Origin of the sequence: Halomonas sp. YLGW01 (assembly GCF_014840935.1) — a bacterium.
GTDB lineage: Bacteria > Pseudomonadota > Gammaproteobacteria > Pseudomonadales > Halomonadaceae > Onishia.
On sequence record NZ_CP062005.1, the window covers coordinates 1,071,971 to 1,127,382 of the forward strand.

At 66.9% G+C, this 55,412-nt stretch carries 53 protein-coding genes, 1 other RNA gene and 1 pseudogene (2 of these 55 running past the window's edge); 44 read left to right on the plus strand and 11 right to left on the minus strand.

What is annotated here, in order from left to right:
* The 3 genes from murA to hisD form a co-directional block, all read left to right on the plus strand.
* Positions 1-444, plus strand: partial view of a UDP-N-acetylglucosamine 1-carboxyvinyltransferase gene (murA, locus tag IEJ03_RS05000; RefSeq protein ID WP_192036583.1) — the end only. The gene continues 822 nt to the left of window position 1, outside the view; the window shows 444 of its 1,266 coding nt (coding positions 823-1,266); its start codon lies beyond the left edge, outside the window; the stop codon is at positions 442-444.
* A 26-nt stretch (positions 445-470) separates the two neighbouring features.
* The gene (gene hisG / locus IEJ03_RS05005) at positions 471-1,112 is read left to right on the plus strand and encodes an ATP phosphoribosyltransferase (RefSeq protein ID WP_192036584.1); all 642 of its coding nucleotides are present in this window, start codon (positions 471-473) and stop codon (positions 1,110-1,112) included.
* Between the two features lie 127 nt (positions 1,113-1,239).
* Positions 1,240-2,562 carry a histidinol dehydrogenase gene (gene hisD / locus IEJ03_RS05010; RefSeq protein WP_192036585.1) on the plus strand — a complete coding sequence of 441 codons (1,323 nt, stop codon included), beginning with the start codon at positions 1,240-1,242 and terminating at the stop codon, positions 2,560-2,562.
* A gap of 141 nt (positions 2,563-2,703) precedes the next feature.
* Here the strand turns inward: hisD and IEJ03_RS05015 are convergent, their stop codons facing one another.
* A complete protein-coding gene (locus IEJ03_RS05015; protein ID WP_192036586.1) occupies positions 2,704-3,930 on the minus strand; it encodes a Do family serine endopeptidase in 1,227 nt (408 codons plus the stop codon).
* Positions 3,931-4,029: 99 nt separating this feature from the next.
* Here IEJ03_RS05015 and IEJ03_RS05020 point away from each other — a divergent pair, with 99 nt between their 5' ends.
* Positions 4,030-4,812, plus strand: coding sequence for a Nif3-like dinuclear metal center hexameric protein (locus IEJ03_RS05020; RefSeq protein WP_192036587.1), 783 nt, complete (start codon positions 4,030-4,032; stop codon positions 4,810-4,812).
* Between the two features lie 74 nt (positions 4,813-4,886).
* Here IEJ03_RS05020 and IEJ03_RS05025 read toward each other — a convergent pair whose 3' ends face one another.
* On the minus strand, positions 4,887-5,327 hold the full coding sequence (locus tag IEJ03_RS05025) for a DUF1043 family protein (protein WP_192036588.1): 441 nt from the start codon (positions 5,325-5,327) through the stop codon (positions 4,887-4,889).
* A 225-nt stretch (positions 5,328-5,552) separates the two neighbouring features.
* Between IEJ03_RS05025 and zapE the strand changes: the two genes are divergently transcribed.
* From zapE to IEJ03_RS05065, 8 genes are all read left to right on the plus strand, one after another.
* Positions 5,553-6,743 carry a cell division protein ZapE gene (zapE, locus tag IEJ03_RS05030; protein WP_192036589.1) on the plus strand — a complete coding sequence of 397 codons (1,191 nt, stop codon included), beginning with the start codon at positions 5,553-5,555 and terminating at the stop codon, positions 6,741-6,743.
* Positions 6,744-6,918: 175 nt separating this feature from the next.
* The gene (gene rplM / locus IEJ03_RS05035; protein ID WP_192036590.1) at positions 6,919-7,347 is read left to right on the plus strand and encodes a 50S ribosomal protein L13; all 429 of its coding nucleotides are present in this window, start codon (positions 6,919-6,921) and stop codon (positions 7,345-7,347) included.
* 13 nt (positions 7,348-7,360) lie between these two features.
* Positions 7,361-7,750, plus strand: a complete 390-nt coding sequence (gene rpsI, locus IEJ03_RS05040) for a 30S ribosomal protein S9 (RefSeq protein WP_092524657.1) — start codon at positions 7,361-7,363, stop codon at positions 7,748-7,750.
* A gap of 217 nt (positions 7,751-7,967) precedes the next feature.
* On the plus strand, positions 7,968-8,564 hold the full coding sequence (petA, locus tag IEJ03_RS05045; RefSeq protein ID WP_192036591.1) for a ubiquinol-cytochrome c reductase iron-sulfur subunit: 597 nt from the start codon (positions 7,968-7,970) through the stop codon (positions 8,562-8,564).
* Positions 8,564-9,823: a cytochrome bc complex cytochrome b subunit gene (locus IEJ03_RS05050; RefSeq protein WP_192036592.1), complete on the plus strand. Its 1,260-nt coding sequence runs from the start codon at positions 8,564-8,566 to the stop codon at positions 9,821-9,823. Before petA ends, IEJ03_RS05050 begins: the two co-directional genes overlap by 1 nt.
* On the plus strand, positions 9,823-10,593 hold the full coding sequence (locus IEJ03_RS05055; RefSeq protein WP_192036593.1) for a cytochrome c1: 771 nt from the start codon (positions 9,823-9,825) through the stop codon (positions 10,591-10,593). Before IEJ03_RS05050 ends, IEJ03_RS05055 begins: the two co-directional genes overlap by 1 nt.
* 145 nt (positions 10,594-10,738) lie before the next feature.
* Entirely contained in the window at positions 10,739-11,365 is a 627-nt protein-coding gene (gene sspA, locus IEJ03_RS05060) for a stringent starvation protein SspA (protein WP_192036594.1), read from the plus strand.
* A gap of 51 nt (positions 11,366-11,416) precedes the next feature.
* Positions 11,417-11,920, plus strand: a complete 504-nt coding sequence (locus IEJ03_RS05065; protein ID WP_192036595.1) for a ClpXP protease specificity-enhancing factor — start codon at positions 11,417-11,419, stop codon at positions 11,918-11,920.
* Positions 11,921-12,052: 132 nt separating this feature from the next.
* Here the strand turns inward: IEJ03_RS05065 and IEJ03_RS05070 are convergent, their stop codons facing one another.
* Genes IEJ03_RS05070 through IEJ03_RS05085 form a run of 4 tightly spaced genes read right to left on the minus strand, consistent with a single transcriptional unit; the run spans position 12,053 to position 15,419 of the window.
* Entirely contained in the window at positions 12,053-12,628 is a 576-nt protein-coding gene (locus IEJ03_RS05070; RefSeq protein ID WP_192036596.1) for a BON domain-containing protein, read from the minus strand.
* Between the two features lie 5 nt (positions 12,629-12,633).
* Entirely contained in the window at positions 12,634-13,227 is a 594-nt protein-coding gene (locus IEJ03_RS05075; protein WP_092524643.1) for a phosphoheptose isomerase, read from the minus strand.
* A gap of 24 nt (positions 13,228-13,251) precedes the next feature.
* Positions 13,252-13,620 (minus strand): YraN family protein, encoded by a 369-nt coding sequence (locus tag IEJ03_RS05080; protein WP_192036597.1) that lies wholly within the window; start codon positions 13,618-13,620, stop codon positions 13,252-13,254.
* Complete coding sequence (locus IEJ03_RS05085; RefSeq protein WP_192036598.1) at positions 13,617-15,419, minus strand: penicillin-binding protein activator; 1,803 nt, start codon at positions 15,417-15,419, stop codon at positions 13,617-13,619. Before IEJ03_RS05085 ends, IEJ03_RS05080 begins: the two co-directional genes overlap by 4 nt.
* A gap of 36 nt (positions 15,420-15,455) precedes the next feature.
* On the opposite strand from IEJ03_RS05085, the gene rsmI reads away from it, so the two are divergent.
* The 17 genes and pseudogenes from rsmI to lpxC all read left to right on the plus strand — a co-directional run bounded on the left by rsmI (position 15,456) and on the right by lpxC (position 34,430).
* On the plus strand, positions 15,456-16,313 hold the full coding sequence (gene rsmI / locus IEJ03_RS05090) for a 16S rRNA (cytidine(1402)-2'-O)-methyltransferase (RefSeq protein WP_192036599.1): 858 nt from the start codon (positions 15,456-15,458) through the stop codon (positions 16,311-16,313).
* A 67-nt stretch (positions 16,314-16,380) separates the two neighbouring features.
* An RNA gene (gene rnpB, locus IEJ03_RS05095) (RNase P RNA component class A) lies at positions 16,381-16,743 on the plus strand.
* A 63-nt stretch (positions 16,744-16,806) separates the two neighbouring features.
* Complete coding sequence (rsmH, locus tag IEJ03_RS05100) at positions 16,807-17,763, plus strand: 16S rRNA (cytosine(1402)-N(4))-methyltransferase RsmH (RefSeq protein ID WP_192036600.1); 957 nt, start codon at positions 16,807-16,809, stop codon at positions 17,761-17,763.
* 79 nt (positions 17,764-17,842) lie between these two features.
* Positions 17,843-18,160, plus strand: coding sequence for a cell division protein FtsL (ftsL, locus tag IEJ03_RS05105; RefSeq protein ID WP_192036601.1), 318 nt, complete (start codon positions 17,843-17,845; stop codon positions 18,158-18,160).
* A gap of 215 nt (positions 18,161-18,375) precedes the next feature.
* A pseudogene (locus IEJ03_RS05110) lies at positions 18,376-19,886 on the plus strand (penicillin-binding transpeptidase domain-containing protein).
* Positions 19,887-19,901: 15 nt separating this feature from the next.
* Positions 19,902-21,431: a UDP-N-acetylmuramoyl-L-alanyl-D-glutamate--2,6-diaminopimelate ligase gene (locus tag IEJ03_RS05115; protein WP_192036602.1), complete on the plus strand. Its 1,530-nt coding sequence runs from the start codon at positions 19,902-19,904 to the stop codon at positions 21,429-21,431.
* Entirely contained in the window at positions 21,428-22,798 is a 1,371-nt protein-coding gene (gene murF / locus IEJ03_RS05120; RefSeq protein ID WP_192036603.1) for a UDP-N-acetylmuramoyl-tripeptide--D-alanyl-D-alanine ligase, read from the plus strand. The genes IEJ03_RS05115 and murF overlap by 4 nt, the downstream gene beginning before the upstream one ends.
* A gap of 9 nt (positions 22,799-22,807) precedes the next feature.
* A complete protein-coding gene (gene mraY, locus IEJ03_RS05125) occupies positions 22,808-23,890 on the plus strand; it encodes a phospho-N-acetylmuramoyl-pentapeptide-transferase (RefSeq protein WP_192036604.1) in 1,083 nt (360 codons plus the stop codon).
* Complete coding sequence (murD, locus tag IEJ03_RS05130) at positions 23,890-25,272, plus strand: UDP-N-acetylmuramoyl-L-alanine--D-glutamate ligase (RefSeq protein WP_192036605.1); 1,383 nt, start codon at positions 23,890-23,892, stop codon at positions 25,270-25,272. Before mraY ends, murD begins: the two co-directional genes overlap by 1 nt.
* Positions 25,269-26,492: a putative lipid II flippase FtsW gene (ftsW, locus tag IEJ03_RS05135; RefSeq protein WP_192036606.1), complete on the plus strand. Its 1,224-nt coding sequence runs from the start codon at positions 25,269-25,271 to the stop codon at positions 26,490-26,492. The genes murD and ftsW overlap by 4 nt, the downstream gene beginning before the upstream one ends.
* A 29-nt stretch (positions 26,493-26,521) precedes the next feature.
* Complete coding sequence (gene murG, locus IEJ03_RS05140; protein ID WP_192037191.1) at positions 26,522-27,577, plus strand: undecaprenyldiphospho-muramoylpentapeptide beta-N-acetylglucosaminyltransferase; 1,056 nt, start codon at positions 26,522-26,524, stop codon at positions 27,575-27,577.
* 43 nt (positions 27,578-27,620) lie between these two features.
* Positions 27,621-29,033, plus strand: coding sequence for a UDP-N-acetylmuramate--L-alanine ligase (murC, locus tag IEJ03_RS05145; protein ID WP_192037190.1), 1,413 nt, complete (start codon positions 27,621-27,623; stop codon positions 29,031-29,033).
* A gap of 26 nt (positions 29,034-29,059) precedes the next feature.
* Positions 29,060-29,992: a D-alanine--D-alanine ligase gene (locus tag IEJ03_RS05150; protein WP_192036607.1), complete on the plus strand. Its 933-nt coding sequence runs from the start codon at positions 29,060-29,062 to the stop codon at positions 29,990-29,992.
* Positions 29,993-29,998: 6 nt separating this feature from the next.
* Positions 29,999-30,709, plus strand: a complete 711-nt coding sequence (locus IEJ03_RS05155) for a cell division protein FtsQ/DivIB (protein WP_192036608.1) — start codon at positions 29,999-30,001, stop codon at positions 30,707-30,709.
* Between the two features lie 214 nt (positions 30,710-30,923).
* The gene (gene ftsA, locus IEJ03_RS05160; RefSeq protein WP_192036609.1) at positions 30,924-32,195 is read left to right on the plus strand and encodes a cell division protein FtsA; all 1,272 of its coding nucleotides are present in this window, start codon (positions 30,924-30,926) and stop codon (positions 32,193-32,195) included.
* Between the two features lie 32 nt (positions 32,196-32,227).
* Positions 32,228-33,403 carry a cell division protein FtsZ gene (gene ftsZ, locus IEJ03_RS05165; protein WP_192036610.1) on the plus strand — a complete coding sequence of 392 codons (1,176 nt, stop codon included), beginning with the start codon at positions 32,228-32,230 and terminating at the stop codon, positions 33,401-33,403.
* A 115-nt stretch (positions 33,404-33,518) separates the two neighbouring features.
* Complete coding sequence (gene lpxC / locus IEJ03_RS05170) at positions 33,519-34,430, plus strand: UDP-3-O-acyl-N-acetylglucosamine deacetylase (protein WP_192036611.1); 912 nt, start codon at positions 33,519-33,521, stop codon at positions 34,428-34,430.
* 148 nt (positions 34,431-34,578) lie between these two features.
* Here lpxC and IEJ03_RS05175 read toward each other — a convergent pair whose 3' ends face one another.
* Complete coding sequence (locus IEJ03_RS05175) at positions 34,579-35,040, minus strand: DciA family protein (protein ID WP_192036612.1); 462 nt, start codon at positions 35,038-35,040, stop codon at positions 34,579-34,581.
* Between the two features lie 64 nt (positions 35,041-35,104).
* On the opposite strand from IEJ03_RS05175, the gene IEJ03_RS05180 reads away from it, so the two are divergent.
* The 4 genes from IEJ03_RS05180 (at position 35,105) to IEJ03_RS05195 (ending at position 40,589) form a co-directional block, all read left to right on the plus strand.
* Positions 35,105-35,449 carry a hypothetical protein gene (locus IEJ03_RS05180; RefSeq protein ID WP_192036613.1) on the plus strand — a complete coding sequence of 115 codons (345 nt, stop codon included), beginning with the start codon at positions 35,105-35,107 and terminating at the stop codon, positions 35,447-35,449.
* Positions 35,450-35,540: 91 nt separating this feature from the next.
* Positions 35,541-38,282 (plus strand): preprotein translocase subunit SecA, encoded by a 2,742-nt coding sequence (gene secA / locus IEJ03_RS05185; RefSeq protein WP_192036614.1) that lies wholly within the window; start codon positions 35,541-35,543, stop codon positions 38,280-38,282.
* Between the two features lie 55 nt (positions 38,283-38,337).
* Positions 38,338-39,561 carry a bifunctional glutamate N-acetyltransferase/amino-acid acetyltransferase ArgJ gene (gene argJ / locus IEJ03_RS05190; protein WP_192036615.1) on the plus strand — a complete coding sequence of 408 codons (1,224 nt, stop codon included), beginning with the start codon at positions 38,338-38,340 and terminating at the stop codon, positions 39,559-39,561.
* 80 nt (positions 39,562-39,641) lie between these two features.
* Positions 39,642-40,589, plus strand: coding sequence for a Nudix family hydrolase (locus tag IEJ03_RS05195; protein WP_192036616.1), 948 nt, complete (start codon positions 39,642-39,644; stop codon positions 40,587-40,589).
* 91 nt (positions 40,590-40,680) lie between these two features.
* On the opposite strand, the gene IEJ03_RS05200 is transcribed toward IEJ03_RS05195, so the two are convergent.
* Together IEJ03_RS05200 and IEJ03_RS05205 are read right to left on the minus strand one after the other, a co-directional pair.
* The gene (locus tag IEJ03_RS05200) at positions 40,681-41,595 is read right to left on the minus strand and encodes a carbon-nitrogen hydrolase (RefSeq protein ID WP_192036617.1); all 915 of its coding nucleotides are present in this window, start codon (positions 41,593-41,595) and stop codon (positions 40,681-40,683) included.
* Positions 41,596-41,624: 29 nt separating this feature from the next.
* Positions 41,625-42,677, minus strand: a complete 1,053-nt coding sequence (locus IEJ03_RS05205) for an agmatine deiminase family protein (protein WP_192036618.1) — start codon at positions 42,675-42,677, stop codon at positions 41,625-41,627.
* 188 nt (positions 42,678-42,865) lie between these two features.
* Between IEJ03_RS05205 and IEJ03_RS05210 the strand changes: the two genes are divergently transcribed.
* Together IEJ03_RS05210 and IEJ03_RS05215 are read left to right on the plus strand one after the other, a co-directional pair.
* Positions 42,866-44,107, plus strand: coding sequence for a lipoprotein-releasing ABC transporter permease subunit (locus IEJ03_RS05210; RefSeq protein WP_192036619.1), 1,242 nt, complete (start codon positions 42,866-42,868; stop codon positions 44,105-44,107).
* Positions 44,108-44,133: 26 nt separating this feature from the next.
* Positions 44,134-44,841: an ATP-binding cassette domain-containing protein gene (locus IEJ03_RS05215; protein WP_192036620.1), complete on the plus strand. Its 708-nt coding sequence runs from the start codon at positions 44,134-44,136 to the stop codon at positions 44,839-44,841.
* A gap of 36 nt (positions 44,842-44,877) precedes the next feature.
* On the opposite strand, the gene IEJ03_RS05220 is transcribed toward IEJ03_RS05215, so the two are convergent.
* Positions 44,878-45,441 (minus strand): DUF2062 domain-containing protein, encoded by a 564-nt coding sequence (locus IEJ03_RS05220; protein ID WP_192037192.1) that lies wholly within the window; start codon positions 45,439-45,441, stop codon positions 44,878-44,880.
* 129 nt (positions 45,442-45,570) lie between these two features.
* Between IEJ03_RS05220 and IEJ03_RS05225 the strand changes: the two genes are divergently transcribed.
* Genes IEJ03_RS05225 through murB form a run of 9 tightly spaced genes read left to right on the plus strand, consistent with a single transcriptional unit; the run spans position 45,571 to position 54,368 of the window.
* Positions 45,571-47,901 (plus strand): DNA internalization-related competence protein ComEC/Rec2, encoded by a 2,331-nt coding sequence (locus tag IEJ03_RS05225; RefSeq protein WP_242458052.1) that lies wholly within the window; start codon positions 45,571-45,573, stop codon positions 47,899-47,901.
* Positions 47,902-47,951: 50 nt separating this feature from the next.
* Positions 47,952-48,614 (plus strand): MotA/TolQ/ExbB proton channel family protein, encoded by a 663-nt coding sequence (locus IEJ03_RS05230; RefSeq protein WP_192036621.1) that lies wholly within the window; start codon positions 47,952-47,954, stop codon positions 48,612-48,614.
* Complete coding sequence (locus IEJ03_RS05235; protein WP_192036622.1) at positions 48,611-49,039, plus strand: biopolymer transporter ExbD; 429 nt, start codon at positions 48,611-48,613, stop codon at positions 49,037-49,039. The genes IEJ03_RS05230 and IEJ03_RS05235 overlap by 4 nt, the downstream gene beginning before the upstream one ends.
* Positions 49,036-50,775, plus strand: a complete 1,740-nt coding sequence (gene msbA, locus IEJ03_RS05240) for a lipid A export permease/ATP-binding protein MsbA (RefSeq protein ID WP_192036623.1) — start codon at positions 49,036-49,038, stop codon at positions 50,773-50,775. Before IEJ03_RS05235 ends, msbA begins: the two co-directional genes overlap by 4 nt.
* Complete coding sequence (gene lpxK / locus IEJ03_RS05245) at positions 50,772-51,836, plus strand: tetraacyldisaccharide 4'-kinase (protein ID WP_347400996.1); 1,065 nt, start codon at positions 50,772-50,774, stop codon at positions 51,834-51,836. The genes msbA and lpxK overlap by 4 nt, the downstream gene beginning before the upstream one ends.
* On the plus strand, positions 51,829-52,053 hold the full coding sequence (locus IEJ03_RS05250) for a Trm112 family protein (RefSeq protein WP_192037195.1): 225 nt from the start codon (positions 51,829-51,831) through the stop codon (positions 52,051-52,053). The genes lpxK and IEJ03_RS05250 overlap by 8 nt, the downstream gene beginning before the upstream one ends.
* Positions 52,050-52,871, plus strand: coding sequence for a 3-deoxy-manno-octulosonate cytidylyltransferase (gene kdsB, locus IEJ03_RS05255; protein WP_192036624.1), 822 nt, complete (start codon positions 52,050-52,052; stop codon positions 52,869-52,871). The genes IEJ03_RS05250 and kdsB overlap by 4 nt, the downstream gene beginning before the upstream one ends.
* A gap of 1 nt (position 52,872) precedes the next feature.
* The gene (locus tag IEJ03_RS05260) at positions 52,873-53,349 is read left to right on the plus strand and encodes a low molecular weight protein-tyrosine-phosphatase (protein ID WP_192036625.1); all 477 of its coding nucleotides are present in this window, start codon (positions 52,873-52,875) and stop codon (positions 53,347-53,349) included.
* The gene (murB, locus tag IEJ03_RS05265) at positions 53,346-54,368 is read left to right on the plus strand and encodes a UDP-N-acetylmuramate dehydrogenase (RefSeq protein WP_192036626.1); all 1,023 of its coding nucleotides are present in this window, start codon (positions 53,346-53,348) and stop codon (positions 54,366-54,368) included. The genes IEJ03_RS05260 and murB overlap by 4 nt, the downstream gene beginning before the upstream one ends.
* Positions 54,369-54,498: 130 nt before the next feature.
* Here murB and rne read toward each other — a convergent pair whose 3' ends face one another.
* Positions 54,499-55,412: the 3' portion of a ribonuclease E gene (rne, locus tag IEJ03_RS05270; protein ID WP_192036627.1), read on the minus strand. The gene runs 2,407 nt beyond the window's last position; the window shows 914 of its 3,321 coding nt (coding positions 2,408-3,321); its start codon lies beyond the right edge, outside the window; it ends in the stop codon at positions 54,499-54,501.

Genomic DNA, 55,412 nt, shown 5'->3' on the forward strand with positions numbered 1-55,412 from the left:
GAGGTCACGACCGGCGAGGACTGGATCGAGCTCGACATGAAGGGGCGGCGTCCGAAAGCGGTCAATGTGCGCACCGCGCCATACCCGGCCTTTCCTACCGACATGCAGGCCCAGTTCGTGGCCATGAATGCGGTGGCCGAGGGCACCGGGCGCGTGGTCGAGACGATCTTCGAGAACCGCTTCATGCACGTGCAGGAGCTCAACCGCATGGGTGCCGATATCGCCCTCGAAGGCAATACGGCGGTGGTGACCGGCGTCGAGCAGTTGTCCGGTGCGCCGGTGATGGCCACCGACCTGCGGGCCTCGGCCTCGCTGGTGGTGGCGGCGATGGTCGCCAAGGGCGAGACCCTGGTCGATCGCATCTATCACATCGATCGCGGCTATGAGTGCATCGAAGAAAAGCTGCAGCTGCTGGGCGGCAAGATCCGTCGCGTGCCCGGCTAGTCATCCACGGAATTGCGAATCCCATCATGTCCAAGCAACTGATCCTGGCCCTCTCGAAGGGCCGCATTCTCGACGAGACCCTGCCGCTGCTGGCGGATGCCGGCATCCGGCCCGCCGAAGACCTGGGCAAGAGTCGCAAGCTGCTGTTCGATACCAACCTGCCGGACGTCAAGCTGGTGGTGATTCGCGCCACCGACGTGCCGACCTATGTGCAGCTGGGAGCCGCCGATCTGGGGGTGGCCGGCAAGGACGTGCTGCTCGAGCATGGCGCCGAGGGGCTCTATGAGCCGCTGGATCTCGAGATCGCGCGTTGCAAGCTGATGACCGCCGGCATCACCGGCGCCGAGCCGGCCAAGGCGCGCCGTCGCGTGGCGACCAAGTTCGTTTCGGTGGCGCGTCGTTACTATGCCGAGCAGGGCATTCAGGCCGAGGTCATCAAGCTCTACGGCGCCATGGAGCTGGCGCCGCTGATGAATCTGGCTGATGAAATCGTCGATATCGTCGATACCGGCAACACCCTGCGTGCTAACGGCATGGAGCCCCGGGAGAAGATCGCCGACATCAGCACGCGCCTGGTGGTCAACCAGGCCGCCATGACCATGAAGCATGATCGTCTCAAGCCGCTGCTCAACCGGCTGCGCGAGGCCGTGGCCAGTCGGCGTGGCTAGTGAGGCAGGGGGGCGGTGCGATAGGTTGAGTGTCTTGCCCCCATAGCGTTGCCTCGCTTGTCAGCCGTCCCCCGGCAACACAAGCTTATCACCAGACTCTTCCTTCAATGTCCATGTAGAGAGCACCATGACCGATTCCGTTGCCGCTTCCCTCGACATCTCGCGGTTGTCCACGCAGGACGCTGATTTCGATGCGCGCCTCGAGGCGCTGCTGGCTTGGGAAGGTGTGTCCGACGCCGAGGTGCAGTCGCGGGTCGACGAGATCCTTGGCGGTGTGCGCGAGCGTGGCGACGCCGCCCTCGTCGAGTACACCAATCGCTTCGATCGACTGTCGGCCCACAGCATGGCGGAGCTGACCATCGGCGCCGACCGGCTGCGTCAGGCCTTCGATGGGCTGCCGGCCGAGCAGCGCGAGGCGCTGGCGGCAGCCGCCGAGCGGGTGCGGAACTATCATGAGCATCAGAAGCCCGGCTCCTGGCAATATACCGAGGCGGACGGCACCGTGCTCGGCCAGCAGGTCATGCCGCTGGATCGCGCCGGCATCTACGTGCCCGGTGGCAAGGCGGCCTACCCCTCGTCGGTACTGATGAATGCCATTCCGGCCCATGTCGCGGGGGTGCGCGAGATCGTCATGGTGGTGCCGACCCCGGATGGCATCCTCAACGAGCTGGTGCTGGCGGCGGCTCACCTGGCGGGGGTCGATTGGGTCTTCACCCTGGGTGGTGCCCAGGCCGTGGCGGCGCTGGCCTATGGCACCGAGACGGTGCCTCGGGTCGACAAGATCGTAGGGCCCGGCAACATCTACGTGGCGACTGCCAAGCGGGCAGTCTTCGGCCAGGTGGGTATCGACATGATCGCCGGCCCCTCGGAGATCCTGGTGATCTCCGACGGCGGTACCGACCCGGACTGGTTGGCCATGGATCTGTTTTCCCAGGCCGAACACGATGAGGACGCTCAGGCGATCTTCGTCAGCTGGGATGCCGCGCATGTAGAAGCGGTGGAAGAGGCCATGGCGCGCCTGCTGCCGACCATGGAGCGCGCGCCGATCATCCGCGACTCCCTGGCGGGTCGCGGTGCCCTGATCACCTGTCGCGATCGCGACGAAGCCGTGGCGCTGATCAATCGCATCGCGCCCGAGCATCTCGAGCTGTCACTCGAGGACCCCGAGGCGTTGCTGCCCGAGATTCGTCATGCGGGAGCGATCTTCATGGGGCGCTACACCGCCGAGGCGCTGGGTGACTACTGCGCCGGTCCCAACCATGTGCTGCCGACCTCCGGCACCGCGCGCTTCTCCTCGCCACTGGGGGTCTATGACTTCCAGAAGCGCTCTTCGATCATCCACTGCTCGGCGCAGGGGGCTTCGGCGCTGGGGCGCACCGCCTCGGTACTGGCGCGGGGCGAATCGCTGACCGCTCATGCGCGCTCAGCCGAATATCGCATCAAGGACTGAGGCGCGCGGCTCTCGATCGAGCCTGCTTCCGACTCGGTGAGGCCCCGCCCCTGGCGGGGCCTTCGCGTTTCCGGGGGCTCGCTTTCCAGGCAACGAGCCCACGCCTTGCAAGTCGCTAAGGGGAGGGAGGGTTGGTCCAGTCTAGGGCTGGGGCGCGGACGTTTCGGCACTGGGGCGCTCGCCGACCTCGAGGGTCACGTCCAGCGGCTTGCCATTGCGCACCAGGCGCAGCGGCAGTTGGGTGCCCGGGGAGATGGCGGCGACATCGGTCATCACCGCTCGGGCATCACGAATGGTGCGGCCGTCGACCTCCAGCAGCACATCGCCGGGCTCGAGGCCGGCGGCAGCGGCCGGCCCGTCGGGCACGACGCCCGAGATCACCACCCCGACGATGGCGTCGAGGCCGAAGGAGGCGGCCAGCTCGCGGGTCATCTCCTGGGCCTCGATGCCCAGCCAGCCGCGGATCACCCGGCCCTGGGTGACCAGCTCGTCGAGGATCTCCCGCGCCAGGTTGGCGGGGATGGCGAAGCCGATGCCCTGGGAGCCGCCGGAACGGGAGAAGATGGCGGTGTTGATGCCGACCAGGGCGCCATCGGGGTTGATCAAGGCACCACCGGAGTTGCCGGGATTGATGGCCGCATCGGTCTGGATGAAGTCCTCGTAGGCATTCAGCCCCAGGTGGCTGCGGCCGGTGGCGCTGACGATCCCCATGGTCACCGTCTGGCCGACCCCGAAGGGGTTGCCGATGGCCAGCGCTACATCGCCCACCGCCGCCTGGTTCGAGTCGGAGAGGGCGATCACCGGCAGGTCGTCGAGATCGATGCGCAAGACGGCCAGGTCGCTCTCCGGGTCGGTGCCGATCACCTCGGCGAGGGTCTCGCGACCGTCCCGCAGGGCGACCTGAATCTGGTCGGCGCCGCTGATCACGTGATGGTTGGTGAGCACATAGCCCTCGTCGCTGACGATGACGCCCGAGCCGAGGCTCGAGAGCATGCGCTGGCGCCTGGGCATGTCATCACCGAAGAACTGGCTGAAGAAGGGGTCCGACATCAGCGGATGCTGTTCACGCTCGACCACCCGCGAGGAATAGATGTTCACCACCGCGGGCGCCGCCTGCTCCACCGCCTCCGAGTAGCTGACCGGGCCTGAGTTCCGTGACAGGGCCGGGGCATCGCGAACCTCGGGGGCGGGGCGGTTCACTTCTGGCGTCGTCGGTGTCTGGCGGGTGGGCTCTAGGCTTGCGGCTGGCGGCGAGACCGATACGGCCGGGTTCTGGCCGCCGAGTTCGGGGAAGGCGATCAGCAGCACGATGGCCAGCAGGACGCCGGCCAGGGTCGGCCAGACGAGGGGCAGGAGAAAACGACGCATGAGGAATCCTTGTCATCCGTGGCGGTCGCTGGGGGCCGCCGCAGCCGGTACAATCGAGGAATTGTATCATTGCTCATGTAACGATGCCCGGAGGCAAGAATGATCTCTCGCCAAGCCCTGGTCGCCGCCTGCGACGAGCGCCTGCAGGCGGCGCGCTTCAAGGACTACACCGTCAACGGCTTGCAGGTGGAGGGTCGCGAGCGCGTGGCTCGCGTGATGACCGGCGTGACCGCCTGTCAGGCGTTGGTCGACGAGGCGGTCGCCTGGGAGGCCGACCTGCTGCTGGTGCATCATGGCTACTTCTGGAAGAACGAGCCGGTGGAGGTGACCGGAATGAAGCGGCGCCGGTTGGCGGCGCTGTTGGCCAACGACATCAGTCTGCTGGCCTATCACCTGCCGCTGGATGTCCATCCGGAGCTTGGCAATAACGCCCGACTGGCCGAGCGGCTGGGCTTCGAGGTCGACGGCTGCGCCGACGGCGAGCTGGGCGAGGGGCTCTTGTGGCTGGGGCGTCCAGGTGAGGCACTGACGAGTGCCGGGGGCGAGGGGCTCGACGAGCAGGCGCTGGCGGCGCACGTCGCTAGGCAGCTGGGTCGTGAACCGTTGTTGATCGAGGGATGCCGGGGACCCGTCGAGCGCATCGCCTGGTGCACCGGCGGGGCGCAGGACATGATCACGGCGGCCCATGAAGCGGGCGCCGATGTCTTCATCTCGGGCGAGATCTCCGAGCGCACCACTCATCTGGCGCGCGAGCTGGGGATCGGCTACCTGGCGGCGGGGCATCATGCCACCGAGCGCTATGGCGTGCAGGCCATGGGCGCCTGGCTGGCCGCCGAGTATGGCATCACCCATCGCTTCGTGGAGATCGACAACCCGGCCTGATCGCGCCCCTTGCTCATGAAGACGCCGGCCATCATGGCCGGCGTCTTCGTGTCAGCGGCGGCGGGCGCCCCTGCTCAGTAGCGGGGCGGTTGGGTCTCGCTCTGTTCCTCGCCGCGCTTGAGGCCGAAGTCCTCGGACAGGGTGCCATGGCCGCCATCGGCGTAGTCGCGGGGCATGTCGGGCGTCTCGCCGGGCTCGGCGGTGTCGGTCTCCGGCTGGAGGCGGCGCTTGACCTGCGGATCCGCGCAGAGCTGGTCGGCCCCCTGGGACAGCTGCTGTTCCAGTTCGCGGCTCTGGCGCTGAATGCTGGCGGCCAGGTCGGCGGCGCGCACGAAATGGTCGTTCAGCGAGTCCTTGACCTGGTGAAGTTCGAGCTCGGTCTCGGCCAGGCGCTGGCGGACCTTCTGGTTGCGCGCCACGTTGGCGTTGAGCAGGTGGTAGCCCAGTGCGCCGATGCCGATGCCGGCAAGCCCGCTGGCCAGTGCCAGGATCCAGTCGATGTTGCTCTCGTACACGTCGTCCCCCTTCGATTCTGTCGCCCCGGCACCGGTGCTCCACTGGCCGGGGGTGGCGCGTTGTCGAGGTCGCGACCTGCGCCTCCCCTGACACCATTATATGAGGGAGAGCGAGACTCAGGTCAATGCGCGAGCGCCGCCACGCTGGGTGACCTGTGCGCTCGGCCTCCCGATACGTATAATGTTCGCTTTCGATCACCACCGTCCGAGGTAGCCAAGACGCTGATGTGTGCGACAACGACTTCCGCCGGCTCGCCGGCCTCCGCTCAGGCGGGGACGCCCCTGGCGCGTTACCAGACCGATCTCGAGCGCGAGGGTTTCGCGCATGATCCGGCTCAGGAGCAGGCGGTGCGCCACCTGCAGCGGCTCTACGATGATCTGCTGGCCACGCCGCAGCGCTCACCACGCCCGCCCGCCAAGGAGCGTAAGGGGCTCAAGTCCCGGGTGGCCGGCTTCTTCGGCGCCAGGCAGGCGGCCTCACCCTTCGAGGCGCCGCCGGCGGTGACGGGGCTCTACTTCTGGGGCGGCGTCGGGCGCGGCAAGACCTATCTGGTCGATACCTTCTACGAGGCGCTGCCCTTCTCCGAGAAGATGCGTACCCATTTCCACCGCTTCATGCAGCGGGTCCATAACGAGCTCGAACACTACAAGGGCGAGAAGGACCCGCTGAAGCTGATCGCCGCCAAGTTCGCCCGCGAGGCGAGGGTGATCTGCTTCGACGAGTTCTTCGTCAAGGACATCACCGATGCGATGATTCTCGCGACCCTGCTCGAATCGCTGTTCGAGCATGGGGTCGTGCTGGTGGCCACCTCCAACATCGTACCCTCGGAGCTCTACAAGGATGGCCTGCAGCGAGCACGCTTCTTGCCGGCCATCGACCTGCTGGAGCGTCATTGCGAGGTGGTCAATGTCGACTCGGGCATCGACTATCGGCTGCGTGCCCTGGAGCGCGCCGAGATCTTCCACGCGCCGCTCGACGAGGCCGCCGAGACAGAGCTTTCGCGCAGCTTTCGCGAGCTCGCCGGCCACGACGGCGAGCAGGATGAGCGCATCGAGATCAATCATCGGGTGCTGCGTGCGCGCCGCCTGCATGAGGACGTGGCCTGGTTCGACTTCACCGAGCTCTGTGACGGTCCGCGCAGCCAGAACGATTACATCGAGCTGGCGCGCGAGTTTCATACCGTGCTGGTCTCTGGCGTGCCGCGCATGGGGCGGGGCAGCGACGATCAGGCGCGGCGCTTCATCAATATGGTCGACGAGTTCTACGACCGGGCGGTGAAGCTTCTGATGTCCGCCGAGGTGCCGGCCGAGTCGCTGTACAGCGAGGGCAGCCTGAGCTTCGAGTTCGAGCGCACCCTGTCGCGGCTGCAGGAGATGCAGTCCCACGAGTACCTGGCGCTGCCGCACAAGCCCTGAAATTCTCCCGCGAGGCCTTAACCCGAACGAGCGAGTCGTGTACACTGCGCGCTCGCTCGAACGTTGGCGGTTGATTTGCCCTGCGGCAAGCGGCCGACAACCAAGAAAAATAGGGATGGTAGGCGGCGTCGTCCGACGTTATGGCCTGCCCCATGCGACAATTGGTGATTCACCCATGAAGACGTTTACTGCTAAGCCGCAGTCCGTCGAGCGCGACTGGTTCGTCGTCGACGCTACGGACAAGACCCTCGGTCGCCTGGCCACCGAGATCGCTCGCCGCCTGCGTGGCAAGCACAAGCCGGAATATACCCCGCACGTCGACACCGGCGATTACATCGTCGTGGTCAACGCCGAGAAGGTGACGGTGACCGGCAACAAGGCACAGGCCAAGAACTACTACCGTCACACCGGTTACCCGGGTGGCCTGCGCTCCATGAACTTCGAGAAGATGATCGGTCACGCCCCCGAGCGCGTCATCGAGTCTGCCGTCAAGGGCATGCTGCCGAAGGGCCCGCTGGGTCGCGCCATGTACTCGAAACTCAAGGTCTATGCCGGTACCGAGCATCCGCATGCCGCCCAGCAGCCGCAAGAACTGAACATCTAAGGGGTAGATTGCCATGACTCAACAGTATTACGGTACCGGTCGCCGCAAGACTTCCACCGCGCGCGTCTTCCTCAAGCCGGGCACCGGCAAGATCACCGTCAACAGCCGTGAGCTCAACGAGTTCTTCGGTCGTGTCACCGGTCGCATGGTCGTCCGTCAGCCGCTCGAGCTGACCGAGACTCTGGACCAGTTCGACGTCTACGTGACCGTCAAGGGCGGTGGTGGTTCCGCTCAGGCCGGCGCCATCCGCCACGGCATCACCCGTGCGCTGATGCAGTACAACGAAGACTTCCGCAAGCCGCTGCGTGAAGCCGGCTACGTCACTCGTGACGCCCGCGAAGTCGAGCGTAAGAAAGTCGGCCTGCGCAAAGCACGCCGTAGCCCGCAGTTCTCCAAGCGTTAAGCGCTTCGAGGGTGCGACAAAACGCCCGGTCCCCATTGGGGGCCGGGCGTTTTTTATGCTCGCTCAATGATTTGAGTCAGGTATGCTGCAGCATAGGGATAGGGCAGCGCTTGTCTTCATGCAGACCTTTTCCTAACATGGAATTCATTTATCCGTGACGTCGCGGCAGCGGCCGGTGCGGATGCGCAGCGGGTGACTGGATGGGGAGCAGAACAAGATGGCAGACAATGGCGTGAACAAGGGGCGACGCCGCTTCCTCGTGGCTGCCACCAGCGTCGTCGGGGCCGCGGGCGCCGTCGGAGTCGCGGTGCCTTTCGTTGCCTCCTGGCAGCCCAGCGCCAAGGCGCGTGCCGCGGGGGCTCCGGTCGAGGCGGATATCTCCAAGCTTGAGCCCGGCCAGCAGATGACCGTCGAGTGGCGAGGCAAGCCCGTCTGGTTGGTGCGTCGCGACGAGGCCATGATCGAGAAGCTCAAGAATCTGGATCCTTCTCGCCTAAGAGACCCCGAGTCCGAAGCGCCGCAGCAGCCTGGTTATGTGGACCCCGTGCTGCGCTCCATCAAGCCGGAGGTGCTGGTGCTGGTCGGCATCTGTACCCACCTCGGTTGCTCCCCCTCCTTTCGGCCCGAACCTGGCGCCGCCGATCTCGGCGGAGACTGGCCGGGTGGCTATTTCTGCCCCTGTCATGGCTCGCGCTTCGACATGGCCGGGCGGGTTTTCACCGGCGTGCCGGCACCCCTGAACTTGGAAGTGCCACCGCATCGCTATGACAACGACAACATCATCGTTGTCGGCGAAGACGAGGAGGCAGCCTGATGGGTAATCCGAATCGCGCCAAGGCCGAAAGTGGCATCATGCGCTGGATCGATGATCGCTTTCCGGCCACCCAGATGTGGGAAGAGCATCTGGCCAAGTATTACGCACCCAAGAACTTCAACTTCTGGTACTTCTTCGGGTCACTGGCCTTGCTGGTGCTGGTCAACCAGATCCTGACCGGTGTGTGGCTGACCATGAGCTATAACCCTTCGGCAGAAGGCGCCTTCGCATCGGTCGAGTACATCATGCGGGACGTCGAGTACGGCTGGCTGATCCGCTACATGCACTCCACCGGGGCCACGGCCTTCTTCGTTGTGGTTTACCTGCATATGTTCCGCGCCCTGCTCTATGGTTCCTACAAGGCGCCTCGGGAGCTGGTGTGGGTCTTCGGCATGACCATCTACCTGGCGCTGATGGCCGAGGCCTTCATGGGCTACCTGCTGCCCTGGGGTCAGATGTCCTACTGGGGCGCCCAGGTGATCATCTCTCTTTTCTCGGCCATTCCGGTAATCGGAGCCGATCTGACCCAGTGGATTCGGGGCGACTTCCTGATCTCCGGCATCACCCTGAACCGCTTCTTCGCGCTGCACGTGGTGGCCCTGCCGATCGTGATCCTGGGCTTGGTGGTGCTGCATATCCTGGCGCTGCACGAGGTGGGGTCCAACAACCCGGATGGCATCGACATCAAGGCCAAGAAGGACGAGACCGGCAAGCCGCTGGACGGCATCCCGTTCCACCCCTACTACACCGTCAAGGATCTGGTAGGGGTGGCGGTGTTCCTGTTCGTGTTCTGCGTGGTGATCTTCTATTTCCCGGAAGGTGGCGGCTACTTCCTCGAGAAGCCCAACTTCGAGCCTTCCGATCCGTTGAAGACGCCCGATCACATCGCGCCGGTGTGGTATTTCACGCCGTTCTACGCGATGCTGCGGGCCATTACCTTCTCGCTGTTCGGCCTGGACTCCAAGTTCCTGGGGGTACTGGTGATGGGCGGGGCGATCGCCATCCTCTTCGTGCTGCCCTGGCTGGACAAGAGTCCGGTGCGCTCCATGCGCTACAAGGGCTGGCTGTCGAAGATCATGCTCACGCTGTTCGCGATCAGTTTCGTGGTGCTCGGGGTACTCGGCGTGCTGCCGTCGACGCCGGGCCGCACCGTGGTGGCTCAGATCTGCACGGCGGTCTATTTCTCCTTCTTCGTGCTGATGCCGATCTACACGCGGCTGGAGAGCACCAAACCCGTTCCGGAGAGGGTGACTGGCTAATGAAAAAGCAACTGTTCGCACTGCTCGTTGCCTTGATGCCGGTAACCGGGTTCGCCGCGGGCGGAGCGGCCGTGCATCTCGACGAGATGACGCCCGACCTGCACGACAAGGCGTCCCTGCAGAATGGCATGAAGTTGTTCACCAACTATTGCATGGGCTGTCACTCTCTGGAGTATCAGCGCTATGCTCGGGCCGCCGAGGACCTGGGCATTCCCCAGGAGCTGGTCGAGGAGAATCTGATCTTCTCCGAGGATCTGGCCTTCAATGATCAGATGCGCAACGCCATGTCGGAGGGGGATGCCGCTTCCTGGTTCGGCGCCGCGCCGCCGGACCTGACCCTGGAGGCGCGCCTGAGGGGCACGGACTGGATCTACACCTATCTGCGCAGCTTCTACAAGGACGGCGAGCGCCCGCTGGGCGTCAATAACACGGTGTTCCCGCTGGTGGGGATGCCTAACGTGCTGGAGCCGCTGCAGGGCGTGCAGGAGATGGTCTGTGCCGAGACCGACCGGCCGGTGCCGGGCCACGAGCCCGACCCGCTGACCGGCAAGTACCAGTCCTGTGATGTGTTGCAGGTGACTCAGCCGGGCGAGCTGGAGCCTGCGGAGTTCGATCAGGCGATCTACGACCTGACCAACTTCCTGGCCTACGTCGGCGAGCCGTCCAAGCTTCAGGCGCAGGCGCTGGGCCCGAAGGTCTTGCTCTTCATCTTCATCTTCGGCGTCATTGCCTACCTGCTCAAGCGTGAGTACTGGCGCGATATCCACTGATTTCACTCAGTGGTGGCATTGGGGGCGCATGGCCGACGGACATGCGCCCCTGTCTATTTTCCATGACCCGAGACGCGGGTCCCGGCGCCTGGAGACACGGTCAACGTGTTATCATCCAGGCTCGAACTGTTGCGAGGAATGATACATGGGTGTTGTGGCCAAGCGGTCGTCGATGACCTTCTACTCCGGTAGCGATGATCACTTCAGTCATCGCGTGCGGATCGTGCTGGCAGAGAAAGGGGTTGCCGTCGACATCCTGGACGTCAAGGAAGGCAGTCATCCCGAGGAGCTGGCGGACCTGAATCCGTACAACAGCGTGCCGACGCTGCTGGACCGCGATCTGGTGCTCTACGAGTCCAAGGTGATGATGGAGTACCTGGATGAGCGCTTCCCGCATCCGCCGCTGTTGCCGGTCTATCCGGTGGCGCGAGCGCAGAGCCGTCTGTGGATGCATCGCATCGAGCGGGAATGGTGCCCGCTGATCGACCAGATCCAGCAGGGCAGCAAGAAGGAGGCCGAGAAGGCGCGCAAGGAGTTACGCGAGAGCCTGATCGGCATTTCACCGATCTTCGAGGACATGCCGTTCTTCATGAGCGAGGAGTTCTCGCTGGTGGATTGCTGTCTGGCGCCCTTGCTGTGGCGCCTGCCGGCGCTGGGGATCGAGCTGCCGGAGAAGCAGGTCAAGCCGCTGATCAATTACATGGAGCGGACCTTCGAGCGGGAGTCTTTCAAGGCCTCGCTGTCGGAAGCCGAGCGCGAGATGCGCACCTGATACCCCGGTCGGGCCGCAAGGCCCGACCCTTAGCGACAATGGAGACCCGAGATGCTGTCGAGTCGCCCCTATCTGGCCAGGGCCCTGTATCAGTGGCTCCTGGACAATGACCAGACGCCTCACATCGTGGTGGATGCCAAGCAACCCGGCGTCGAGGTGCCCGAGCAGTTCGTGCAGAACGGCCAGATCGTGCTGAACATCGCGCCCCAGGCCGTCGAAGAGCTGTTCATCGAGAACGACGCCATCAGCTTTAGCGCCCGTTTCGGTGGCAAGCCGATGCGGGTGATGGTGCCGACGGAGGCCCTGATTGCCCTCTATGCCCGCGAGAATGGTGTGGGCATGGTCTTCGGGCATGAGCCGGTGATGCCGGATCATGGTGCCGAAGCGGCAGGCCTGGGCGAGGAAGAGTCGGGCGAGGAAGAGTCGTCCGACGAGCGGCCGTCGCTTGCAAGCGTCGAGGATGCCGGGGAAGAGGTCGGCAAGGACGACGGCGGGGGGGAGGGTGCCCCCAAGGCACCGCCCAAGGGGCGGCCCTCGCTACGCGTCATTAAGTAGCTGCGCGTCATCAAGTAGGTTCAGACGACGGGTCCCTCCTCGAGGGTGCCAGTGATGAAACGCAAGACGGCAGGCCAATCGGCCTGCCGTCTTGCGTTGTCGGCAGGATAAGGCTCAGCCGGCGGGCGCGGGTCAGTCCAGGTACTCGAAGGCCTTGACGATGCGCTGCACGCCGCCGGCGCTGGAAACGGCCGCGACCACGCGGTCGCTCTCGGCGCGGGTGACCAGGCCCATCAGGTAGACGCTTCCATTCTCCACCACGATCTTGAGACGGCTGGCGTCGATATTCTCGTTGGCGGTGAGTCCAGTCTTGATGCGAGTGGCCAGCCAGCCATCGGACAGGCGTTGAGCGATCGGCAGGTTGGCGGCGACGCTCAGCTGGTTATGCACCTGGCGGACGTTGCGCACCTGCTCGGCGATACTGCTGGCCTTGTCCTTGAGTTCCTGGCTCGGCACCTGGCCGGTCAGCAGCACCATCCCGTTATAACTATCGATATTTACGCGAGCGTCGGCCAGACGGGCATCCATCTTGCCCAGGTTGACGCTGACCTTGGTCTCGATGCTCTCGTCCTCGATCTGAGTGCCGAGGGTGCGTTGGCCATAGTTTTCCCCGATCGGCCCGTCGCTGGTCACGTTGGCGATGGTGGTGCAGCCGCTCAGGGTCAGCGACACGACGAGAAGTAGGGTGGGGACGATACCGTTTCGCATGGGAATCACTCGCTTGGACCGAAGAGTTGTTCATCGATCAAATCACACAGACAGTGGATGACCAAGAGGTGCACTTCCTGGATGCGGGCCGTGGATGTGGCGGGCACGCGAATTTCGCAGTCCTCCTGGCCGAGCAGGGAGGCCATGTCGCCGCCGTCACGGCCGGTCAGGGCGACCACCGTCATGTCCCGGTCATGGGCGGCCTGGATGGCCTGGACCACGTTGGCCGAGTTGCCGCTGGTGGAAATCGCCAATAGTACGTCGCCTGGCTGGCCGAGAGCGCGAATCTGCTTCGAATAGACCTCGTTGTAACTGTAGTCGTTGGCGATGGAGGTCAGGGTCGAGGTGTCGGTGGTCAGGGCCAGCGCCGGCAGGCTCGGGCGTTCACGCTCGAAGCGGTTGAGCAGTTCTGAGGAGAAGTGCTGGCTGTCTCCCGCGCTGCCGCCGTTGCCGCAGGCCAGGATCTTGCCCTCGCTCACCAGGCACTGGACCATCATCTGGCTGGCGACTTCGATGAAGGGGGGAAGCACTTCGCTGGCATAGGTCTTGGTGTCGATGCTTGCGTTGAAGTGTCCGAGAATTCGTGATTGGAAATCCATCTTGGCTTCCTGGTCCTGTGGCGATCAGAACGCTTCGAAGGCGCTCTTGACCCAGAGGAACTCCAGGTCTGGCGCGGTGCCGGTGACGGCCATCACATCGAAGCGGCAGGGGCATGATAGCCCGTTGCGGGCGAGATAAAAACGCGCCGCCTTGATTAGACGGCGCTGCTTGCTGGCCGTCACTGTCTCCAGCGGATGACCGTGACGGCTGTCGCGACGATGACGGACCTCGACGAACACCAGGATTTCGCCATCGCGCATGACGAGGTCCAGTTCGCCGCCCTTGGCGTGCTGGTTGCGCGCCACCGGCGTGAGGCCGCGAGCAACCAGCCAGTCATTGGCCAGGGCCTCGATGGCGGCGCCTCGGGCGCGGGCATCGGCAGAGGACGTCACGGCTGGTCATCGCCCTGGCGCTCCCGGCTGGCAGCCGTCGAGCCGAGGACGCGCTCGCCTTCGGCCCGCAGCGGCGGCTGAGGGCGGCCGTCGATGAACTCCGCCCAGGGGAGCTGCCGCTGGATGCGCCCATCGCTGGCCGCGCGCAGGGTACCCGTGGCGCCGAACAGTTCGCTGCCGTGAATGGCCTGGAACTGGGGCAGGCGCAGGCCGAGCTCGTATGCGTCGACACCCATCGCCGAGAGCTTGAGCAGCGCCGGGTCGTCGATCTCCGCGCTCAGGCGGCGGTAGCTCTCATAGTAGGGCAAGGCCTCGGCGCCACCCACGGCCGCGTCCGGAATCAGCCAGGGAATCTCGACGAAGCGCACGCCGTTGAGATCGTGGTCGACGCGAGGCTGGGGGCGGCCCTCGTAGGCCTGTGATGTGGTGTAGACCGGCAGGTCCGGCACTTTCTGGTAGTCCAGAGTGGGCGGCACCTGGCGGGCGTAGCTGGGCAGGCCGAGCAGGAACAGCATGTCCACTTGGCCGCTGAGATCGAGCAAGCGCTTGACGCTGTCGTTAACCAGCGCCTTCGGGTCGTAATGCATCAGGTGGCCGATGTCCCCGCCCTGATCCTCGAAGGTCTCTCGGTAGGCCGTGCCGACCCGGCGGCCCCAGGCATTGTTGGGGACCATGGCCGCGGCGCGACGATGTCCGTCACGGGCAGCGCGGCTAGCCACCTGGCGAGCCTCGTCCTCGGCCGAGAGGCCGTACTGGAAGAGGTTCTCGGCGTTGTTGCGCGTGGCGGTGCCGTAGTTCAAGGCCAGCGTCGGCAGGGGCAGGCGCTGGCGTTGTTCCAGTTCGCTCACCTTGCGCTTGGAGAGGGGGCCGATCACGACCTGGGCGCCGCGCATGGTGGCCTCGGCGTAGAGGGTGTTCAGGTCGCGCTGGCTTGAATCGATGAAGTCCAGCGCCGGCGCGGCGCTGCCCTGGCGTCTGGCCTGGGCATGACGCGTCTCGATGCCCTGGCGGATGCGTCCGGCCACGGACGCCAGCGGGCCCGATTCGGGGAGCAGGATGGCGATGCGATCGATGCGGGTGCCGCGCAGCTCGCGCAGGGCCAACAGCTCGGCGGGGGGCTGGCGTGCCGCTGGATGGTCGTGGTGTTCGGCGCGCCAGTTCGAGATCTGATCGAGCAGCCGGTCGACGTCGCCGCCGCTTTGGCGCTGCAGCTCGAGCAGTGACAGCCAGCCGCGAGTCAGTGCATCGGCCTCGTCACGCAGGGCGATTCGCTCCTGTGCCGTGAGTCGCGTGAGTTGCTGCCAGATGGCGTCGTTGGGCACCTCGCTGCCGGAGGCGGCCTGCGCCGCCAGCATGGCCTTGGCGGCATCCAGTGGTTCCCCGAGCATGCCCAGTGCCAGGCCGCGCCGGTAGCGCAGGTTGTTGGCGGCGTCGGGCTCCAGCGTCATGTCCACGTCCAGCAGCGCGGTGGCCTTGAGCACGCTATCGGGATCTTCGGCCTCGAGGCCCAGGCGGGACAGCAGCAGGGCCCAGGCCTGGCGGCGCTCGGCACCCAAGGCGGTGTCATCGAGCCCGGCGGCAATCTCCTTTGCCTTAGCGGCCTCGCCACGGCGTGCTAGGATAAGGGCCGCCTCGAGACGGCTGTCGGCCGCTGGTTCCGCTGCCTGTTGTTCGGCCTGGGCGAGCAGGGCCTCGGGCGAGCGCTCGGTGGGCTGCATCATGCCGGTCGGGGCGGCACAGCCGCCGACCAGCAGTGCCAGCAACGCCGCGGCCACCAGGCCGCGTGACGATGTGTTCATGAATCCCTTCCTTTGATAACCCGCTTCGGAATCGTAATGACAGTATCAGCCATTGGGGCATTGTACGTGGTCGCCACGCCGATTGGGAATCTCGACGACCTGTCCCCGAGAGCCCGTCGGGTGCTGGCCGATGTCGCGGTGATCGCGGCCGAGGATACCCGCCACAGCGCGCGCCTGCTGCGCCATCTGGGGCTCGATAGGCCCATGCTCTCCCTGCACGAGCATAACGAGAGCGGACGCGTCGCCCAGCTCAAGTCGCGACTGAGTGCCGGGGAGGATGTGGCCCTGATCAGCGATGCGGGGACGCCGCTGATCTGCGATCCCGGCTTCGTGCTGGTACGTGAACTGCGAGCCGACGGTTTCAGGGTGGTGCCGATTCCCGGTGCCTGCGCCTTCGTTGCGGCGCTGTCGGCGGCGGGACTGCCCACCGACCGCTTCCTCTTCCAGGGCTTCCTGCCGGCCAAGGGCAGTGGTCGCCGAGGGCGCCTGGCGGCGCTTACGGAGCGCGAGGAGACTCTGATCTTCTACGAGTCGCCTCACCGCATTCGCGACACCCTTGAGGATATCGTCGCCACCTTCGGCGAGCGGCGGGTGGTGCTGGCTCGGGAGCTGACCAAGACCTTCGAGACCTTCCTCGATGGCGATGCCACTTCGCTGCTGACCCGCATGGACGACGACCCGGATCAGGCGCGGGGCGAGTTCGTGGTGATGGTGGCGGGCGCCTCGCCAAAGTCGGATGACGATGAGGCACTGGTCGAGGCCGAGACGCTGCTCAAGGCGCTACTGGCCGAAGGCGTGGGCGTCAAGCAGGCGGCGGCGATCGCCACGCGCTTGCTCGGGGGCGCCAAGAAGGCCTGGTATGCCCGGGCCCAGGCGCTGAAGGATGAGGCGTAACTGACTTAGCGCGGCCATGCAGTCATCGCTTGAGGGGGGCTGGCTGCGCTGGTATTCTTCGCCGCTGGGAGTCAGCCAGACAGTCGCCGCCGAGGGCCGTTCGCGGTCATCGGGGGAGGAAAGTCCGGGCTCCATAGGGCAGAGTGCCAGGTAACGCCTGGGCGGCGTGAGCCGACGGCCAGTGCAGCAGAGAGTAGACCGCCTACGTCTCCCTCGGGAGGCCGGTAAGGGTGAAAGGGTGCGGTAAGAGCGCACCGCGCGCCTGGCAACAGTGCGTGGCACGGTAAACCCCACTCGGAGCAAGACCAAATAGGAACCCATTGGCGTGGCCCGCGTTGGGTTCGGGTAGGTTGCTTGAGGAAGGCGGCGACGCCTTCCCTAGAGGAATGACTGTCCACGACAGAACCCGGCTTATCGGCCGACTCCCTCCCATTCCCCATCACCGGCGGCCATGCCATGGCCGCTGGTGTCTCCTGTTCGTATCGAGACCTGCATGACCTCACCTGAGAACGCCGCGGCCCCGTCTACCTTCCGTCACGAAAGCGTACTGCTCGACGGGGCGGTCGATGCCCTGGTCGTCGACCCCGCGGGGGCCTATCTCGACGGCACCTTCGGGCGCGGTGGCCACTCGCGCCTGATCCTGTCGCGCCTGGCGCCGGAAGGGCACCTGCTGGCCATCGATCGGGATCCCGAGGCGCTGGCAGAGGCGGCGACCATCGAGGATGCACGGTTCGCCATCGAGCGGGGCGAGTTTGCAAGGCTCGGCGAGATTGCTAGCGCGCACGACCTGCACGGTCGGCTGTCCGGTATCCTGCTCGACGTGGGCGTGTCCTCGCCCCAGCTCGACGATCCCGAGCGTGGCTTCAGCTTCCTGCGCGATGGCCCGTTGGACATGCGCATGGACCCCGAGCACGGCGAGAGTGCCGCCGACTGGCTGGCGAGGGCCCGTGTCGAGGACATCGCTTGGGTCTTCAAGACCTACGGCGAAGAACGCTTCGCCAAGCGCCTGGCGCGAGCCATCGTCGAGCGGCGCCAGGAACGGCCCTTTACCCGGACCGGAGATCTCGCCGAGGTAATCAAGACAGCGCACCCCGCCTGGGAGAAGGGCAAGCATCCGGCCACCCGCGCCTTTCAGGCCCTGCGCATTCATGTCAACGGCGAACTCGACCAGCTCGATGCGGCTCTCGAGGCCGCGCTCGAGGCCCTGGCGCCGGGTGGGCATCTGGTGGTCATCAGCTTCCACTCCCTCGAGGATCGGCGCGTCAAGCGCTTCATTCGCGAGCATGTGCGGGGCGACACTCACTTGCCCCGCGGCATGCCGATCCGCGATGATCAGCTCAATCGCCGCCTGGAGGCCGTCGGCAAGGCACGGCGGGCCAGTGACGCCGAGGTCGAGGCGAATCCTCGTGCTCGCAGTGCCGTGATGCGGGTGGCGCGCAAGTTGAAATAGCGCTGGCTGAAACGTGCAGGCCGAGAATCCCCTATTCTCGATGCTTTAGCCGCCAAGTCGTAGCCGCTTAAGGAGCCACATGAGCCAGGGACGAGTCTGGATGCCAGGCCTGGAGGCGAGCCCACGCCCGGGGTTGCGTCTGCTGTTGGTGGTGGTACTGGTGATGGCGGCGCTGGCCAGTGCCGTTGCGGTCACCACCACCAGCCATCTGACCCGGGTGCAGTACGCTCGCCTGCAACAGCTCGAGCGCGAGCAGAGCCAGCTGCAGACCGAGTGGGGGCAGCTGCTGCTAGAGGAGAGCGCCTGGTCGAGCCCGGCGCGCATCGAGCGGCTGGCCAGCGATCGCCTGGACATGCGCCTGCCCGATATCGAGCACCTGGAGGTGATCGGACCATGAATGCCTCCCCGCGTCGTGCGGCCACCCCCCGTCGCCCGCCGCCCAGTGCCCCCCTCGGGGCCTGGCGGTATCGGCTGATGCTCGGGCTGATCCTGCTGGCGCTTTGCCTGCTCGGGGCGCGCATCGTCTACCTGCATGTCATCGATCGTTCCTTCCTGCAGGGGCAGGGCGATGCCCGTACCCTGCGGGTGGAGTCGATCAGTGCCCACCGGGGCATGATCACCGACCGCCACGGCGAGCCCCTGGCGATCTCCACCCCGGTGGTGAGCCTGTGGGCCAATCCCCAGGAACTGCCGCCGGACGATATTCAGCGGCTGGTGCTGGCCAAGGCGCTGGGGATCGAGCTCGACGACCTCAATGAGCGCATCGCCCGCTATGCCAAGCGGGAGTTCATGTACCTGCGCCGCCAGATGACCCCGGATGCGGCGCAGGAGATCCTTGACCTCAGCCTGCCGGGCATCTATCGCCAGCTCGAATACCGCCGCTACTATCCCTCGGGCGAGGCCGCGGCCCAGCTGCTGGGCGTGACCAACGTCGACGACCGGGGCCAGGAAGGCCTGGAGCTCGCCTACAATGGCTATCTGTCTGGCACCCCGGGCAAGCGCCGGGTGCTCAAGGACCGTCGAGGACGCCTGGTGCGTGACCTGCACCTGCTCAAGGAGGCGGATCCCGGTGGCGACCTGGTGCTGGCAGTGGATCAACGCCTGCAGTACATGGCCTACCGGGAGCTCAAGGTGGCCGTTCAGGAGCGTGACGCCGACGGCGGCACCCTGGTGATGATGGATGCCCGCACCGGCGAGGTGCTGGCGATGGCCAATCAGCCGTCCTACAACCCCAACAATCGCGCTGGCCTCGACCCCCGCAGTCTGCGCAATCAGGCGATCGTCGATGTCTTCGAGCCGGGCTCAGTGATGAAGCCCCTGGCCATGTCGGCGGCCCTCACGACCGACCGCTATGCTCCCGACACGGTCATCGACACCTCGCCGGGCTGGATGCGGCTGGACAACCGTTTTACCATCCGCGATTTTCGCAACTACGGCGAGCTGACGCTGGGGGGTATTCTTCAGAAGTCCTCGAACATCGGCATGAGCCGCCTGGCCCTTGACCTGCCCGAGACCGCGGTGGTCGACACCTATCAGCGCCTGGGGCTCGGTCAGGGGCCGGGCACCGGCTTCCCGGGGAGGCGGCGGGTAGCCTGCCCGCACCGGCCCACTGGGCCGACAGCCAGCGGGCCAGCCTGGCCTACGGCTATGGCCTGTCGGTCTCGGCCCTGCAGTTGGCCAGCGCTTACACCGCCATCGCCAACCATGGCCGCCGCCTGCCCCCCTCGCTGCTCAAGCGCGATGCGCCGCCCGAGGGCATCCAGGCCATCGAGCCTCGGGTGGCCGATGAGCTGCTGGGGATGATGGAGCAGGTGGTACAGCCCCATACCGGCGCTCGCCGGGCGGGCGTGCCCGGCTACCGGGTGGCCGGCAAGACCGGTACCGTGCGCAAGGCCTCCGGCGGTGGCTACCAGGAAGACGCCTATCGGGGGCTCTTCGTCGGCATCGCTCCGGTCTCCGATCCGCGCATCGTCACGGTAGTGATGATCGACCACCCCCGTGGGGAAGACTACTATGGCGGCCTGGTGGCGGCGCCGGTGTTTTCCTCGGTCGTCGGCAACGCCCTGCGCCTGCTCGACGTGCCGCCCGATCAGGCGAATCTCTCGAACGCCGCCTCCCCTTGATTCCAGGAGAAACGCATGCAGGTCGACAATTCGCGACTCCTCGCCAGCCTCGAGGCGCTATGGCCCGGCGCCACCGATGCGCTGCCCGCTCAGCCCGAGGGCGCTCGGCGGCTGGTCCTCGACAGTCGCCGGGTGCAGCCGGGGGATGTCTTCATCGCCCTGCCCGGCGTCCGCGTCGATGGGCGCGCCTATATCGCCCAGGCGCTGGACGCCGGTGCCGCCCTGGTGCTCAGCCACCGCGATGCCGAGACGCCTGCCCTTGATGAAGCCGATGACCCGCGGGTGCTGATGCTGAATGGCCTGCGCCACTGCGTGGGTGAGCTGGGGAGTGCACTGTACCAGGTGCCGGAGGATCAAGAGCTGATCGGCGTCACCGGCACCAACGGCAAGAGTTCGGTGACGCACTACCTCGCCGCCCTGAGCGAGGCCATCGGCCGCCCCTGCGGGCTGATCGGCACCCTGGGTAGCGGTCGCCCGGGAGCGCTCACGGATAGCGGCTTGACCACCCCGGGGGCGCTTGCGCTTCAGGCGAGGCTCGGGGAGATGGCCGCCCAGGGGCTCGATCGGGTGGCCATGGAGGTCTCATCCCATGCCCTCGATCAGCAGCGACTCGAGGGGTGCCGGGTGCGGGCGGCGGTGTTCACCAACCTGACCCGCGATCACCTGGACTACCACGGCGGCATGGCGGGCTATGCCGCCGCCAAGGCGAAGCTCTTCCAGCGTCCCGAGCTCGGGCTCGCCGTGGTCAACGGTGACGATCCGCTGGCGCGGCTGATGCTGGCTGGTCTGCCCAAGGGCGTGCGGGTGCTGGCCACCGGCGAGGGCGAGGCCACCACCTTCCGGGTGCTCGATTGGGAGCCACGTCCCGATGGCCAGCGCGCCCTCATCGCGAGTCCCGACGGCGAGTTTGCCCTGGCGCTGACGCTGATGGGGCGCTTCAACCTCGATAACGTGCTACTGGCCATGGCGACGCTCTATGGTCTCGGTGAATCCCTCGAGGATCTCAGCGTGGCGGCGGGGCAGCTGGCGCCGGTGCCGGGGCGCATGCAGCCACTCTCCCAGCCCGGCCGGCCGGCGGTGGTGGTCGATTACGCCCACACCCCGGATGCCCTGGACAATGCCCTGGAGGCGCTGCGTGCGCACCTGGGGAAATCGGGCCAGCTGTGGTGCCTGTTCGGCTGTGGCGGTGAGCGGGATCGCGGCAAGCGGCCGCTGATGGCGCAGGCGGCCGCTGCCCGTGCCGACCATCTGGTGATCACCGACGACAATCCCCGCGGCGAGAATGCGGCGGCGATTCGCGAGGAGATACTTGCAGGACTCGAGCCGGGCGAACGAGAGCTCGCCTGGTGCATCGAGGGCCGCCGCGAAGCGATTCGCGCCTGCCTCGCGGCCGCCGGCCCGGATGACGTGGTGTTGATCGCCGGCAAGGGCCACGAGACCTATCAGGAGATCGATGGCGTGCGGCACGCCTTCTCCGATGTCGAGGAGGTCGAGCGAGCCCTCGAGGCGGGGTCTCTCGAGGTGGACAAGGAGTCGCGATCATGAGCGGCGTGGGCCTTGATACCCTCGGCGAGCTGGCCGAGTTGTTGGGTGCGCCCTGTCCGCTCGAGGCGTCTTCACCGGTCACGGGCATCACCACCGATACCCGCGCCCTGGTGCCTGGCCAGGTGCTGGTGGCGCTGGTCGGCGAGCGCTTCGACGCCCATGACTACCTGGCGAAGGCTCGGGAGGCCGGGGCGCTGGCCGCGGTGGTCTCGCGGCCGGTCGAGGACCCGCTGCCCCAGCTCGTGGTGTCCGATACTCGCCTGGCACTGGGCGTGCTGGCGAAGGCCCGACGCCAGGCCTGGGGCGGGCCGCTGGTGGCCGTCACCGGAAACAGCGGCAAGACCACGGTCAAGGAACTGCTCGCCGGCCTGCTGGCGACGGGCGGCGAGGGGCTCGCGACCCGCGGCAACCTCAACAACGACATCGGCGCCCCTCTGACCCTGCTGGGCCTCGCCCCCGAGCACCGCCACGCGGTGCTCGAGCTCGGCGCCAATCATCTCGGGGAGATCGCCTGGACGACGTTGCTGGCGGCGCCGCAGGTGGCGGTGATCACCAATGTCACGGGGGCCCATGTCGGCGAGTTCGGCGGCATGGGCCGCATCGCCCAGGCCAAGGCCGAGATCCTCTCGGGACTCGGTCCCGGCGGGGTGGCGGTGCTCAATCGCGACGACACCTTCTTTGCGCTGTGGCGCCGCCTCGCCGCGCCCCGCGAGGTGCTGGACTTCGGTATCGAGACGGCAGCCCGGGTGCGGGCGGTCGACCTGGCCTGCGATGCCCTGGGCCGCTATGCCTTCACGCTGCATGTCGATGGCCGTGCGCTTGGCCGCGTGCAGCTTGGTCTGCTGGGCCGTCACAACGTGGCCAACGCCCTGGCCGCTGCGGCGGCGGCGCTGGCCATGAGGCTCGACGAGGCCGCGCTGATGGCGGGGCTGGCCTCCGCGGTGCCGATGGCCGGGCGCCTGACGGTGGTGCCGGGAATCCGCGATTCACGTTTGCTCGACGATACGTATAATGCCAACCCCGGTGCGGTGAAGGCGGCGATAGATCTGCTGGCCGAGCTACCGGGCCCCCGCTGGTGTCTGCTGGGGGCCATGGGTGAACTGGGAGCGGCGTCCGAGCGGCTGCATGCCGAGATCGGGCGCCATGCGCGGGAAAGGGGGATCGATGTCCTCGGCACCCTGGGTGCGCCGGCAGCAGCGGCGAGCCAGGCCTTCGGTGAAGGCGGGTGTCATTTCAATGACTGGCAGGCGCTGGCGCGCCATGCCCACAACCATCTTCCGCCCGAGGCCAGCGTGCTGGTCAAGGGCTCGCGCAGCGCCGGCATGGAACGCCTGATCGCCGAGCTGCGCCTGGATGCATCAAGGTGAACGCGACCCATGCTGCTTTTTCTCGCTGAGCTACTGGCGCAGTACAACAACGCCTTCAACGTCTTCGGCTACCTGACCCTGCGCATGATCCTGGGGACCCTGACCGCCCTGCTACTGTGCCTGTGGTTGGGGCCGATGATGATTCGCCGCCTGGTCGAACGTCAGATCGGCCAGGCGGTGCGCGACGACGGTCCCCAGTCGCATCTCTCCAAGGCCGGTACGCCCACCATGGGCGGGGCGATGATCCTGATGGCGATGGCCGTCAGCACCCTGCTGTGGGGGGACCTGACCAACCACTATGTCTGGATCGTGCTCGGCGTCACCCTGGGCTTTGGCGCCATCGGCTGGGTCGATGACTTCCGCAAGGTGGTCGAGAAGAATCCCCGTGGCCTGCCGGCGCGCTGGAAGTACTTCTGGCAGTCGGTGATCGGCCTGGCCGCCGCCATTCTGCTCTACCTGACCGCGGCGAGTCCGGTCGAGACCAGCCTGATCGTGCCGCTGTTCAAGGACGTGGTGGTGCCGCTGGGGCTCTTCTTCGTGGTGCTGACCTATCTGGTGATCGTCGGCAGCTCCAATGCCGTCAATCTCACCGATGGTCTGGACGGCCTGGCGATCATGCCCACCGTGCTGGTGGCCATGGGCCTGTCCGTGTTCGCCTACGCCAGCGGCAACAGCGTCTTCGCCAATTACCTGCATATCCCGCTGATTCCCGGCGCCGGTGAGCTCGCGGTGTTCTGCGGCACCATTGCCGGGGCGGGCCTCGGCTTCCTGTGGTTCAACACCTACCCGGCCCAGGTCTTCATGGGTGATGTGGGTGCCCTGGCGCTGGGCGCCGCCCTCGGCGTGGTGGCGGTGATCGTGCGCCAGGAGATCGTGCTGTTCATCATGGGCGGGGTCTTCGTCATGGAGACCGTGTCGGTGATCCTGCAGGTCGGGTCCTACAAGCTGACCGGGCGGCGCATCTTCCGCATGGCCCCGCTGCACCACCACTTCGAGCTCAAGGGCTGGCCCGAGCCGCGAGTGATCGTGCGTTTCTGGATCATCACCGTGGTGCTGGTGCTGCTCGGCCTCGCGACCCTGAAGGTGCGCTGATGGTGGCCGTCCCGACAGGGGTGACCCTGGTAGTGGGGCTCGGCGTCTCCGGTTGCGCCATCGCCCGACATCTGGCGCGACAGGGTACGCCCTTCATGCTCGCCGATACCCGTGAGGCGCCGCCTGGGCTCGAGGCTGTTCGCGCCTCGCACCCGGGCGTGACCGTTCACTGTGGGCCATTGAGCGGACTCGACATGTCGGCGGCCAGGGAAGTGGTGCTGAGCCCGGGCGTCGATCCGAAGACGCCCGGGCTGCCGTCGCTAGACGCTGTCGACGAGGCGGGCCGGCCGAGGCTGGTCGGCGAGATCGCGCTCTTCAAACGTGCGGCCCGCGCCCCGATCGCCGCCATCACCGGCGCCAATGCCAAGTCCACCGTGACCACCCTGCTCGGCGAGATGGCCCGCGAGGCCGGCGTGCGTGTCGCCGTGGGCGGCAACCTGGGCACGCCGGCGCTGGACCTGCTGGCCGAGGTTCCCGATGCCGAGCTCTATGTGCTGGAGCTATCCAGTTTCCAGCTCGAGACCACGCCCTGGCTCGGCGCCGAGACGGCGGCCTTTCTCAACCTCTGCGAGGATCACCTGGATCGCCACGGCGACCTGGCGGGCTATCGCGCGGCCAAGCTGGCCATCTTCCGTGGCGCGGCTCATGGGGTCGTCAACGCCGAGGATCCCATGACCTGGCCCGAGACGTCGCTGCCGGCGATGGATCGCTTCACCACGGGGGGGCCGGCCGCCGGCGACTGGGGCATCGCCCTGCACGACGCTGGGCAGGGCGAGGTGCCCTGGTTGATGCACGGTGATATGCCGCTGATGCCCGCCGCTGCGGTGCGTCTGCCCGGTCGCCACAATCAGGCCAATGCCCTGGCGGCGCTGGCCATGGGCCAGCGCCTCAAGTTGCCACTTGCCGCCATGCGGGCGGTCCTCGAACGCTTCCCGGGGCTTCCCCACCGGGGCGAACTGGTGGCGCGGGTCAACGACATCGCCTGGATCAACGATTCCAAGGGCACCAATGTCGGGGCCACCCTGGCCGCCGTCGAGGGCCTGGGCCCGACCCTGGACGGCCGCTTGGTGCTGCTGGCCGGCGGGGTGGGCAAGGGCGCCGATTTTTCGCCCCTGGCGGCGCCGCTTGAGCGGTATGCCCGGGAGGTGGTGGTGTTCGGCGCCGATGCCGACCGGCTGGCCGCGACCCTGGAGCGGCAGGTGACGGTGACCCGCGTCGCCGACCTGACATCGGCCCTTGCGCGGGCACATGACATCGCCCGGCCCGGGGATGCGGTGCTGCTGTCGCCGGCCTGCGCGAGCCTCGATCAGTTCCCCCATTACATGGCCCGTGGCGACGCCTTTCGCGACTGGGTCCAGCGCACCCTGGGGGAGGGCGCATGAAGCGACTGCGCCAGCGCTTCTCCACCGAGCACCAGCCCTTCGATGGCTGGCTGCTGCTGTCGGCCCTGACCCTGATGCTGGTGGGCTGGGTGATGGTTACCTCGGCTTCTACCGAGGTCGCGTCGGGCCTCACCGGCAACCCCTTCTATTTCAGTATTCGCCATGGGATCTTCGTGATCGTGGCGATCGTGATCGGCTATGCGGTGCTGTGGGTGCCGATGGGCTGGTGGCGCGTCAACGGCCTGCTGCTGCTGGGAATCGCCATCGGCCTGCTGGGGCTGGTGCTGGTGGCGGGGCGCGAGGTCAACGGCAGCACCCGCTGGCTGGCGATCCCCGGTGTGCCCATCAACCTCCAGCCCTCCGAGATCGCCAAGCTGTTTCTGATCGCCTACATGGCGAGCTACCTCGAACGCTACCTGCCGGCGGTGCGCAGGACCTGGGGCGCCTTCCTGCGGCCGCTGCTGGTCACCGGCGTACTCGCCGTGCTGCTGATCCTCGAGCCCGACTACGGCTCGGTGGTGGTGATGACCGGTTGCGTGATGGGGATGCTGCTGATGGCCGGGGCGCCGATCTGGCGCTTCCTGCTGCTGTTGGCGCTGCTGGTCGCGCTCGGCGCCCTGCTGGCGATCGCCGAGCCCTATCGCATGGCGCGCTTGACCAGCTTCTCCGACCCCTGGGCGGATCAGTTCGCCAGCGGCTACCAGCTGACCCAGGCCTTGATCGCCTATGGTCGCGGCCACTGGTTCGGGCTGGGGCTCGGCAACAGTGTGCAGAAGCTCTTCTACCTACCCGAGGCCCATACCGATTTCGTGTTTGCGGTGATCGCCGAGGAACTTGGGTTGGTGGGAGCCATGGCGGTGATCGGGCTCTTTGCCTTGCTGGTAACCCGGGCGCTGGCCGTGGGACGGCGCGCGGAGCTGGCTAAATTGCCGTTCTCCGCCTATTTCAGCTACGGTATCGCCCTGATCATCGGGGCCCAGGCCTTCATCAACGTGGCGGTGAGCACCGGCATGCTGCCGACCAAGGGGCTGACCCTGCCGCTGTTGAGCTACGGCGGCTCCAGCCTGGTGGTCAGTGCGGTGATGGTGGCACTGCTGCTGCGGGTCGATATCGAGACTCGCGAGGTCCTGCGCCGGTCGCGCCCGACGGCACCCAGGGCGTCTTCTATCAAGGCCACGCGCAGCAAGACACCGACCCGATCGCAAGGAGAGCGAGCGTGAACGAGACAAGACTGGAGCGGGTGCTGATCATGGCCGGCGGCACCGGGGGGCACGTGATCCCGGCGCTGTCGCTGGCTCGTGGCCTCCAGGCCCGTGGCGTGCACGTCGAGTGGCTCGGCAGTCCGCGGGGCATCGAGAATCGCCTGGTGCCCGAGGCCGGCATCCCGCTGCATCGCATCGACGTGGCCGGCCTGCGCGGCAATGGCCCGGCCGGCTGGCTGTCGGCGCCCTGGCGGTTGAGTCGGGCCATCTGGCAGGCCCGCGGCGTGATCGCCCGCTTCAAGCCCGACCTGGTGGTGGGCATGGGCGGCTTCGCCAGTGGCCCCGGGGGGCTGGCCGCCTGGCTGACCCGTTGCCCGCTGCTGATCCACGAACAGAACGCCGTGGCCGGCATGACCAATAGGGCACTGTCCTACCTCGCGCGGCGGGTCTATGCCGCCTTCCCCGGGGCCTTCCCGGGTCGCGGTGAGGTGATCGGTAACCCGGTGCGCGCCGATATTGCCGCTTTGGGAGAGACGCCTCGTGACGAAGCCACGCTGCGCAGCCGGCCGCTGCGCCTGCTGGTGGTGGGAGGGTCGCTCGGCGCCAAGGCCCTCAACGAGCAGTTGCCCGCGGCGTTGGCCCGGCTCGCGCCGGAGCGCCGGCCCGAGGTGCGCCATCAGGCCGGGCGCGACAAGGACGCGGTGACCCGCGAGGACTATGCGGCGCAGGCGGTGACCGCCGAGGTCAGCGCCTTCATCGATGACATGGCCGCGGCCTACGACTGGGCCGACCTGGTGGTCTGCCGCGCCGGTGCCCTGACCGTGGCCGAGCTGGCGGCGGCGGCCAAGCCCGCGCTGCTGGTGCCCTTCCCGCATGCGGTGGACGATCACCAGACCGCCAACGCGTGCGTGCTGCTGGACGCGGGAGCCGGCGAACTGATGCCTCAGGCCGAGATCACGCCGGCCGCGCTTGCCGCGCGGCTCGAGACGCTCTTGGTCCCCGATACCCTGGCCACCATGGCGAGCCGCGCCCGGGCGAATGCCCGGCTGGACGCCGTCGATCGCCTGGTGGCCGGCTGCATGGAGATAGACAGTGAACGATAGCAAGCAACTGCCGCCGGGTGGCAGCGATGTCCGCGGGCCCGGCATGCGGCGTATTCGCCGCATCCATTTCGTCGGCATTGGCGGCGCCGGCATGTGCGGCATCGCCGAGGTGCTGGCCAATCAGGGCTATCGGGTCAGCGGCAGCGACCTGAAGGAATCCTCGGTGGTGGCTCATCTGCGCCAGTGCGGGATTCGCGTGATGCTGGGGCACGCCGCCGAGCATGTGGAGAAGGCCGATGTGGTGGTGGTCTCCACCGCCATCGATCCCGCCAACCCCGAGATCCGCTGGGCCCAGGAACATCGCGTGCCGGTGGTGCGCCGCGCCGAGATGCTCGCCGAGCTGATGCGCTTTCGCCACGGCATCGCCGTGGCCGGCACCCACGGCAAGACGACCACCACCAGCATCACCTCGACTCTGCTGGCCGAGGGCGGACTGGACCCGACCTTCGTGATCGGCGGCAAGCTGACCAGCGCAGGCACCAATGCGCGGCTCGGCGAGGGCGACTACCTGGTGGCCGAGGCCGACGAGTCGGACGCCTCCTTCCTGCACCTGCAGCCCATGGTATCCATCGTCACCAACATCGACGCCGATCACATGAGCACCTACGGGGGCGATTTCGAGCGGCTCAAGGACACCTTCGTCGAGTTCCTGCACAACCTGCCGTTCTACGGCCTCGCCGTGCTGTGCGTCGACGACGATCACGTGCGCGGTCTGCTGGATCGCGTGCACCGCCAGTTCGTCACCTACGGTTTCAGCGAAGACGCCGACTATCGCCTCATCGACTTCGTCCAAGACGCTGGCGAGGTGCGCTTCACCGTGCGGCGTCCCGATGGTCAGTCGCCACTGGCGGTGCGCCTGGCCATGCCGGGTGAGCACAATGCCCTGAATGCCCTGGCGGCGATCGCGGTGGCCTGCGATGCCGGGGTCTCGGATGCCGCCATTCTCAGCGGCCTGGCCAGCTTCGAAGGCGTCGGGCGCCGCTTCCAGGTGCACGGCGAGTATCCGGCCCCTGAGGGCGGAGGTGAGGTCATGCTGATCGATGACTATGGCCACCATCCGCGCGAGGTGGAGATGGTGATCCGGGCGATCCGTGCCGGCTGGCCCGAGCGGCGCCTGGTGATGGTCTATCAGCCTCACCGCTATTCGCGGACCCGGGATCTTTACGAGGACTTCGTGCGGGTGCTCTCCGAGGTGGACACCCTGGTGCTGCTGGACGTCTATTCCGCCGGTGAGACCCCGATTCCGGGCGCCGAGGGCAAGACCCTGGCCGGCTCGATTCGCCAGCGTGGGCGGATCGATCCGCTGTTCGTCGAGCACAAGGCGGAGCTGCCCGATCTGTTGAAGCGGGTGCTGCGTCCCGACGATATCCTGATCACCCAGGGCGCCGGGGATGTCGGTGGTATCGCCCTAGGGCTCGCCGACCAGAGCCTCGAGCTCGATAAGGTAGTGCTATGACGGATGATGCGATGATGAAAGGCGCGATGAGGCGTCCCGAGTGCTATGGCCGGGTGGTGGTGGTCTATGGAGGGGCCTCCGCCGAGCGTGAGGTGTCGCTGATCAGCGGCAGTGCGATCCTCGCCTCGCTCGAGCGCAGTGGCGTCGAGGCCATCGGCTATGACCTGGCCAAGGATGGCCTCGCGGGCCTGCAGGCGCTGGCCCCGGATCGTGTCTTCATTGCCCTGCACGGCGGAGTGGGCGAGGACGGTACCCTGCAAGGGGCGCTGTCCCTGCTCGGGATTCCCTTCACCGGCAGCGGTGTACTGGCCTCGGCACTCGGCATGGACAAGCAGCGCACCAAGGCGGTCTGGCAGGATGCCGGGTTGCCCACGCCGCAGAGCCTGACCCTTGACGCTGCATCCGACTGGCCGAGTGTCTGCGAGACCCTGGGGCTGCCGCTGATCGTCAAGCCGGTGCATGAGGGGTCGACCCTAGGTATCACCGTGGTCGAGAGTCCCGAGGCGCTGGAGGCGGCCTACCGCGGCGCCTCGCGTTTCGATGCGGCCGTGATGGCGGAGCGTTTCGTGCGGGGGCCCGAGTATACGGTGTCCCTGCTCGGTGACAGCGTGCTGCCGGCGATTCGGGTCGAGGTGCCCAGCGGTTTCTATGACTACGAGGCCAAGTACCTGTCCAACGAGACGCTCTACCATCTGCCCTGCGGGCTCGCCGCCGAGGAGGAGAAGGCCCTGGGAAACTTGAGCCGGCGTGCCTTCGAGGCCATCGGTGCCCAGGGCTGGGGGCGGGTCGACGTGATGCGCGACGGCGAAGGACGCTTCTGGCTGCTCGAGGTCAACACCGTGCCGGGCATGACCGATCACAGCCTGGTGCCCCAGGCCGCGGCTCATGCGGGGATCGACTTCGATTCGCTGGTACTGCGTATCCTCGATTCCAGCCTCGACGCCTTGCGGGCGTCCTGAGCGGTCATGCAGCGCACCAAAGGCCCCTGGCTTGGTCTGATCCTGTTCATCGTGCTGCTGGTCGCCGGCGGTCGGGTGCTGTGGCTGTGGCTGGACCGTCCCATCGATCGGGTCTCGATCCGCGGCGAGTTCGAGCATGTCAGCGCCGACTATCTGCGCGAGCAGCTGGCTCCGCTGATCGAAGGTCAGTCCTGGTTGTCACTGGATCTCGGTGAGCTTCGCCAGCGGGTGCGCGACATCGGCTGGCTCGCCGAGGTTCGAGTGTCGCGGCAGTGGCCGGATGCCTTGACGCTTGAGCTCTTCGAGCAGGAGCCGGTGGCGCGCTGGCGTGATGACGCCCTGCTCAACCCCCGTGGTGAGCCCTTCGCCTATGGATCCGTCTCTCCTCCCGAGGGGCTCGCCGATCTGGCCGGGCCCCTCGGAAGCGGGGCCGAAGTGCTGACCTATTATGATCGCCTGCAGCGTCGTTTCGCCGCCTTGGGGATCGAGATTCGACAGCTGCGCCTCGAGCCCAGGGGGGCCTGGCGGCTGCAGCTCGACGGCGGCGTGTGGGTCATGCTGGGGCGCAGCGTTCATGATGCCCGGTTGGCGCGACTCGAGGCCGCCTGGCGGCGGCAATTGGGTGGCGAGGCGTCGCAAATCCGCTACATCGACCTGCGATACCCCAATGGCGTGGCCGTGGCCTGGCATGGCGAGACGGTGCCGGTCGAACCATGAGCCGGGAATAGGGGGCAGTACCTTTTTTCGGTACAGCGCCCGCCAGCTGGGGGTTTCGGGTGTTTCTTTCCGTGATAAAAGCGCTTATCGTGTGACGGGTATTTATGCTGGGGTGGTGAAACTAGGGCAGTTGTTCCTATAATTGCTACCTATGCGACTTTATTGCGGACTCACGGATGATCATCCGAACAGTTTCTAGGAGTATTCCCGACCCATGGCAGGACATTCCAACGCTTCTAATATGGTAGTCGGGCTGGATATCGGAACATCCAAGGTGGTGGCGATCGTCGGGCAGCCCAGCGACGATGGAGGCATCGAGATTGCCGGCATCGGTTCGCACCCCTCTCGGGGCATGAAGAAGGGCGTCGTGATCAATATCGAATCGACCGTCCAGTCGATTCAGCGTGCCGTCGAGGAAGCCGAGTTGATGGCCGGCTGCGATATACATTCGGTCTATGTCGGCATCGCCGGTAGCCATATCAGTTCGATGAATTCTGATGGGGTGGTCGCCATCAAGGACCGTGAGGTGTCCTCGTCGGACATCGAGCGGGTGATCGACTCGGCCCGGGCGCGGGCCATCTCCGAGGGCCAGCGGGTGCTGCACGTATTGCCCCAGGAGTTTGCCATCGATACACAGGAGGGCATCCGTGAGCCTCTAGGCATGTCAGGGGTGCGTCTCGAGGCCCGCGTTCATCTGGTCACGGCGGCCCTCAATGCCGTGCAGAACATCGAGAAATGCGTGCGCCGCTGTGGCCTCGAGGTCGATGCGATCATCCTCGAGCAGCTGGCGTCCAGCCATGCCGTGCTCACCGAGGACGAGCGTGAACTCGGTGTCTGCATGGTGGATATCGGTGGCGGGACCACCGATATCGCGGTCTTCACCGAGGGGGCGATTCGCCACACGGCGGTCATTCCCATCGCCGGCGATCAGGTCACCAATGATATCGCCATGGCCCTGCGTACGCCGACTCAGTATGCCGAGAACATCAAGGTCAAGTATGCCTGTGCCTTGACCCAGCTCGCGGCCAGCGACGAGATGATCAAGGTGCCGAGCGTGGGCGACCGGCCGGCGCGGGACTTGTCCCGACAGGCGCTGGCCGAAGTGGTCGAACCGCGCTACGAGGAGCTGTTCACTCTGGTCCGCGAGGAGTTGCGTCGCAGCGGCTTCGAGGATCTGGTGGCTGCGGGCGTGGTGCTGACCGGCGGGACCTCGCGTATGGAAGGGGTCGTCGAACTGGCCGAAGAGATCTTCCATATGCCCGTGCGCATCGCCTGTCCGCAAAATGTTCGCGGGCTGGCCGATGTGGTGCGAAACCCGATTTATTCGACAGGAGTCGGTTTGCTACATTACGGCATGCGTGAGGCTGGTCAAGGACAGGGCCGAGTCGTTCCGGTACAGCCGAAGAGGGAGGGCGTCTCCCGGGGATTCAAGGAAACGATGCCGGCGCTCGATAGGATCAAGGGCTGGTTCAAAGGAAATTTCTGACACGGGCCGCAGGCGGTCCAGGAGACGGACACATGTTCGAACTGGTTGATAACGCACCCTCAAGCAGCGCGGTCATCAAGGTGGTCGGCGTCGGCGGCGGTGGTGGCAATGCCGTCAATCACATGGTCGAGAGCAGCATCGAAGGGGTGGAGTTCATCTGTGCCAATACCGATGCTCAGGCCCTGAAGCGGGTCGCTGCCAAGACCGTTCTCCAGCTGGGAAGCGAGATTACCAAGGGGCTTGGCGCCGGCGCCAACCCTGAAGTCGGGCGTCAGGCGGCCATGGAGGATCGCGAGCGCATCGCCGAGCTGCTGGAAGGCGCCGATATGGTGTTCATTACCGCGGGCATGGGCGGTGGCACCGGTACCGGCGGTGCGCCGGTGGTAGCGCAGGTGGCCAAGGAACTCGGCATCCTGACCGTGGCCGTGGTGACGCGCCCCTTCCCCTTCGAGGGACCCAAGCGCATGCGCGCGGCCGAGGAAGGCATGAAGGAGCTCTCCGAGCATGTCGACTCGCTGATCACCATCCCCAACGAGAAGCTATTGTCGGTGCTTGGCAAGAGCGCCAGCCTGCTGACGGCCTTCAGCGCCGCGAATGACGTGCTGCTTGGCGCCGTGCAGGGCATCGCCGAGCTGATCACCAGCCCGGGCATCATCAACGTCGACTTCGCCGACGTGCGTACCGTGATGTCCGAGATGGGCATGGCGATGATGGGCACCGGCGGGGCGACCGGCGAGAACCGGGCGCGGGAAGCCGCCGAGAAGGCGATTCGCAGCCCGCTGCTCGAGGACATCGATCTGCACGGCGCCCGCGGCATTCTGGTTAACATCACGGCGGGGCCGGACCTGTCGATCGGCGAGTTCAACGATGTGGGTGCCACCGTCCAGGAATTCGCGTCCCAGGATGCCACCATCGTGGTTGGTACCTCCATCGACATGGAAATGTCCGATGAACTGCGTGTCACGGTGGTGGCGGCCGGCCTCGACGGTCGTGCCCCCAAGGTGGCGAGCGCCCCGCGTGAATCAGCGGCGTCTCGCCCCGAGACCACCGACTACCGCACCCTGCAGCAGCAGCCGGCGGTGACCCGCCAGCAGGCGGCCAAGGCAGCCGATCAGGAGGCCGCCAAGTCCCGTGCCGATCAGCGCAGGGCCAAGGACATGGACGACTATCTCGATATCCCGGCGTTCCTGCGGCGCCAAGCCGATTGAGCCAATCTATTGTTGACATAGAGATCGCCGGGGTGAGTTTTCTTTGTTGAAACGGCCGTTCGCTGGTATAGTGAACACCGTTTGATAACTACATATCACGGCTCGGCGATTGCCCATGATTAAACAGCGCACGTTAAAGAACACCATCCGCGCCACCGGCGTGGGTCTCCATTCGGGCGAGAAGGTCTGTCTGACCCTGCGCCCGGCACCGGTCAATACCGGTGTTATCTTCGTTCGTACCGATCTCACTCCCGAGGTGCAGATTCCGGCGAACGCCAACTTGGTCACCGATACCTCCCTGTGCACCGCCCTGTCTCAGGGTGACGTCAAGGTGGCGACGGTCGAACACCTGATGTCGGCCTTCGCGGGGCTCGGCATCGACAACGTCTTCGTCGAGCTGAGTGCCGGCGAGGTGCCGATCATGGACGGCAGTGCCGGCCCCTTCGTGTTCCTGATCCAGTCGGCGGGCATCGAGGAGCAGGCCGCGGCCAAGAAGTTCATTCGCATCAAGCGCGAGATCGTCGTGCGTGATGGGGACAAGGAAGCCATCTTCCTGCCGCACCACGGTTTCAAGGTCTCCTTCGCCATCGACTTCGATCATCCGGTGTCGGAGCTGCGCGATCAGACGGCGGTCGTTGATTTCTCGACCACCTCCTTCGTCAAGGAGGTCTCCCGGGCCCGCACCTTCGGCTTCATGCGCGACCTGGAATTTCTGCGCTCGCAGAATCTTGCCCTGGGCGGCAGCCTGGACAACGCGGTGGTGGTCGATGATTATCGCATCGTCAACGAGGGCGGACTGCGCTACGACGACGAGTTCGTCAAGCACAAGGTGCTGGATGCCATCGGCGACCTCTATCAGCTGGGGCATAGCCTGATCGGCGAATTCCGCGGCGTGAAATCCGGTCACGCGCTAAACAATCAGCTGTGCCGAGCCATGCTGGCCCAGCCGGATGCCTGGGAAGTGGTGACCTTCGAAGACGCCCATCAGGCCGCCCCGATCTCCTACGCAGCGCCGGCCATGGCGTGATGCCCGGGGAGTAACCCCTTCGCCGAGTCGTCGTCACGCGATCAGCTGATGACAACCTTGCTTGACGCCGCTTTCCTTCGGGAGGCGGCGTTTTTTGTGATCGCGTAGAACAGGGCGGCAGGATGTTGTGTCAGGGTGAGATGAGGGGCTAAGACGGGTCGTCGGCGTGGGCGGCCAGCCGCTCGAGGGCGCGCTTGAGTCGCGGGTCCTCGGTGTCCTCGGCGCAGCTGGCGATCTCTCCGGCGGCGCTGGAGGAGAGTCGTCGGCAATGGCGCGGCGGGGCCTTGGGGGGGCGTACCGGACGGACCTTGAGGTGAAACCCCAGTACCGCCTCGAACTCCGCGCGCCGTCTCAGCAGGTCCAGCAGGCGCGGCTGCTCATAGCGTAGCCAGGTGAGCCACACGGCGCGATCGGTGATCAGGGTCAACTTGCCGTCTCGATAGCCGCCGACGAAGACATGCTCGCGCACCTCCTCGGGGAGGTGCGCGCGAAGTTCCTGCTGTGCCCGGTCGATCAGGCTGGCCATGCGCATCAGGCCGCCGAGCTCGCCGCGGCCGCCCAGCAGCGACGTGGCGGGCTGGGCGCGGAAACGCTTAACCTTTATACTCATGGGCTGCACTTTTGACGCCAATCGATGACCGGCAATCTACCATGCCCGCGAGTACTCCAACAGCATGAACGGCTCCTCTCACCCAAGCTCGGCTCGGTCCGCCGACACGACCTCGCGTCGGCGCACGCGCTGGTGGCTGGCGGGCTTGTTGGTGGGTTGTCTGCTGCCGGCGGGCCTGGCGCAGGCCGATGGGGTGCGCCTGGTGGAGCGGGTGGTACAGATCTGCTGGCTGGCGCCGGCGGTCATCCGGGCCGAGAGCCGCCGCCAGGCGAGCCGTCGTCGCTGGCGGCCGCTGCGCCGCTGGCGCCTTCGGTTGTCGACTCGCCCCCTGCCGCGCAGAGTGTCGCTGGCTCCTTCTGCCGCGCATGATGTCCTGACCCGTCGCGGTCCGCCGTGCCAAGCCGCCTGATATGCCCGCCCTCCGGGCGGATAGCGGACGCCAGCGCCTGCTCGAGGCGCTGCGGTCTGGATTCGGACACTTGGTAGATAACGGACTTTTCATGATCAATAATTTGTTGCGCAAGGTGGTCGGCTCGAAAAACGACCGCGAGGTCAAACGCTTTGGCAAGATCGTCTCCAAGATCAGTGCCATGGAGCCAGATTTCGAGGCACTCGACGACGCCAGCCTTCGTGCCAAGACCGCCGAGTTTCGCGAGCGTCTGGCGGCGGGCGAGACCCTGGATGCACTGCTGCCCGAGGCCTTCGCGGTGGTCCGCGAGGCCAGCAAGCGGGTCATGGGCATGCGCCATTTCGACGTCCAGATGGTCGGTGGCCTGGCCCTGAACACCGGCCGGATCGCCGAGATGAAGACCGGCGAGGGCAAGACCCTGGTGGCCACCCTGGCCGTCTACCTGAACGCGCTGCCCGCCAAGGGCGTGCATGTGGTGACCGTCAACGACTACCTGGCCCGTCGCGACGCCGAATGGATGCGTCCCCTCTATGAGAGCCTGGACCTGTCGGTGGGGTCGATCTACTCGGGGCAGGCGCCGGAAGAGAAGCGTCAGGCCTACGCCTGCGACATCACCTACGGCACCAACAACGAGTACGGTTTCGACTACCTGCGCGATAACATGGCCTTCTCCCTGGACGACAAGGTCCAGCGGGGGCTGCACTACGCGATCATCGACGAAGTCGACTCCATCCTGATAGATGAGGCGCGCACCCCACTGATCATCTCCGGCCCGGTGGATGAGAACACCGAGCTCTACAAGGTGATCAATCGTTTGGCCACCGACCTGGTGCCCGGCGAGCAGAGCGAAGACGATGACGTGCCACCCGACGGTGACTTCATCCTCGACGAGAAACAGAAGCAGGTCGAGATCACCGAAGAGGGGCACCACAAGGTCGAGGCCCTGCTGCGCGGCGAGGGGCTGCTCGGCGAGCACGATTCCCTGTATGCCGCCCAGAACCTCAACCTGCTGCAGCACATGCATTCGGCGCTGCGGGCCCGGCATCTCTATCAGCGCGATGTGGACTACATCATCGACGATGGCCAGGTGGTGATCGTCGACGAGCATACCGGCCGCAGTATGCCGGGCCGCCGCTGGTCGGAAGGCCTGCACCAGGCGGTCGAGGCCAAGGAGGGGGTGACCGTTCAGCGCGAGAGCCAGACCCTGGCCTCGACCACCTTCCAGAACTACTTCCGCCTCTACGAGAAGCTCTCCGGCATGACCGGCACCGCCGATACCGAGGCCTTCGAGTTCCGCCAGATCTACGGCCTGGACGTGATGGTGATTCCCACCAACCGGCCGCTGGTGCGCCGCGACCTCAATGACCTGGTCTATCTCACGGCGGAGGAGAAGTTCGAGGCGATCATCAAGGATGTCCAGGCCGAGACCGAGGCCGGCCGTCCGGTGCTGGTGGGCACCGCCTCCATCGAGACCTCCGAATACCTGGCCGGGCTGATGCGAAAGGCCGGCATGGACTTCAATGTACTGAACGCCAAGCAGCACCAGAGCGAGGCGCAGATCATCGCCCAGGCGGGCCGTCCCGGGGCGGTGACCATCGCCACCAACATGGCCGGTCGCGGTACCGACATCATGCTCGGCGGCAGCTGGGAGGCCGAGGTCGCCGAACTCGATAGCCCGGATGAGGCCCGTGTCGAGGCCATCAAGGCCGCTTGGCAGGAACGGCACGACGCCGTGCTGGCGGCGGGTGGCCTGCACGTGATCGGTTCCGAGCGTCACGAATCGCGGCGGATCGACAACCAGCTGCGCGGTCGCTCGGGCCGTCAGGGGGATCCGGGCTCGACGCGCTTCTTCCTGTCGCTGGAAGACAGCCTGATGCGCTTGTTCGGTTCCGACCGGGTGCAGCGACTGATGCAGGCGCTGGGCCTGGAGCGAGGCGAGGCCATCGAGCACAAGATGGTGTCCAACGCCGTCGAGCGGGCCCAGAAGAAGGTTGAGGGCCGTAACTTCGATATCCGCAAGCAGCTGCTCGAATATGACGACGTGGCCAATGACCAGCGGCGCGTGATCTACGAGCAGCGCAACGACATCCTCGAGGCGGAGGACGTCTCCGAGAACGTGCTGGGCATTCGCGCCGAGGTGCTGGATGAAGCCATCAGCGACTTCGTGCCGCCTCAAAGTCTGCCCGAGCAGTGGGACCTGGCGGGACTCGAGGCGCACCTCAAGGCCGAGTTCAACCTCGAAACGCCGGTCACCGAGTGGTCCGCCGAGGATGCCCGTCTCAGCGAGGAGCAGCTGCGCGAGCGCCTCCAGGAAGCGCACCGCAAGCTCTATGACGACAAGGTGGCCGCCGTCGGCGAGCCCTTGATGCGCCGCTTCGAGAAGCAGGTGATGCTGCAGGTGCTGGACACCCGCTGGAAGGAACACCTTCAGTCGATGGACCACCTGCGTCGCGGCATCCACCTGCGTGGCTACGCCCAGAAGAACCCGAAGCAGGAATACAAGCGCGAAGCCTTCGAACTGTTCCAGGGTCTGCTTGGCAACATCAAGGCCGATATCACGCGCATCCTGAGCCACGTTCAGGTGCGTCGTCAGGAAGAGGTCGACGAGCTCGAACAGCAGCGCCGCGAGACCCTGGCCCGCGAACAGGCCGGCGCCGCCAGTCGCCACGATGAAGCCGCGGCAAGCCCCGCTGAGGCACCGGCCGAACAGACGGCCGCCGAGGGCGGTGACGGTCAGCCCGTGCGTCGTGAGGGGCCCAAGGTGGGGCGTAACGAGCCCTGCCCCTGCGGGTCCGGCAAGAAATACAAGCAGTGCCACGGCACACTGAACTGATGGATGCCGGCGGCAACAGATGCCGCCGGCCGGCGACGAACGAGGGAGTATAGGCATGGCAGTGGGTGAAACGGTCTTTCCGCAGATGCCGGTGATCAAGGGCCTGCGGCTGGGCACCGCCAGTGCGGGTATCAAGCAACCCGGGCGTCGAGATCTGGTGGTCATCGAGGTGCCGGAGGGGGCCAGCGTCGCCGGCACCTTCACTCGCAACGCCTTCTGTGCGGCGCCGGTTCACGTGGCCAGGCAGCATCTGGCGGCGCGCGGAGAGCGGGGGCTTGCCCCGCGCTACTTCGTGATCAATACCGGCAATGCCAATGCCGGCACCGGCGCCGTCGGCATGCGTGATGCCGAGGCGAGCTGCGATGAACTGGCGCGCCTGGCCGGCGTCGAGGGCGAGGCGGTGCTGCCGTTCTCCACCGGCGTGATCGGCGAGCCGCTGCCTATGGAGCGGCTGCTGGGGGCCATGCCTGAGGCCCTCGAGGCACTTGGGGAGGACGGCTGGGAGGCTGCCGCCGAGGGCATCCTGACCACCGATACCCGGCCGAAGGGGGCGACGCGCACCTTCACCATCGACGGGGAAACGGTGACCATCGCCGGCATCAGCAAGGGCTCGGGCATGATCCAGCCCAACATGGCGACCATGCTGGGGTTCGTGGCCACCGATGCGGCGATCCCTCAGGCCCGGCTCGAGACCCTGTTGCGCGAGGGCGTAAGCCGCTCCTTTAACTGCATCACCGTGGACAGCGATACCTCCACCAACGATGCCTGCATGCTGGTGGCCACCGGCCACGGTCCGGCCCTCGAGAGTGATGCGGCCCTCGAGGCGTTCCGCGTCGCCCTCGATGAGGTGCTGATCGAGCTGGCTCAGGCGATCATTCGTGACGGCGAGGGTGCGACCAAGTTCGTCACCCTGGAGATCGAGGAGGCCTCGACTCGCCAGGAGGCGCTGGACGTGGCCTTCACGGTGGCGCATTCGCCGCTGGTCAAGACCGCGCTCTATGCCTCGGACGCCAACTGGGGCCGTATTCTCGCCGCGGTGGGGCGTGCGCCGGTCGAGAATTTCGACGTCGACCGGGTGGTCATCGACCTGGGCGAGGTGCGCCTGGTCGAGCAGGGAGGGCGGGCCGCCTGCTACACCGAGGAAGCCGGCAGCGCCGTTATGGCACGAGAGGAAATTCGCATCCGCATTCGACTGGGACGCGGCGAGGCCCGGGCCACCGTCTGGACCTCAGACTTGTCCCACGATTATGTCACCATCAACGCCGACTACCGCAGCTAGGCCTGGCCGGCCGCTGCCGCGATGCCCCTCAGGGGTGCTGCGGGTAGCGCGTTCTTCATGTTTGAAAGGTAATACACACAATGGTCAAGAGAAGGGTACATGTGGCTGCCGCCGCCATCGTCAGCGAGGATGCGGCCCAGGTGTTGATCGCCCGGCGCCCCTCCAACGTCGATCAGGGCGGCCTGTGGGAATTCCCCGGTGGCAAGTTGGCGCCCTATGAAACCGGCTTTGAGGCCCTGAAACGCGAGTTGCATGAGGAGCTCGGTGTCGAGATCCATCGCGCCCAGCCGCTGATCCGGGTGCATCATGAGTATCCCGACAAGCATATCCTGCTGGACGTGTGGCAGGTGCATGCCTTCGCCGGCGAGCCGTTCGGTCGCGAGGGGCAGGCCGTGCGTTGGGTCGCCAAGGACGAGCTCTTCAACTACCCCTTCCCGGCGGCCAACCTGCCGATCCTGAGGGCGGTGATCCTGCCCACCGAGTGCCTGATCACCGGCGAGGAAGACGACGACGAGGTCTTCTACACCAAGCTCGAGCGCGCCTTGGTCGAGGATCAGGTTCGCCTGGTGCAGCTACGTGCTAAGCAGCTCGATCGCGAGGCCTACCTGGCCCGTGCCGAGGGCGCGCTCGCGATCTGCCGCAAGCACGGGGCTCGCCTGCAGCTCAACGGTGAGCCTGAGCTGCTGGACGAGGTGGATGCCGACGGCATCCATCTGACCAGCGAGCGACTGATGAGCCTCGAGCGTCGTCCGCTGGCACAGGGCAAGTGGCAGTCGGCCTCGGCTCACAATGCCGAGCAGCTGGAGCAGGCCGGCCGCATCGGCTGTGACTTCGTGACCCTGTCGCCGCTGCGCACCACCCCGACCCACCCGGACGCGGCGCCGCTCGGCTGGCACGACTTCCAGCAGCTGGTGGAGACCGCCGCCATGCCGGTCTTCGCGCTGGGCGGCATGACCCGCTTCGATGCCAACCATGCCCGCGCCGTGGGCGCCCAGGGCATCGCCTCTATTCGCGACTTCTGGAAATAACTCCCGTCGCAAGATGAAAAACCCCCGTGGGCCAGTTCAAGGCCCCGGGGGTTTTTCGTTGGCGTGAGACTTATCCTGGCTTCGAGCGCACCTAGTCCCGGAAGCGGCGGGTCAGGTCGCCATAGGCATCGATGCGCCGGTCGCGTAGGAAGGGCCAGATGCGCCGGGTGTCCTCGGCTCGGCCCATGTCGACCTCGACCAGGAGGCGCTGGCCCTCTTCGCCGGCATGGGCCAGCAGTTCGCCCTGAGGCCCGCAGACGAAGCTGCCACCCCAGAAATCGATGCCCTCGCTGGCGCCGCTGTGATCGGGCTCGTGGCCGACGCGATTGGCCACCAGCACCGGCAGGCCGTTGGCCACCCCATGAGAACGCTGGATGAGGGTCCAGGCATCCTTCTGGCGAGCCTTCTCGTCGGTCTCGTCGGACGGCGTCCAGCCGATGGCGGTGGGGTAGAGCAGCAGCTCGGCGCCGGCCAGGGCCATCAGGCGGGCCGCCTCGGGGTACCACTGATCCCAGCAGACCAGCAGGCCCAGACGTCCCACCGAGGTGTCGATGGGGGAGAAGCCGCCCAGTGGATCCTTGGCCGTGACTCCCTCGGCGTCGCCCGGGGTGAAGTAGAACTTCTCGTAGAAGCCCGGGTCGTCGGGAATGTGCATCTTGCGATAGTGGCCCACCGCACCCTTGGCCCGGTCATAGACCACCGCGGTGTTGTGGTAGAGCCCGGCGGCCCGGCGCTCGAACAGCGAGCCGACCAGCACGATGTCGAGTTCGGCGGCCAGCGCCGCCAGCCGACGACCGGTGGGGCCGTCCAGCGGTTCGGCCAGGTCGAAGACCGCCGGGTCCTCGTACTGGCAGAAGTAGTGGCTGGCATGCAGCTCCTGAAGCAGCACTAGCTCGGCGCCGCGCGCCGCGAGCTCGCGGGCGCCCGCTTCGGTCTCATCGAGGCTTTTGGCCTTGTCGGGCCAGGCACGTTGCTGGACCAGGCCGACGGTGAGGGTCTGAGTCATTGGATCACTCCTGAGATTCGACGGCTGGATCAAAGAGAGAGATGGGTGGCGGCGAGGCTGCCCTGTGGCAGCTGCATGGTCAGGCAGTGCAGGCTACCGTGCTGGCGGATCACCTCGCGACAGTCGATGGGGATCAGGTCGCGGTCGGGGAAGGCCGTGGCGAGCGCCGCCAGGGCGACGCTGTCCGCCGCATCGCCGTAGGTCGGCACCAGCACGGCGCCATTGATGATCAGGAAGTTGGCGTAGGTGGCTGGCAGGCGGTGGCCATCCTCCGGGTCGAAGCAGGGCCGGGGCCAGGGCAGCGGAATCAGCCGGTAGGGGCTCCCGTCGGCCTGGCGCAGTGCCCTGAGTTCATCTTCCATGGCACAAAGCGCCGGGTAGTGCGCATCGCTGGGATCGTCACAGCGCACATAGGCGATGGTCTGCGGGTCGCAGAAGCGGGCCAGGGTGTCGACATGGCTGTCGGTGTCATCGCCCTCCAGGTGGCCGTTGGCGAGCCACAGCACCCGGGTCACGCCGAAGTCCTTGGCCAGCTGGGCCTCGATGGCGTCCCGGTCGAGCGCGGGGTTGCGATTCTCGTTGAGCAGGCAGGCCTCGGTGGTCAGGAGGGTGCCCGCGCCATCGCTCTCGATGGCGCCGCCCTCGAGGATCAGCTTGCGGGATTCCAGCGGGGCGGCGAAGACGCCCTGATCGGCCATCGCCCGGTTGAGGGCATCGTCGCGCTCGGCGGGGAACTTGCCCCCCCAGCCGGTGAAGCGATAGTCCAGCAGGGTCAGATGGCCATCGCGCTCGATGCCGATCGGCCCGTGATCCCGCGCCCAGGTGTCGTCGCTTGGCACCACGCAGAACTGAAGTCGGGTCACGGGTACGCCGAGGTGAGAAAAGGTAGCCGCCAGGCGCGTCCGGGTAGCGGTATCGGCGACGCCGATCAGTACGCGCTGGTAGCGGGCGATGGCCACCACCAGACGCTCAAGCGTGGCTTCGATGCGCGAAAGCATCGGCGCCCAGTCGCTGTCGGCGGAGGGCCAGGTCAGTTGCACGGCATCCTGGGGATGCCACTCGGGGAACAAGCGGTTAGCCATCGCAGTCTTCTCACGGGTATGCTCGTCGGGGCCGGGCAGGTGCCTGCCCCGGGGGACGGCGCAATGTAGGGTGAGCGCTGCCGGGATGCAAGGGGACCGGCGACGGATAACCGCCTTGCCCGGGGCGCACATGCGCCGCCAGGCAAAAAACCGTACCATGAGCGCCCGCTGACAAGGAACCGATCGCGATGCTCGACCGTCTGCCATTTATGCTGGGACTGCGCTACGTGCGCGCCAAGCGACGCAATCACTTTATTTCCTTCATCTCGTTGACCTCGATGCTGGGGCTGATGCTCGGTGTGGCCGTGCTGATCCTGGTGCTGTCGGTGATGAACGGCTTTGACCACGAGCTGCGCTCCCGAGTGCTGGGCATGGTGCCCCACACCCGCATCGAGGCGCCGTCGGGGATGACGGACTGGCAGCCGCTGGCCGAGCGGCTGACGCAGCGCGAGCGGGTGATCGGGGCCGCCCCCTATGTGCAGCAGCAGGGCATGTTCTCGATCGGCGGGCGCAATGAGGGCGCCATGGTCAACGGCATCGCCCCGGATGCCGAGGCCAAGGTGTCGATCATCGATGATCATATGGTGCAGGGCAGCCTCGATGACCTGAAGGCCGGGGAATGGAAGATGGTGCTCGGCGAGCTGCTGGCCAGGCGCCTGGGCGTCGGGGTGGGGGATCGCGTCACCCTGCTGGTGCCCGAGGCCTCGATCACCCCGGGAGGCGTCTTCCCGCGCCTGAAGCGCTTCACCGTGAGCGGCATCTTCAGCGTCGGCGCCGATCTCGACGCCAGCCTCGCCTATGCCCATATCGCCGACATGCAGACCCTGGCACGCATGGGAGATGCCGTTGGGGGACTTAGGCTGGAATTCGATGATCTGTTCGCCGCCCACGGCGAGACCCGGGCGATCATCGACGACCTGGGGCCGGGCTATCGGGGCATCGACTGGACCCTGACCCACGGCAATCTCTTCCAGGCGATCCAGATGGAGAAGCGCATGATCGGTCTGCTGCTGACCGTGATCATCGCCGTGGCGGCCTTCAACATCGTCTCGACCCTGGTCATGGTGGTCACCGACAAGAAGGCGGATATCGCCATCCTGCGTACCATCGGGGCGACGCCGGGCTCGATCATGGGGATTTTCATCGTTCAGGGGCTGGCGATCGGCATCATCGGCATCCTGATCGGCGTCGGCGTCGGGGTGACCCTGGCGCTGACGATTGCCGACCTGATCGCCTGGTTCGAGGCGGCCACCGGTATCCAGTTCCTGGATGCCAACGTCTACTTCATCAGCTATCTGCCGTCTCGCCTGCAGTGGTCCGATGTGGGCGTGATCACCCTGGCGGCCTTCGTGCTGACCTTCCTGTCCACCCTGTATCCGGCCTGGCGTGCCTCGCGCATCCAGCCGGCCGATGTGCTGCGTTACGAGTGAGGCCCTCGATGAGCAAGGAGACATCCATGACCGCGGAGCAAGCCTCCCCCCAGGCCGGCCAGGTGCTGCTGGAGTGCCGGGGCCTGACGCGCATCTATCATGAAGGGCCCCAGGACGTGACGGTGCTCGAGAATCTCGATCTCGAGGTGCGCGCCGGCGAACGGGTCGCGGTGGTCGGCAGTTCCGGCTCGGGCAAGACGACGCTGCTCAACCTGCTGGGCGGGTTGGATCGGCCCAGCGCCGGCAGCGTCAAGGTGGCCGGTCAGTCACTGGCCGAGCTGGGCGAGAGCCAACTGGGGCGTTTTCGCAACCGCCATATCGGCTTCGTCTACCAGTTCCACCATCTGCTGGCCGAACTGACTGCCCTGGAGAACGCCGCCCTGCCGTTGATCGTGCGCGGCCAGTCGCGCAAGGAGGCCTGTCAGCGTGCCGCACAGATCCTCGAGCGCGTCGGCATGGCCGGGCGCCGCGATCACAAGCCCGGCGAGCTGTCAGGCGGCGAGCGTCAGCGGGTGGCGATCGCCCGGGCGCTGATCACCGACCCGAGCCTGGTGCTGATGGACGAGCCCACCGGTAATCTCGATCAGACCACCGCGGCCAGCATCCTGTCGATGATGGACGAGCTCGCCAGGACGACGGCCTGCGCCTTCGTGATAGTGACCCACGACACCGGTCTCGCCGCCCATCAGGATCGGGTGATGAAGCTGGATCGGGGCCAGCTGACGGCCGCCTGACGTTTGCGTCGGGTGGGTCCGCGCCGGTCGGGACGATCAGTGCGGGCAGCCGTTGTCGCGTCCGTTGCCGAGTTCGGTGGCCCGCAGGCGACGCTCCCGGCGGCGTTTATGCCAGCTGCGCGAGACCTGCCAGCGCCAGATCAGGCGAATGCCCACGTTGGCCGCCAGTCCAGTGATCACCGCCGCGACCAGCGAGCCCAGCGCGAGGGACGGCAGGATATCAAGCAGCTGGTCGGCCACCCATTGGGTCGAGAGGGCATCCGGCGCCGCTCGGGGCGGGGTGGCCAGCAGCCAGGCGCCCAGCCGGTAGTTGCCATAGAAGATGATCGGCATGGTCAGGGGGTTGGTGATCCAGACCAGGCCCACCGAGAGGGGCAGGTTGCAGCGCAGCAGGCAGGCGCCGGCGGCGGCCAGCGCCATCTGGAAGGGAATCGGCAACAGGGCGCAGAACACGCCTACCATGAAGGCGTTGGCCACCGCGCGACGCGACAGCATCCACAGCGACGCATCGCCGATCAGGTGGTGCATGAAGCGCAGCGAGCGACTACCCGTCAGGGCATCGGGGTGAGGCATGTAGCGCTGTAGGAAGCGGCGCGGCATGGCAGGCTCGCAGGCGATGAATGGCACGGGTGGCATGATCCGCAGCCATTATCCATACAAGCCATGCTCCTCGCCACGGCTGTGGTCGATGCGAGGGCGCGACAGGGCCAGGGAGGGCCTCGAGCGGCCATGCGTACCCTCATGCGCAGCGGACTAGGCATGCCGGCGGTGATCGCCGCCCTGGCGGGGGCTGCTATCGCCATGCGGCTCCCCGCCGGGAGCTTCGGGATCTGGGCGCTGGCGGGGCTTTGCTTGCTCGCGGACCTGCCTCGTCAACGCCTGATGCTGGGACTGTTTCTCGTCGCCACGCTGGTCGCTGTCTCGCTGCTGCTGGCCCGGGGCGCCGAGCTGCCCCGAGGTCTGGTGGGTCAGGACCTCCGGCTCGAGGGACGCGTTCTCGCGTCCCGGATCGGCCAGCCGGCGACTCGACTGCGCGTCGCCGTCGACGACTGCCAGCCGGCCGGTCCGGGACTGCCGGCCTGTGATGGCCTCGATCGGGTGCGGCTGTCGGTCTATGACGGCCCGCCGATGATGGTAGGCGAGCGCTGGCGCCTGACGGTGCGGTTGCGCCCGCCGTCGGGCTTCGCCAATCCCGGCACCTTCGACTTTGGCGCCTGGCTGTGGCGGGAGGGGGTGGACGCGACCGGCTATGTGAGAGCGGCGCCGCCCCCGGAACGCCTCGCTCCTGCTCAGACGACACCTCGGCGGGCGGCCCTGGCCTTCCTCGACGCCCATCAGCCCGATGGCCTCGGTCGGCGCTGGCTGGCGGCCCTGACTCTGGGCGCCGACGAACGCCTCGACGAGGACGACTGGGCGCTCTTGAATGCCAGCGGTACCACTCACCTGGTGGTGGTGTCGGGGCTGCATGTGGGACTGGTCGCGACCGGCATGCTGTGGCTGATGCGCGGCCTGGCCCGGTTGGTGAGCCCGGGGCGCTGGCGCATGGCGGTCTGGCCCTGGCTCCTGGCCGGGGCGGCGGCCGGCGGTTATGCCTGGCTGGCGGGGCTCGAGCCCCCTGCGCTGCGGGCCCTGATCATGACCTGGGTCGGCCTATGGGTCGCCAGCGGCCGCCATGCGCCCGGCCCCTGGCAGGCCTGGTGGCTGGCGCTCTCGCTGGTGGTGCTGGTCGATCCGCTATCCCTGTGGCGACCGGGGCTGTGGCTGTCTTTTGCGGCAGTCGCCTGGCTGATCCTGATCTGGCAGGGGCGCTCCCGGCCCCGTGGCATCGGAGGCTGGGCCTGGGCCCTGATACGCACTCAGCTATTGCTGGGGCCGCTGATGGCGGCGGCCGTGGTGCTGGCCTTCGGGCGGCTGGCGCCGGGTGCCGCCCTGATCAACCTGGTCGCCGTGCCGCTGGTCAGTATGCTGATGGTGCCACTGGGGCTGCTGGGTTGGGCGCTGAGCTGGGCACAACCTCTGGCCCAGGTCTGCTGGGGGCTTTTCGAGGGGCTGGCGACGCTGCTGCAGGCGGGGCTGACCAAGGCCGTGGCGGTATCTCCCCTGCAGGTGCTGCCGGCCTGGCAACGCCTGCCGGTGGCGCTGTGTCTGGCCGGTCTCGCCCTTTGCTGGGGGCTGCCGGGTGTGACGAGAGCGCTGAGGGTGGTGCTTTCCCTGGTGCTGGCTGGTGTCCTCCTCGACCTGGAGCCGCCGACGCCGCCAGAGGGCAGCCTGCGAGTGCGAGTCCATGACGTGGGCCAGGGTCAGGCGATCGAGTTGAGTGCTTACGATAGTCCCGATGCAGGCGCTCAGGTGGCGCGCGTCCTTTACGATACCGGGCCGCGCTTCGCCTCCGGCTTCATGCCGCTGGCCGGGCTCTGGCCCGCAGGGCAGGCGTTCTCACGGGTCATCGTCAGCCATGGCGACCGGGACCATGCCGGTGGCGTGCCGGCGCTTGGCGATCACCGGGTGGGCGAGCTGCTGGCACCTCGCGGCGAGGCGATCGGTCATGCAGCCACGCCCTGCGTCGCCGGTCAGCGCTGGCGCCATGGCGGCGCCGTCTTCCGGGTGCTGTGGCCACCGGCCGGGCCGCTCGAAGCACTGTCCGCGAACGATCGCTCCTGCGTGCTGCTGGTGCGCCTCGGTGAGCGGACGGTGCTGATCACCGGTGATGCGGGCCGGGCGGTCGAGCGACGCCTGCTGCCGCTCCTGCCCGACCGTATCGATGTGTTGGTCGCGGGACATCACGGCAGCCGCACCAGTTCCGCCGCGGATTTCGTCACGTCGACCAATCCCCGTCAGGTGATCTTCAGCGCGGGACGCGACAATCGCTTCGGGCATCCCGCCGCCGAGGTGGTGCACCGCTTTCGTCGCCAGGGCAGCTGTCTGTGGAGCACCGCGCTGGATGGGGCCGTGACGGCGACTCTGACCCCGAGCGGGGCACTCGTCGTGACGGCCGAGCGTCATCCGGTCTGGCGTCACGGTGTCGATGGCGACTGCCATGGGGTAGAATCGCGGCCCTAGATGACTGCCGACGGCGTCCGCGGCGGTCACGGCATTCGGGAGACTTTGATATGGATATGACCGGCGCCCTGACCGTTGGCGGTTGGCTGATGCTGCCCTTGGTGGGCTGTTCCCTGGTGGCGAGCGTGATCATCATCGAGCGGCTGTGGACACTCCGCGCCGCCCGCATTGCCCCGCAGGGGCTCAGCGGCGAGATCTGCGCCCTGGTCGCTCAGGGGCAGGTCAACCTCTACTGGCTGGAGAGCCACTCGCCGCTCGGCGGCGTGTTGGCCGCGGGCCTACGCAATGCCCGCTTCGGTCAGGATCAGGTGCGGGCCCGGCTGCAGGAATCGGCCGTGGCGGTGATCCACGACATGGAACGCTTCCTGAGCCCGCTCGGCACCATCGCCGCGATCACGCCCTTGATCGGCCTGCTGGGCACCGTGGTCGGGATGATCGAGGTCTTCTCGGTGCTGGTCAGTGCCGAGGGAGCAGGGCGCACCGCCGAGCTGGCCGGCGGCATCTCCCAGGCCCTGGTGACCACCGCCGCGGGCCTGACGGTGGCGATCCCGGCGCTGATGTTTCACCGCTTCTTCCAGCGCCGGGTCGAGGACATCACCGTGCGCATGGAAGAGCAGGCCAGCCAGCTGGTGGAGTGCCTGGCGCACTACCCGGGCGAGCTGACGCTGGACGAGCGGTATGAGCAGACGGGGCAGGGAGTACGGGACGCATGAAGTTTCCGCGGCGTCGCCGGGAGCCGGTGGAGGTCAATCTGACGCCCCTGATCGATGTGGTGTTCCTGCTGTTGATCTTCTTCATGGTCTCGACCACCTTCGAGACCCGCCAGGCCCTGGAGCTCGAGCTACCCGAGAGTGCCAGCGCGGCGGCGGCCGAGCCCGCTCCGGTGGTGCTGGTGATCACCGCCTCGGGCGATTACCGGCTCGGCGATGTCGCCGTGCCCCGGGAGACGCTGGGTGCGGCCCTCGAGTCGCGAGGCGAGGCCGCCCGGGAGCACGGGTTGATCATCGAGGCCGACGGCCGGGTCGCCCATCGCCACGTGGTGGCCGCTCTGGACGAGGCGGCCGCCCAGGGAATCACCCGCGTGCGCATCGCCACCCGCGAGGCAACCGACAGTATCAATCAAGCGGAGACACCGTGAGCTACGATTCAGGATGGGCCCTCTACAAGCGGCTGCTCGACTATGTCAGGCCCTATTGGCGTTCCTTCATGCTGGCCGTGCTCGGCTACGCCATCTATGCCGCCTCCAGCACGGCCCTGGCCGAGATGATGAAACGCCTGATCGACGGCATTCAGAACCCGGATGCCGCCTTCCGGCTTTTTCTGCCGCTGTTCGTGGTGGGCATGTTCGCCGCCCGGGGGCTGGGGACCTTTCTCGGCACCTATTTCATGAGCCAGGTAGCGCGCAACGTGGTACACGCCCTGCGCTGCGATGTCTTCAACCACATGTTGCACCTGCCGGGGCGCTTCTTCGACGAGCACTCCAGCGGTCAGCTGGTCTCCCGGGTGACCTATCACGTCGAGCAGGTCACCGGAGCGGCCAGCAACGCCATCACCGTGATCCTGCGCGAGGGACTCTTCGTGATTGGCCTGCTGAGCTATCTGCTATGGACCAACGCGATGCTGACCCTGGTGTTCCTGACGGTCACGCCGGTGATCGGCGTCGTGGTCAGCTATGCCAGCAAGCGCTTCCGGCGCCTGTCCCAGCGCATCCAGCGCTCCATGGGCGATGTCACTCACGTGGCCTCCGAGGCGCTTTCGGGGTATCGGGTGGTGCGCACCCACGGCGCCGAGGCCTATGAGAAGCGTCGTTTCGCGAAGGCCAGCGACGACAACCGCCGCCAGAGCATGAAGGAGGCGCTGACCAAGGGCATCAGCACGCCGGTGATCCAGCTGCTGGTGGCGCTGGCGCTGGCGGGGCTTGTTTGGCTGGCCATGTCGCCGGCGTTGCTCGATGACATGACCCCGGGCGAGTTCGTGGCCTTCATCACCGCCGCCTCGCTGATGGCCAAGCCGGTGCGTCAGCTCACCGACGTCAACAGCGCCATCCAGAAGGGCATCGCCGCGTCCGGCGAGCTGTTTGGCCTGATCGAGGAACCCGCCGAGCCCGACCAGGGCACCACCGAACCTCACCGCCTGGCAGGGCGGGTCCACTTCGACGGCGTGCGCTTCGCCTATGCCGAAGGCCAGAACGAGGTGCTCAAGGGCATCGACCTGGAGGTGTCGCCGGGGGAGATGATCGCCATCGTCGGGCGCTCTGGCAGCGGCAAGTCGACCCTGATCAGCCTGCTGCCTCGCTTCTACCGGCCCACGGCGGGCGCGATCACCCTCGATGGGGTGGCGCTGGATGACTTCAAGCTGTCGCCGCTGCGCCGCCAGATCGCCCTGGTGTCTCAGCAGGTCACCCTGTTCAACACCACCATCGGCCAGAACATCGCCTACGGGGTCGACAATCCTGATCAGGACGCCATCGAAGCCGCGGCCCGCGCCGCCTTCGCCCATGATTTCATCATTGAATTGCCTGAGGGGTACGACACCCCGGTGGGCGACAACGGCGTGATGCTCTCCGGCGGTCAGCGCCAGCGACTGGCGATCGCCCGGGCGATCTTCAAGGATGCGCCGCTGCTGATTCTCGATGAGGCCACCTCGGCGCTGGACAGCGAATCCGAACGCTACATCCAGAAGGCCCTGGAAGAAGTCTGCCGCGGACGCACTACCTTCGTCATCGCCCACCGCCTCTCCACCATCGAACGGGCCGACCGCATCCTGGTGATGGAGCAGGGCGAGATCATCGAGCAGGGCAGCCATGCCGAGCTGATCGCCCGTGAGGGCGCCTATGCGGCGCTGCACCAGCTGCAATTCCAGGAGAGCCCGTGAGCCGCTTCGGCAGGCTTACCGAGCGCCTCGGTGAGGGGCTGATGGCGGCCTGGTACGGCGATGCCGCCTGGCTTGGTCTGCTGCGGCCACTGGAGGCGCTCTATCGCAGGCAAGTGACCCGTCGCCTGGTCGATTTCCAGTCAGGCAAGGGGTCGGTCCATCATCCCGGCGTGCCGGTGATCGTGGTCGGCAACCTGACCCTCGGTGGTACCGGCAAGTCACCGCTGGTGGCCTGGCTGGCGCGACATCTCGCCGAGCAGGGCTATCGCCCGGGCATTCTGTCCCGGGGCTACGGGGGCGAGAGCGAGGAATATCCGCTGCGGGTCAGCGAGGCCACGCCTGTCGAGGCCTGCGGGGACGAGCCCTTGATGCTGGCGGCCCAGACCGGGGTGCCGGTGGTGGTCGACCCCAGGCGCGCCCGCGGTGCCGAGCGCCTGCTCGATGAAGGGTGCGATATCCTGATCAGCGATGACGGCCTGCAGCATCTGGCCCTGGGCCGTGACCTGGAACTGGTGGTGGTGGACGGGCAGCGGGGCTTCGGCAATGGACGCTGCCTGCCCGCTGGGCCGCTACGCGAGCCGCTCTCGCGGCTTGAAAGCGTCGATGCGCTGGTGGTCAACGGTGCCGAGCCCGACGAGGTGGCCGGTGCCGAGGGCGCCGGGCAGCGCTTCACCATGACTCTTAAGCCGGTGGGCTGGCGCCGGCTCACCGACGATGCGCGCCTGCCGCTGTCGCCCCTGCCCTTCGCACGGGCGGTGCACGGCCTGGCCGGCATCGGCAATCCGCCCCGCTTCTTCGCCACCCTCGAGGGGCTCGGGCTCAGGGTCACGCCACACCCGAAGCCCGATCATCACCGCTTCACGCCCGAGGACCTGCGTTTCGATGACGAGGCTCCGGTGGTGATGACCGCCAAGGATGCCGTCAAGTGCCGTGGCTTTGCCGATGCGCGCTGCTGGGCGCTGGATGTGGAGGCCCATCCGTCGGCAGGCTTCATCGAATGGTTTGCCACGCAACTCGATGCGCTGACGCGCGTCGCGCAAGGGGAAGACAATGATGGATAAGGAATTGCTGGCCATGCTGGTCTGTCCGCAGTGCCAGGGCAAGCTCAAGTACGACCGTGAACATGCGGAGCTCAAGTGCCACTTCGATGGCCTGGCGTTCCCGATCCGTGACGACATCCCGGTCATGCTGGCCGAGGAAGCCCGCGTCATGGACGTCGATGAGAAGCTGGGCAAGGCGAGGGGGCCGAGCCGCGGCGAGGCGGGAGGACAGGCATGAGCGATTTCGTCGCGGTGATCCCGGCGCGCTTCGCGTCCAGTCGCCTGCCCGGCAAGCCGCTGCTCGACATCGCCGGCGAGCCGATGGTGGTGCGGGTCTGGCGCCAGGCCCTCGCCAGCCAGGCCACCCGGGTGGTGGTGGCCACCGATGACGCGCGTATTCGCGATGTGGCCGAGGCCGCCGGCGCCGAGGTGGTGATGACCGCTGCCGACCACCCCTCCGGCACCGACCGGCTCGCCGAGGTGGCCGAGCGCCTGGGGCTCGCCGAGGATGCCATCCTGGTCAACGTTCAGGGCGACGAGCCGCTGCTGCCGCCGACCCTGATCGATCAGGTGGCCGCGCGACTCGAGGAGGACACCGATGCCTCCATCGCGACCCTGGGGGAATCGATCAGCGACGTCGAGATGCTATTCAATCCCAACGTGGTCAAGGTGGTGCGTGATTTCGCCGGTCGCGCGCTATATTTTTCCCGCGCGCCCATCCCCTGGGATCGGGAGGCCTTCGCCCGCCGGCCGGAGCTGCTTGAGCACGATGCCTGGCTGCGCCACATCGGCCTCTATGCCTATCGGGCCAGTTTCCTCGCCGCCTATCGCCACTGGTCACCGGCGCCGCTGGAACAGCTCGAGCAGCTCGAGCAGCTGCGCGCTCTTCAGCATGGGCATCGCATCCAGGTCGCCCTGGCCCGGGAGCCGCATCCTGCCGGCGTCGACACTGAGGCCGATCTCACTCGCGTCCGCGCGCTGTTCGCTGACTCTGTCGATCCTGTAACCGCCGACACTCCACTAGACAACGCTTCACCAGAGAACAGGGAGAGCTGAGATGCGCGTGCTGTTCGTCTGCCTCGGCAACATCTGCCGCTCGCCGACCGCCGAGGGCATGCTGCGCCACAAGCTTGAGGCCGCGGGCCTGGCCGAGCGCGTGACCATCGATTCCTGCGGCACCGGCGACTGGCATGTGGGCAAGGCGCCGGATCGCCGCGCCGCCGCGGCTGCCGCCGAGCGAGGCATCGACCTGAGCGGCCTGCGGGCACGCCAGCTCGATCGGGCCGACTTCGAGCGCTTCGATTATCTGCTGGCCATGGACCACGACAACCTGGATGACCTGTTGGCCATGCGTCCCGGGGATTGCCAGGCCCACGTCGGGCTCTTCCTCGACTTCGCCGGTCGGCGGGAAGCCGCGGTGCCGGACCCCTATTACGGCGGCGAAGCTGGCTTCGATGAGGTGCTGGATCTGGTCGAGAGCGCCGCCGATGGGCTGATCGAGGCCCTGCGCGGGCGCCTGGGCACCTCGCCGTGAGTCTCGCCTGGCACACACATCACGACCTCAGCGGCGCCAATACCCTCGGTCTGCCCTGCGTGGCCGAGCGTTTCGTGGCGCCCGCGACCCCGGCCGAGCTCGCCGAAGTGCTGGTTGATGCGCGCGAGGCGGGCTGGCCGGTCACCGTGCTCGGGGGGGGGAGCAACCTGATTCTCGGCGACTGGCTGCCGGGCCTGGTGGTGCGTCCGGCCCTCGGCGATTATCGCTGCGAGGCCCTCGATGATCAGCGGGTGAGGGTGCACGTGGAGGCCGGCATGAACTGGCATGAGCTGGTCATGAGCCTGGCTAGGCGGGGCCTGTGGGGCATCGAGAACCTGGCGCTGATTCCCGGCCAGTGCGGTGCCGCCCCGATCCAGAACATCGGCGCCTATGGTGTCGAGCTCGCGGATGTGCTGGAGCGGGTGCACCTGATGCATCTGGCCGATGGCCGTGAGCAGGTGCTCGAGGCCGCCGACTGTGGCTTCGGTTATCGGGATAGTATCTTCAAGCGTGCCCTCGACGGCCGGGTGGTGATCACTCGTCTGGAGCTTGACCTCTCGACTCGGGCCCAGCCGCGCCTGGGGTATGGGGACCTGGCGAACCGCGTCGGGCCGGCACCCACCGCCCTCGAGGTCGCCGAAGCCGTCTGTGCCCTGCGCCAGGAGAAGTTGCCTGACCCGGCGGTGCTCGCCAACGCCGGCAGCTTCTTCAAGAACCCGCTGGTCGAGGCCGATGTGGCTCGGGTGCTGCTGGAGCGTCATCCCGACATGCCGCACTTTTCCCAACCTGATGGCCGAGTCAAGCTGGCGGCCGGCTGGTTGATCGATCAGTGCGGGCTCAAGGGGTCTCGCGAGGGTGCCTTCGGCGTGCATGATCGTCAGGCCCTGGTGCTGGTCCATCATGGCGGCGGTGATGCCGAGGGGCTGCTTGGCTTCGCCGGCAGCATTGCCATGCGGGTGGCGGAACGCTTCGGCGTCACCCTGGAGCGTGAACCCAGGCTTGTCGGTATCACGGAGTAGATGGTCCAGTAGGCTCTCATGCCGTAGATCAGGCAAGCGACTGACCATGAAAAACGCCCGCAGGCTTGGCCTGCGGGCGTTTTTCGTTGATGCCGGTCAGTGATGGCCCGGGGTGCCCCGGGCCATCCGATCACGACTGGCCGTCGTCGGCCTTGGCTTGCTGCTGCTCACGCCGACGGATCTCACGCGGATCGTTATGCGCGCGGCGACGGCGACGGGCCTTGGGCTTGGGCGTATCAGCCTTCGGCGCCTCTTGCTTCGGAGCTTCCGCCTTCGGGGCCTCCTGCTTCGGGGCTTCCGCCTTCGGCGTCTCCTGCTTCGGAGCTTCAGCCTTCGGCGTCTCCTGCTTCGGAGCTTCAGCCTTCGGTTGCTCGGCCTTCGGCGCCTCCTGCTTCGGAGCTTCCGCCTTCGGGGCCTCCTGCTTCGGGGCTTCCGCTTTTGGCGTCTCCTGCTTCGGAGCTTCCGCCTTCGGTTGCTCGGCCTTCGGCGCCTCCTGCTTCGGAGCTTCCGCCTTCGGGGCCTCCTGCTTCGGGGCTTCCGCCTTCGGCGTCTCCTGCTTCGGAGCTTCAGCCTTCGGCGTCTCCTGCTTCGGAGCTTCAGCCTTCGGTTGCTCGGCCTTCGGCGCCTCCTGCTTCGGAGCTTCCGCCTTCGGGGCCTCCTGCTTCGGGGCTTCCGCTTTTGGCGTCTCCTGCTTCGGAGCTTCCGCCTTCGGTTGCTCGGCCTTCGGCGCCTCCTGCTTCGGAGCTTCCGCCTTCGGCTGTTCGGCCTTCGGGGCTTCCGCCTGCGGGGCCGCCTGCTTCGGAGCCTCCGCCTTCGGCTGCTCGGCCTTCGGGGCCTCCTGCTTCGGAGCTTCCGCCTTCGGCTGATCGGCCTTCGGGGCTTCCTGCTTCGGGGCTTCTGCCTTCGGCTGCTCGGCCTTCGGGGCTTCCTGCTTCGGAGCTTCCGCCTTCGGCGCTTCCTGCTTCAGGGCTTCTGCCTTCGGGGCCTCCTGCTTCGGGGCTTCCGCCTTCGGGGCTTCCGCCTTCGGGGCCTCCTGCTTCGGGG

What these genes read in the sequence shown, in the direction of transcription:
- hisG (WP_192036584.1), top strand. Translation starts at nt 471, where the DNA reads ATGTCCAAGCAACTGATCCTGGCCCTCTCGAAGGGCCGCATTCTCGAC.
- hisD (WP_192036585.1), top strand. Translation starts at nt 1,240, where the DNA reads ATGACCGATTCCGTTGCCGCTTCCCTCGACATCTCGCGGTTGTCCACG.
- IEJ03_RS05015 (WP_192036586.1), bottom strand. Translation starts at nt 3,930, where the DNA reads ATGCGTCGTTTTCTCCTGCCCCTCGTCTGGCCGACCCTGGCCGGCGTC.
- IEJ03_RS05020 (WP_192036587.1), top strand. Translation starts at nt 4,030, where the DNA reads ATGATCTCTCGCCAAGCCCTGGTCGCCGCCTGCGACGAGCGCCTGCAG.
- zapE (WP_192036589.1), top strand. Translation starts at nt 5,553, where the DNA reads ATGTGTGCGACAACGACTTCCGCCGGCTCGCCGGCCTCCGCTCAGGCG.
- rplM (WP_192036590.1), top strand. Translation starts at nt 6,919, where the DNA reads ATGAAGACGTTTACTGCTAAGCCGCAGTCCGTCGAGCGCGACTGGTTC.
- rpsI (WP_092524657.1), top strand. Translation starts at nt 7,361, where the DNA reads ATGACTCAACAGTATTACGGTACCGGTCGCCGCAAGACTTCCACCGCG.
- petA (WP_192036591.1), top strand. Translation starts at nt 7,968, where the DNA reads ATGGCAGACAATGGCGTGAACAAGGGGCGACGCCGCTTCCTCGTGGCT.
- IEJ03_RS05050 (WP_192036592.1), top strand. Translation starts at nt 8,564, where the DNA reads ATGGGTAATCCGAATCGCGCCAAGGCCGAAAGTGGCATCATGCGCTGG.
- IEJ03_RS05055 (WP_192036593.1), top strand. Translation starts at nt 9,823, where the DNA reads ATGAAAAAGCAACTGTTCGCACTGCTCGTTGCCTTGATGCCGGTAACC.
- sspA (WP_192036594.1), top strand. Translation starts at nt 10,739, where the DNA reads ATGGGTGTTGTGGCCAAGCGGTCGTCGATGACCTTCTACTCCGGTAGC.
- IEJ03_RS05065 (WP_192036595.1), top strand. Translation starts at nt 11,417, where the DNA reads ATGCTGTCGAGTCGCCCCTATCTGGCCAGGGCCCTGTATCAGTGGCTC.
- IEJ03_RS05070 (WP_192036596.1), bottom strand. Translation starts at nt 12,628, where the DNA reads ATGCGAAACGGTATCGTCCCCACCCTACTTCTCGTCGTGTCGCTGACC.
- IEJ03_RS05075 (WP_092524643.1), bottom strand. Translation starts at nt 13,227, where the DNA reads ATGGATTTCCAATCACGAATTCTCGGACACTTCAACGCAAGCATCGAC.
- IEJ03_RS05085 (WP_192036598.1), bottom strand. Translation starts at nt 15,419, where the DNA reads ATGAACACATCGTCACGCGGCCTGGTGGCCGCGGCGTTGCTGGCACTG.
- rsmI (WP_192036599.1), top strand. Translation starts at nt 15,456, where the DNA reads ATGACAGTATCAGCCATTGGGGCATTGTACGTGGTCGCCACGCCGATT.
- rsmH (WP_192036600.1), top strand. Translation starts at nt 16,807, where the DNA reads ATGACCTCACCTGAGAACGCCGCGGCCCCGTCTACCTTCCGTCACGAA.
- ftsL (WP_192036601.1), top strand. Translation starts at nt 17,843, where the DNA reads ATGAGCCAGGGACGAGTCTGGATGCCAGGCCTGGAGGCGAGCCCACGC.
- IEJ03_RS05115 (WP_192036602.1), top strand. Translation starts at nt 19,902, where the DNA reads ATGCAGGTCGACAATTCGCGACTCCTCGCCAGCCTCGAGGCGCTATGG.
- murF (WP_192036603.1), top strand. Translation starts at nt 21,428, where the DNA reads ATGAGCGGCGTGGGCCTTGATACCCTCGGCGAGCTGGCCGAGTTGTTG.
- mraY (WP_192036604.1), top strand. Translation starts at nt 22,808, where the DNA reads ATGCTGCTTTTTCTCGCTGAGCTACTGGCGCAGTACAACAACGCCTTC.
- murD (WP_192036605.1), top strand. Translation starts at nt 23,890, where the DNA reads ATGGTGGCCGTCCCGACAGGGGTGACCCTGGTAGTGGGGCTCGGCGTC.
- ftsW (WP_192036606.1), top strand. Translation starts at nt 25,269, where the DNA reads ATGAAGCGACTGCGCCAGCGCTTCTCCACCGAGCACCAGCCCTTCGAT.
- murG (WP_192037191.1), top strand. Translation starts at nt 26,522, where the DNA reads ATGGCCGGCGGCACCGGGGGGCACGTGATCCCGGCGCTGTCGCTGGCT.
- murC (WP_192037190.1), top strand. Translation starts at nt 27,621, where the DNA reads ATGCGGCGTATTCGCCGCATCCATTTCGTCGGCATTGGCGGCGCCGGC.
- IEJ03_RS05150 (WP_192036607.1), top strand. Translation starts at nt 29,060, where the DNA reads ATGAGGCGTCCCGAGTGCTATGGCCGGGTGGTGGTGGTCTATGGAGGG.
- IEJ03_RS05155 (WP_192036608.1), top strand. Translation starts at nt 29,999, where the DNA reads ATGCAGCGCACCAAAGGCCCCTGGCTTGGTCTGATCCTGTTCATCGTG.
- ftsA (WP_192036609.1), top strand. Translation starts at nt 30,924, where the DNA reads ATGGCAGGACATTCCAACGCTTCTAATATGGTAGTCGGGCTGGATATC.
- ftsZ (WP_192036610.1), top strand. Translation starts at nt 32,228, where the DNA reads ATGTTCGAACTGGTTGATAACGCACCCTCAAGCAGCGCGGTCATCAAG.
- lpxC (WP_192036611.1), top strand. Translation starts at nt 33,519, where the DNA reads ATGATTAAACAGCGCACGTTAAAGAACACCATCCGCGCCACCGGCGTG.
- IEJ03_RS05175 (WP_192036612.1), bottom strand. Translation starts at nt 35,040, where the DNA reads ATGAGTATAAAGGTTAAGCGTTTCCGCGCCCAGCCCGCCACGTCGCTG.
- IEJ03_RS05180 (WP_192036613.1), top strand. Translation starts at nt 35,105, where the DNA reads ATGAACGGCTCCTCTCACCCAAGCTCGGCTCGGTCCGCCGACACGACC.
- secA (WP_192036614.1), top strand. Translation starts at nt 35,541, where the DNA reads ATGATCAATAATTTGTTGCGCAAGGTGGTCGGCTCGAAAAACGACCGC.
- argJ (WP_192036615.1), top strand. Translation starts at nt 38,338, where the DNA reads ATGGCAGTGGGTGAAACGGTCTTTCCGCAGATGCCGGTGATCAAGGGC.
- IEJ03_RS05195 (WP_192036616.1), top strand. Translation starts at nt 39,642, where the DNA reads ATGGTCAAGAGAAGGGTACATGTGGCTGCCGCCGCCATCGTCAGCGAG.
- IEJ03_RS05200 (WP_192036617.1), bottom strand. Translation starts at nt 41,595, where the DNA reads ATGACTCAGACCCTCACCGTCGGCCTGGTCCAGCAACGTGCCTGGCCC.
- IEJ03_RS05205 (WP_192036618.1), bottom strand. Translation starts at nt 42,677, where the DNA reads ATGGCTAACCGCTTGTTCCCCGAGTGGCATCCCCAGGATGCCGTGCAA.
- IEJ03_RS05210 (WP_192036619.1), top strand. Translation starts at nt 42,866, where the DNA reads ATGCTCGACCGTCTGCCATTTATGCTGGGACTGCGCTACGTGCGCGCC.
- IEJ03_RS05215 (WP_192036620.1), top strand. Translation starts at nt 44,134, where the DNA reads ATGACCGCGGAGCAAGCCTCCCCCCAGGCCGGCCAGGTGCTGCTGGAG.
- IEJ03_RS05220 (WP_192037192.1), bottom strand. Translation starts at nt 45,441, where the DNA reads ATGCCGCGCCGCTTCCTACAGCGCTACATGCCTCACCCCGATGCCCTG.
- IEJ03_RS05225 (WP_242458052.1), top strand. Translation starts at nt 45,571, where the DNA reads ATGCGTACCCTCATGCGCAGCGGACTAGGCATGCCGGCGGTGATCGCC.
- IEJ03_RS05230 (WP_192036621.1), top strand. Translation starts at nt 47,952, where the DNA reads ATGGATATGACCGGCGCCCTGACCGTTGGCGGTTGGCTGATGCTGCCC.
- IEJ03_RS05235 (WP_192036622.1), top strand. Translation starts at nt 48,611, where the DNA reads ATGAAGTTTCCGCGGCGTCGCCGGGAGCCGGTGGAGGTCAATCTGACG.
- IEJ03_RS05250 (WP_192037195.1), top strand. Translation starts at nt 51,829, where the DNA reads ATGGATAAGGAATTGCTGGCCATGCTGGTCTGTCCGCAGTGCCAGGGC.
- kdsB (WP_192036624.1), top strand. Translation starts at nt 52,050, where the DNA reads ATGAGCGATTTCGTCGCGGTGATCCCGGCGCGCTTCGCGTCCAGTCGC.
- IEJ03_RS05260 (WP_192036625.1), top strand. Translation starts at nt 52,873, where the DNA reads ATGCGCGTGCTGTTCGTCTGCCTCGGCAACATCTGCCGCTCGCCGACC.